57 protein-coding genes and 1 tRNA gene are annotated in these 56,178 nt (G+C 63.8%); 36 read left to right on the forward strand and 22 right to left on the reverse strand.

Features of this window, described 5'->3' with window-relative positions; genetic code table 11:
- Positions 1-60 precede the first annotated feature (60 nt).
- From BSIN_RS11840 to BSIN_RS11885, 10 genes are all read right to left on the reverse strand, one after another.
- The gene (locus BSIN_RS11840) at positions 61-819 is read right to left on the reverse strand and encodes an SDR family oxidoreductase (RefSeq protein ID WP_089340656.1); all 759 of its coding nucleotides are present in this window, start codon (positions 817-819) and stop codon (positions 61-63) included.
- A gap of 115 nt (positions 820-934) precedes the next feature.
- Complete coding sequence (locus BSIN_RS11845) at positions 935-1,522, reverse strand: LOG family protein (RefSeq protein WP_059513140.1); 588 nt, start codon at positions 1,520-1,522, stop codon at positions 935-937.
- Complete coding sequence (locus BSIN_RS11850) at positions 1,519-2,244, reverse strand: TetR/AcrR family transcriptional regulator (protein ID WP_059513142.1); 726 nt, start codon at positions 2,242-2,244, stop codon at positions 1,519-1,521. Before BSIN_RS11850 ends, BSIN_RS11845 begins: the two co-directional genes overlap by 4 nt.
- 202 nt (positions 2,245-2,446) lie before the next feature.
- Entirely contained in the window at positions 2,447-2,974 is a 528-nt protein-coding gene (locus BSIN_RS11855; RefSeq protein WP_089340657.1) for a diacylglycerol kinase, read from the reverse strand.
- An 8-nt stretch (positions 2,975-2,982) separates the two neighbouring features.
- On the reverse strand, positions 2,983-4,017 hold the full coding sequence (locus BSIN_RS11860; RefSeq protein WP_089340658.1) for a glycosyltransferase family 4 protein: 1,035 nt from the start codon (positions 4,015-4,017) through the stop codon (positions 2,983-2,985).
- Positions 4,018-4,037: 20 nt separating this feature from the next.
- On the reverse strand, positions 4,038-4,964 hold the full coding sequence (locus tag BSIN_RS11865; protein ID WP_089340659.1) for a UDP-2,3-diacylglucosamine diphosphatase: 927 nt from the start codon (positions 4,962-4,964) through the stop codon (positions 4,038-4,040).
- Between the two features lie 77 nt (positions 4,965-5,041).
- Entirely contained in the window at positions 5,042-5,569 is a 528-nt protein-coding gene (locus BSIN_RS11870; RefSeq protein WP_069234762.1) for an RDD family protein, read from the reverse strand.
- Between the two features lie 7 nt (positions 5,570-5,576).
- A complete protein-coding gene (locus tag BSIN_RS11875; RefSeq protein WP_059513152.1) occupies positions 5,577-6,338 on the reverse strand; it encodes a DUF3106 domain-containing protein in 762 nt (253 codons plus the stop codon).
- Positions 6,339-6,365: 27 nt separating this feature from the next.
- Positions 6,366-6,794: a DUF3619 family protein gene (locus tag BSIN_RS11880; RefSeq protein ID WP_059513154.1), complete on the reverse strand. Its 429-nt coding sequence runs from the start codon at positions 6,792-6,794 to the stop codon at positions 6,366-6,368.
- A complete protein-coding gene (locus tag BSIN_RS11885) occupies positions 6,791-7,351 on the reverse strand; it encodes an RNA polymerase sigma factor (RefSeq protein ID WP_059513156.1) in 561 nt (186 codons plus the stop codon). The genes BSIN_RS11880 and BSIN_RS11885 overlap by 4 nt, the downstream gene beginning before the upstream one ends.
- Before the next feature lie 640 nt (positions 7,352-7,991).
- On the opposite strand from BSIN_RS11885, the gene BSIN_RS11890 reads away from it, so the two are divergent.
- The 6 genes from BSIN_RS11890 (at position 7,992) to BSIN_RS11915 (ending at position 15,040) form a co-directional block, all read left to right on the forward strand.
- Positions 7,992-9,755, forward strand: a complete 1,764-nt coding sequence (locus tag BSIN_RS11890; protein WP_089340660.1) for an acetolactate synthase 3 catalytic subunit — start codon at positions 7,992-7,994, stop codon at positions 9,753-9,755.
- Between the two features lie 113 nt (positions 9,756-9,868).
- Complete coding sequence (gene ilvN, locus BSIN_RS11895) at positions 9,869-10,360, forward strand: acetolactate synthase small subunit (RefSeq protein ID WP_059513160.1); 492 nt, start codon at positions 9,869-9,871, stop codon at positions 10,358-10,360.
- A gap of 43 nt (positions 10,361-10,403) precedes the next feature.
- A complete protein-coding gene (ilvC, locus tag BSIN_RS11900) occupies positions 10,404-11,420 on the forward strand; it encodes a ketol-acid reductoisomerase (RefSeq protein ID WP_089340661.1) in 1,017 nt (338 codons plus the stop codon).
- A gap of 117 nt (positions 11,421-11,537) precedes the next feature.
- The gene (locus BSIN_RS11905; protein WP_059513164.1) at positions 11,538-12,188 is read left to right on the forward strand and encodes a phosphatidylserine decarboxylase; all 651 of its coding nucleotides are present in this window, start codon (positions 11,538-11,540) and stop codon (positions 12,186-12,188) included.
- Between the two features lie 16 nt (positions 12,189-12,204).
- Positions 12,205-13,086, forward strand: coding sequence for a CDP-diacylglycerol--serine O-phosphatidyltransferase (gene pssA, locus BSIN_RS11910; RefSeq protein ID WP_089340662.1), 882 nt, complete (start codon positions 12,205-12,207; stop codon positions 13,084-13,086).
- Positions 13,087-13,495: 409 nt separating this feature from the next.
- Positions 13,496-15,040 (forward strand): 2-isopropylmalate synthase, encoded by a 1,545-nt coding sequence (locus tag BSIN_RS11915; RefSeq protein ID WP_059513167.1) that lies wholly within the window; start codon positions 13,496-13,498, stop codon positions 15,038-15,040.
- Positions 15,041-15,167: 127 nt separating this feature from the next.
- On the opposite strand, the gene BSIN_RS11920 is transcribed toward BSIN_RS11915, so the two are convergent.
- From BSIN_RS11920 to BSIN_RS11930, 3 genes are all read right to left on the reverse strand, one after another.
- Positions 15,168-16,703, reverse strand: a complete 1,536-nt coding sequence (locus BSIN_RS11920; RefSeq protein WP_089340663.1) for a SulP family inorganic anion transporter — start codon at positions 16,701-16,703, stop codon at positions 15,168-15,170.
- Between the two features lie 73 nt (positions 16,704-16,776).
- Positions 16,777-17,415: a carbonic anhydrase gene (locus BSIN_RS11925; RefSeq protein ID WP_089340664.1), complete on the reverse strand. Its 639-nt coding sequence runs from the start codon at positions 17,413-17,415 to the stop codon at positions 16,777-16,779.
- Between the two features lie 894 nt (positions 17,416-18,309).
- A complete protein-coding gene (locus BSIN_RS11930; RefSeq protein WP_089340665.1) occupies positions 18,310-18,810 on the reverse strand; it encodes a hypothetical protein in 501 nt (166 codons plus the stop codon).
- A gap of 442 nt (positions 18,811-19,252) precedes the next feature.
- Here BSIN_RS11930 and rpsO point away from each other — a divergent pair, with 442 nt between their 5' ends.
- From rpsO to BSIN_RS12070, 27 genes are all read left to right on the forward strand, one after another.
- Entirely contained in the window at positions 19,253-19,522 is a 270-nt protein-coding gene (gene rpsO, locus BSIN_RS11935; RefSeq protein ID WP_004185828.1) for a 30S ribosomal protein S15, read from the forward strand.
- A 306-nt stretch (positions 19,523-19,828) separates the two neighbouring features.
- A complete protein-coding gene (gene pnp, locus BSIN_RS11945; protein WP_089340686.1) occupies positions 19,829-21,973 on the forward strand; it encodes a polyribonucleotide nucleotidyltransferase in 2,145 nt (714 codons plus the stop codon).
- Between the two features lie 141 nt (positions 21,974-22,114).
- Positions 22,115-23,134 (forward strand): NAD(P)H-quinone oxidoreductase, encoded by a 1,020-nt coding sequence (locus BSIN_RS11950; RefSeq protein ID WP_069234754.1) that lies wholly within the window; start codon positions 22,115-22,117, stop codon positions 23,132-23,134.
- A gap of 137 nt (positions 23,135-23,271) precedes the next feature.
- Positions 23,272-24,027, forward strand: a complete 756-nt coding sequence (tpiA, locus tag BSIN_RS11955) for a triose-phosphate isomerase (RefSeq protein WP_089340666.1) — start codon at positions 23,272-23,274, stop codon at positions 24,025-24,027.
- A 72-nt stretch (positions 24,028-24,099) separates the two neighbouring features.
- Positions 24,100-24,477: a preprotein translocase subunit SecG gene (secG, locus tag BSIN_RS11960; protein WP_059513181.1), complete on the forward strand. Its 378-nt coding sequence runs from the start codon at positions 24,100-24,102 to the stop codon at positions 24,475-24,477.
- A gap of 108 nt (positions 24,478-24,585) precedes the next feature.
- Positions 24,586-24,670: transfer RNA gene (locus BSIN_RS11965), tRNA-Leu, on the forward strand.
- Between the two features lie 155 nt (positions 24,671-24,825).
- Positions 24,826-25,185: an NADH-quinone oxidoreductase subunit A gene (locus BSIN_RS11970; RefSeq protein WP_059513183.1), complete on the forward strand. Its 360-nt coding sequence runs from the start codon at positions 24,826-24,828 to the stop codon at positions 25,183-25,185.
- Between the two features lie 61 nt (positions 25,186-25,246).
- Positions 25,247-25,726, forward strand: coding sequence for a NuoB/complex I 20 kDa subunit family protein (locus BSIN_RS11975; RefSeq protein ID WP_004186402.1), 480 nt, complete (start codon positions 25,247-25,249; stop codon positions 25,724-25,726).
- A 21-nt stretch (positions 25,727-25,747) separates the two neighbouring features.
- On the forward strand, positions 25,748-26,350 hold the full coding sequence (locus tag BSIN_RS11980; protein ID WP_059513185.1) for an NADH-quinone oxidoreductase subunit C: 603 nt from the start codon (positions 25,748-25,750) through the stop codon (positions 26,348-26,350).
- A 9-nt stretch (positions 26,351-26,359) separates the two neighbouring features.
- A complete protein-coding gene (locus BSIN_RS11985) occupies positions 26,360-27,613 on the forward strand; it encodes an NADH-quinone oxidoreductase subunit D (RefSeq protein WP_059513187.1) in 1,254 nt (417 codons plus the stop codon).
- Positions 27,614-27,789: 176 nt separating this feature from the next.
- The gene (nuoE, locus tag BSIN_RS11990; RefSeq protein WP_089340667.1) at positions 27,790-28,275 is read left to right on the forward strand and encodes an NADH-quinone oxidoreductase subunit NuoE; all 486 of its coding nucleotides are present in this window, start codon (positions 27,790-27,792) and stop codon (positions 28,273-28,275) included.
- Positions 28,272-29,582 carry an NADH-quinone oxidoreductase subunit NuoF gene (gene nuoF, locus BSIN_RS11995; RefSeq protein ID WP_069234753.1) on the forward strand — a complete coding sequence of 437 codons (1,311 nt, stop codon included), beginning with the start codon at positions 28,272-28,274 and terminating at the stop codon, positions 29,580-29,582. The genes nuoE and nuoF overlap by 4 nt, the downstream gene beginning before the upstream one ends.
- Positions 29,583-29,665: 83 nt before the next feature.
- A complete protein-coding gene (gene nuoG, locus BSIN_RS12000) occupies positions 29,666-31,993 on the forward strand; it encodes an NADH-quinone oxidoreductase subunit NuoG (protein WP_089340668.1) in 2,328 nt (775 codons plus the stop codon).
- Entirely contained in the window at positions 31,994-33,058 is a 1,065-nt protein-coding gene (gene nuoH, locus BSIN_RS12005) for an NADH-quinone oxidoreductase subunit NuoH (protein ID WP_059513195.1), read from the forward strand.
- Between the two features lie 15 nt (positions 33,059-33,073).
- Positions 33,074-33,562: an NADH-quinone oxidoreductase subunit NuoI gene (gene nuoI / locus BSIN_RS12010; RefSeq protein WP_009892165.1), complete on the forward strand. Its 489-nt coding sequence runs from the start codon at positions 33,074-33,076 to the stop codon at positions 33,560-33,562.
- 121 nt (positions 33,563-33,683) lie between these two features.
- Positions 33,684-34,340 carry an NADH-quinone oxidoreductase subunit J gene (locus BSIN_RS12015; RefSeq protein WP_059513197.1) on the forward strand — a complete coding sequence of 219 codons (657 nt, stop codon included), beginning with the start codon at positions 33,684-33,686 and terminating at the stop codon, positions 34,338-34,340.
- A 17-nt stretch (positions 34,341-34,357) separates the two neighbouring features.
- Positions 34,358-34,663, forward strand: coding sequence for an NADH-quinone oxidoreductase subunit NuoK (nuoK, locus tag BSIN_RS12020; RefSeq protein WP_010102528.1), 306 nt, complete (start codon positions 34,358-34,360; stop codon positions 34,661-34,663).
- A gap of 17 nt (positions 34,664-34,680) precedes the next feature.
- The gene (nuoL, locus tag BSIN_RS12025; protein ID WP_089340669.1) at positions 34,681-36,735 is read left to right on the forward strand and encodes an NADH-quinone oxidoreductase subunit L; all 2,055 of its coding nucleotides are present in this window, start codon (positions 34,681-34,683) and stop codon (positions 36,733-36,735) included.
- 16 nt (positions 36,736-36,751) lie between these two features.
- A complete protein-coding gene (locus BSIN_RS12030) occupies positions 36,752-38,242 on the forward strand; it encodes an NADH-quinone oxidoreductase subunit M (RefSeq protein ID WP_059513201.1) in 1,491 nt (496 codons plus the stop codon).
- A gap of 39 nt (positions 38,243-38,281) precedes the next feature.
- Positions 38,282-39,739 (forward strand): NADH-quinone oxidoreductase subunit NuoN, encoded by a 1,458-nt coding sequence (gene nuoN / locus BSIN_RS12035; protein ID WP_173678673.1) that lies wholly within the window; start codon positions 38,282-38,284, stop codon positions 39,737-39,739.
- A complete protein-coding gene (locus BSIN_RS12040; protein WP_059513205.1) occupies positions 39,739-40,044 on the forward strand; it encodes a DUF2818 family protein in 306 nt (101 codons plus the stop codon). Before nuoN ends, BSIN_RS12040 begins: the two co-directional genes overlap by 1 nt.
- A gap of 35 nt (positions 40,045-40,079) precedes the next feature.
- Positions 40,080-40,670: an NUDIX domain-containing protein gene (locus BSIN_RS12045; RefSeq protein WP_089340671.1), complete on the forward strand. Its 591-nt coding sequence runs from the start codon at positions 40,080-40,082 to the stop codon at positions 40,668-40,670.
- A 158-nt stretch (positions 40,671-40,828) separates the two neighbouring features.
- The gene (locus BSIN_RS12050; RefSeq protein ID WP_089340672.1) at positions 40,829-41,251 is read left to right on the forward strand and encodes a DUF1178 family protein; all 423 of its coding nucleotides are present in this window, start codon (positions 40,829-40,831) and stop codon (positions 41,249-41,251) included.
- Positions 41,252-41,318: 67 nt separating this feature from the next.
- On the forward strand, positions 41,319-42,515 hold the full coding sequence (locus BSIN_RS12055; RefSeq protein WP_089340673.1) for an acyl-CoA dehydrogenase family protein: 1,197 nt from the start codon (positions 41,319-41,321) through the stop codon (positions 42,513-42,515).
- A gap of 162 nt (positions 42,516-42,677) precedes the next feature.
- Positions 42,678-43,811: an acyl-CoA dehydrogenase family protein gene (locus BSIN_RS12060; RefSeq protein WP_089340674.1), complete on the forward strand. Its 1,134-nt coding sequence runs from the start codon at positions 42,678-42,680 to the stop codon at positions 43,809-43,811.
- 37 nt (positions 43,812-43,848) lie between these two features.
- A complete protein-coding gene (locus tag BSIN_RS12065; protein WP_089340675.1) occupies positions 43,849-44,307 on the forward strand; it encodes a MaoC family dehydratase in 459 nt (152 codons plus the stop codon).
- Positions 44,304-44,801, forward strand: a complete 498-nt coding sequence (locus tag BSIN_RS12070; RefSeq protein WP_089340676.1) for a MaoC family dehydratase — start codon at positions 44,304-44,306, stop codon at positions 44,799-44,801. Before BSIN_RS12065 ends, BSIN_RS12070 begins: the two co-directional genes overlap by 4 nt.
- A gap of 83 nt (positions 44,802-44,884) precedes the next feature.
- Here BSIN_RS12070 and BSIN_RS12075 read toward each other — a convergent pair whose 3' ends face one another.
- From BSIN_RS12075 to BSIN_RS12090, 4 genes are all read right to left on the reverse strand, one after another.
- Positions 44,885-45,580, reverse strand: a complete 696-nt coding sequence (locus BSIN_RS12075; RefSeq protein ID WP_089340677.1) for a glutathione binding-like protein — start codon at positions 45,578-45,580, stop codon at positions 44,885-44,887.
- A 150-nt stretch (positions 45,581-45,730) separates the two neighbouring features.
- Entirely contained in the window at positions 45,731-46,834 is a 1,104-nt protein-coding gene (locus BSIN_RS12080) for a phosphotransferase (RefSeq protein WP_089340678.1), read from the reverse strand.
- A gap of 46 nt (positions 46,835-46,880) precedes the next feature.
- Entirely contained in the window at positions 46,881-47,594 is a 714-nt protein-coding gene (locus BSIN_RS12085; protein WP_059513236.1) for a histidine phosphatase family protein, read from the reverse strand.
- 15 nt (positions 47,595-47,609) lie between these two features.
- Entirely contained in the window at positions 47,610-48,401 is a 792-nt protein-coding gene (locus BSIN_RS12090) for an oxepin-CoA hydrolase, alternative type (RefSeq protein WP_089340679.1), read from the reverse strand.
- 186 nt (positions 48,402-48,587) lie between these two features.
- Here BSIN_RS12090 and BSIN_RS12095 point away from each other — a divergent pair, with 186 nt between their 5' ends.
- The gene (locus tag BSIN_RS12095) at positions 48,588-49,244 is read left to right on the forward strand and encodes a glutathione S-transferase family protein (RefSeq protein ID WP_173678672.1); all 657 of its coding nucleotides are present in this window, start codon (positions 48,588-48,590) and stop codon (positions 49,242-49,244) included.
- 128 nt (positions 49,245-49,372) lie between these two features.
- On the opposite strand, the gene BSIN_RS12100 is transcribed toward BSIN_RS12095, so the two are convergent.
- A complete protein-coding gene (locus tag BSIN_RS12100; protein WP_173678674.1) occupies positions 49,373-50,545 on the reverse strand; it encodes a pyridoxal phosphate-dependent aminotransferase in 1,173 nt (390 codons plus the stop codon).
- Positions 50,546-50,583: 38 nt separating this feature from the next.
- Complete coding sequence (locus tag BSIN_RS12105) at positions 50,584-51,303, reverse strand: PIN domain-containing protein (protein ID WP_369828177.1); 720 nt, start codon at positions 51,301-51,303, stop codon at positions 50,584-50,586.
- Positions 51,304-51,401: 98 nt separating this feature from the next.
- Between BSIN_RS12105 and yaaA the strand changes: the two genes are divergently transcribed.
- Together yaaA and BSIN_RS12115 are read left to right on the forward strand one after the other, a co-directional pair.
- The gene (gene yaaA, locus BSIN_RS12110) at positions 51,402-52,184 is read left to right on the forward strand and encodes a peroxide stress protein YaaA (RefSeq protein ID WP_089340682.1); all 783 of its coding nucleotides are present in this window, start codon (positions 51,402-51,404) and stop codon (positions 52,182-52,184) included.
- Between the two features lie 55 nt (positions 52,185-52,239).
- Positions 52,240-53,394, forward strand: a complete 1,155-nt coding sequence (locus BSIN_RS12115; RefSeq protein WP_089340683.1) for a M14 family metallopeptidase — start codon at positions 52,240-52,242, stop codon at positions 53,392-53,394.
- A gap of 171 nt (positions 53,395-53,565) precedes the next feature.
- Here the strand turns inward: BSIN_RS12115 and BSIN_RS12120 are convergent, their stop codons facing one another.
- The 3 genes from BSIN_RS12120 to BSIN_RS12130 form a co-directional block, all read right to left on the reverse strand.
- Positions 53,566-54,171: a BspC domain-containing protein gene (locus BSIN_RS12120; protein WP_069234739.1), complete on the reverse strand. Its 606-nt coding sequence runs from the start codon at positions 54,169-54,171 to the stop codon at positions 53,566-53,568.
- A gap of 151 nt (positions 54,172-54,322) precedes the next feature.
- Positions 54,323-54,997, reverse strand: coding sequence for an energy-coupling factor ABC transporter permease (locus BSIN_RS12125; protein ID WP_089340684.1), 675 nt, complete (start codon positions 54,995-54,997; stop codon positions 54,323-54,325).
- Between the two features lie 75 nt (positions 54,998-55,072).
- Positions 55,073-55,912 carry a response regulator transcription factor gene (locus BSIN_RS12130; RefSeq protein WP_089340685.1) on the reverse strand — a complete coding sequence of 280 codons (840 nt, stop codon included), beginning with the start codon at positions 55,910-55,912 and terminating at the stop codon, positions 55,073-55,075.
- Between the last annotated feature and the right edge of the window lie 266 nt (positions 55,913-56,178).

The following is a 56,178-nucleotide window of genomic DNA, read 5'->3' on the forward strand; positions in this document are numbered from 1 at the left end:
AGCGGCCAAGCGGCCAAGCGGCCAAGCGGCCAACCCGCCAACCCGCCAAGTGCCAGCCTGCTAGCGTCCTCCGCCGACGTCGAGCAGCGCGCCGTTTACATATGACGCCGCGTCGCTGATCAACCAGACGATCGCCTCGGCGACTTCCGCCGCCTCACCGGCGCGCCCCAGCGGCGCGAGCGAACCGAGCCGCGCGGCGCGCCCGGGCTGGCCGCCGCTTGCGTGGATCTCGGTTTCGATCAGGCCGGGGCGTACCGCATTCACCCGCACGCCGTGCGGGCCGAGTTCCCTCGATAGGCCGATCGTCAGCGTATCGATCGCGCCTTTCGAGCCCGCATAGTCGACATATTCGTTCGGCGAGCCCAGGCGAGCGGCGATCGACGACACGTTGACGATCGCGCCGCCCGCGCCGCCGCGGTTGGTCGGCAGCCTTCGCGCCGCCTCGCGCGCGCACAGGTACGCGCCGAGTATGTTGGTATCGAACACGCGCGAGAGGCGCGCGAGATCCATGTCGGCGAGCGGCAGCGACGGCGCGACGATCCCCGCATTGTTGACGAGCGCGTCGAGCCGGCCGAATGCTGCTTGCACCGCATCGAACATTCCAATCACGTCGGCTTCGCACGTGACATCGCCGCGCACGACGCAGGCATTGCCGCCCGCGGCGCGCACGGCGTCGGCGCTCGCTTCGGCCGCTGCGGCGTCACGCGCGTAGTTGACGCCAACCGACCAGCCGCGCGCGCCGGCGGCAAGCGCGGCCGCGCGGCCGATGCCGCGGCTCGCGCCGGTGATCAGGACGACTCGGGCGGGTGGATTCGTCATGGTTTGGATTTTGGCCGTTACGGAAGGGTCGGCAGGCAAGGCGGGCGAAGCGCCGCCAACGCAACAGCGCCATCAGCAGACAACGCAACAGCGCGCAACGCGCCCGCGGCGCTCCTCAGGCTTCCTGTTCGGACAAATATTCCCACTTGTCGCGCGCGGGCGGCCGATAGCGGACGATCTGCTCGATCAACGCGTCGGGTGCGGCGTCGACGCACAGCGCGTCGAAATAGACGCGCTGCATGAAACCTTCGTCGACCGTGTGCTTGAGCAGCGCAAGCAGCGGTTCGTAGAATGCATCGATGTTGTAGAGCGCGATCGGCTTGCGGTGATAGCCGAGCTGCGCCCATGTGTAGACCTCGAAGAACTCTTCGAGCGTGCCGGCGCCGCCGGGCATCGCGACGAACGCATCGGCGAGATCGGCCATCATCTTCTTGCGGTGATGCATGTCGGGCACGACGTGCAGCTCGGTCAGGCCGGTGTGGCCGACCTCCTTGTCGACGAGCAGCTCGGTGATCACGCCGATCGCGCGGCCGCCCGAGGCGAGCACCTCATCGGCGATCACCCCCATCAAGCCGACGCGTCCGCCGCCGTACACGAGCGTCAAGCCCGCCTGCGCGAGCGCGCGGCCGAACGCGCGCGCGGCGTCCGTATATGCGGGCTTGGCGCCGTGTGCGGAGCCGCAATATACACAGACCGTCTTCATTGCTTCGCATCCTTGTCCTTGCGCGGCGAACCGTCGCGCGGGGGCAGGTAGTCGTGGAACTCGCGCTTGGGCAGCTTGCCGGACACGATGTCGTCGAAGATCTGCCGCGAGCGGCCCCGCAGATACGGGGCTATCACCGAGATCACGTGCATGCTGACCTGATGCAGTTCCTCGCGGATCGCGTCCTGATCGTTGTATTTGCGAGGGTGCATCACATACTGATACGACAGCCAATAGGTAGCGATGACGGCCATGTTGGTCGCGATCACTTCGATTTCGGCGGGCGCCGCGACGAGTTCGTTGTCGGCTGCGAGCAGCTCGCACATCTCGCGCGCGAAGCGAACCTTGTGGCTGATGATTTGCTTGAAGTGCGTCTCGAGCGTGCGATTGCGTGCGAGCAAATCGTTCAGATCGCGATAGAGGAAACGATAGGTCCACATGAAGTCGGCCATGTACTGCAGATACGACCAGGTTTCGTCGATCGTTGGCCGGTGATCATCAGGAAAGCGCAGGCGCCGTTCGATCTGCTGCTCGAACTGCGCGAAGATGCTGTTGATGATGTCGTCCTTGTTGCGGAAATGGTAGTACAGGTTGCCTGGACTGATTTCCATTTCCTCGGCGATCGTCGTCGTCGTCACGTTCGGCTCTCCGATCTCGTTGAAAAGCTTCAACGACAACTCGAGAATCCGTTCGCGCGTCCGGCGGGGAGGTTTCGCTTCCATGTCGTCCGGCCCAGTGTTCGCCGGACTTGGCGGGCGTTGCCATGTTTGCTGCTTATGTCGTCCGGCGCGGTTGCTGTTCTATAACTATCAACCGATTATAAACCGCTCAGTTGCGCGTCCGGCGGTATTTCGTGATTCGGGCATACCCGGCTGTGTTGCGATGCACACAGGTGCACCGGGTTGCACGTCCGGCCGGCGGCGCTCAGCCGGCAAGCCGATGCCAGACGAGCGGCCCGAGGATGAGGCCCCAGGTCAGGACGCACACGCCGAGTGCAACCGTCACCGCCACGCTGCCGAGATCCTTCGCGCGCTTGGACAACTCGTGACGCTCGAGCGAGATCCGGTCGATGGCGGCTTCGACGCTCGAATTCAGCAGCTCGACGATCAGCACGAGCAGCACCGAACCGATGAGCAGCGCGCGCGAGGCCGGCTCGACGGGCGCGAACGCGCCGATCGGCAGCAAAAGCACGGCGAACGTGAGTTCTTGACGGAACGCGCTTTCCTCCCGGATCGCCACGCGAAAGCCGTTCACCGAATGCTTGAGTGCGTACCACGCGCGCACGATGCCGCGATTGCCCTTGTACGGATTGTGCGGCAGCGGCGCGAGCGGATCGTCCGGTCCGAGCGGCTCGTGCGCGTCGAACGTTTCAGACGGCGCGCCCGGCATGCGCGTCGCGCGCGCGGCGGGCCGGCGTGACGGCGGGCTGGGGTGGGGCGCTTTCGCGCGCATGGCCGGTTTCAAACGGTTGCGCCTTCAGGGCGGGAGCAGGCGGTTTTCGCGAGCGGCTTCAGATGCGAGGCGAATTGCTCGGACGCCGCGCGCCAGGAGAATCGCTCGGCCCACGCCCGCGCGTGATGCCGCTCGATCTTCAGCGCCTCGAGGCACGCTTCGCGCAAATCGTCGCTCATCGAGCCCGCGCCGCCGTTGCCGAGCACGTCGACGGGCCCCGTCACCGGATACGCGGCAACCGGCGTGCCGCAGGCGAGCGCTTCGAGCAGCACGAGGCCGAAGGTGTCGGTGCGGCTCGGAAACACGAACACGTCGGCGGCCGCGTAGACCTTGGCAAGCTCCGCCTGGGACAGCACGCCGAGGTAATTCGCCTCGGGGTAGCGCGATTTAAGCTCGGCGAGCGCGGGGCCTTCGCCCGCGACCCATTTCGAGCCCGGCAGATCGAGCTTCAGGAATGCCTCGACGTTCTTCTCGATCGCCACTCGTCCGACATACAGGAAGATCGGCCGCGCGGTGTTCAGCACTTTCGACTCCATCGGACGGAAGATGTCGAGATCGACGCCGCGCGTCCACAGCACGACATTGCGAAAGCCATGTCGCTCGAGATCGTCCTTGACGACGGGCGTCGGCGCCATCACCGCGAGCGAGGCGCCGTGGAACCAGCGCAAGAAGCGATAGGTGGCCGTGAGCGGGATGCCGAAGCGCGCGTGCACGTACTCGGGAAAGCGCGTGTGATAGGCGGTGGTAAACGGCAGCTTGCGCGCGCGCGCGTAGCGGCGCGCCGCCAGCCCGAGCGGCCCTTCCGTCGCGATGTGCAGCGCGTCGGGCTCGAACGCGTTGAGCCGTTCCCGCAGGCGCCGGTACGGCAGAATCGACAGCCGGATCTCGGGATAGGTCGGGCATGGCACCGTGCGGAACTCCAGCGGCGTCAATAGCTCGACGCGATGGCCGAGCGCGGTCAGCTCGCGCGCGGTGCTTTTCAGTGTGCGCACGACGCCGTTGACTTGCGGCTCCCACGCATCGGTGATGATCATGATTTTCATCGCAGGCAGTCCTTCGAGGCTCATGCGGGGGCTTTCGTCTTGCGCGCTTGCGCGGCGCCGGGCGAGCGGATGACGGTCCAGTGGACGACTTTCAACTCGCCTTCCGTCGTCTCGACGAGCGCGGACAGGCTTTCGACCCAATCGCCGTCGTTGCAGTACAGCACGCCGTCGATTTCGCGGATCTCCGCCTTGTGGATGTGGCCGCAGACGACGCCGTCGCAGCCGCGGCGGCGCGCTTCGTCGGTCATCACCGCCTCGAACGACGAGATGAAATTCACCGCGTTCTTCACCTGGTGCTTCAGGTACTGCGACAGCGACCAGTATTGGAATCCGAAGCGGCTCCTGATCCGGTTGAACCAGCGGTTCAGCACCAGAATCAGCGTATAGAGCGTGTCGCCGAGATATGCGAGCCACTTCGCATGCTGGATCACGCCGTCGAACAGGTCGCCGTGCACCACCCACAAACGTTTGCCGGACAGCGTCGTATGAAACGCCTCGCCGCGCACCTGGATCTCGCCGAACGCGAGGTCGCAGAACTGGCGCGCGGCCTCGTCGTGGTTGCCCGGGATGTAGACGACCTGCGTGCCTTTTCTCGCCTTGCGCAGGATTTTCTGGACGACGTCGTTGTGCGTCTGCGGCCAGTACCAGCCTTTCCTCAGCTGCCAGCCGTCGATGATGTCGCCGACGAGGTACAGGTATTCGGACTCGTTGTGCTTGAGAAAATCGAGCAGATAGCTCGCCTGGCAACCGCTCGTGCCGAGATGGATATCCGACAGCCAGATCGTCCGATAGCGGTGCGGCGCAGGTTCCGAATCTTCATGCCGTGTGGCCGGCGCGGCCGGCGGGGTGAGCATTTCGCTTGCCGCCGAGCCGGACAGAAATGCGCTGGCGGTTTCGAGGCCGCCAGGGTGACGAAATAAGGAAGCCGCGGACGTTCTTTTGCCCATGCATGACTCGCGCCAATTGACGTTATCGGCATTGCGCCATGCGGGCGTGACTGTGCCATGACAGTCACGAAATGTTCTTATGCTGCAACTTTACCCGCGCGCGGGACGTCGACGATGCAGGTGCCGGCGAGGCGGTCGTGCGGGAATTGGCGGCTCGGATGCACGCGGGCGGCGAGTACCCAGAGCGCAAACCAGACAGCCGCTGCCGCCAGCGTGCGCGGTAACGGGAAGCCCGCGAGCGGGTGCAGCGCGAGCGGGGGCAGGAACCACAGCCAGCCGAGCGCGTAGCGCGCGATCGCGCGGCCGAACGACAGCGGCGCGCCGCCGGCGGTCTCGACGCGCAGCCGCCAGGTTTTCATCGGCAGCGTCTGGCCGCCGTGCGTCCAAAACCAGACGAAGTACGCGCCGGCGACGAGCGCGATCCACGCGGCGAGCAGCCGCCGGTGATCGAGACCGCTGTGCTGCTGAAATACGATGCCGAACGCAAGCGCGGCGAGAAACACGACGCCGAACAGCAGCAGGCTTTCATAGACGAGCGCGGCGAGCCGGCGGCGTAAGCTCGGCGGCGCGTCGGTTGCGGTCGGCGGCGGCGTCACGGCGCGCATGGCCCGCTTACGAGCCGTTGAAAATCGACGGAGCCTCGGACGGCGAGACGGGGGTCGGCGTGACGGGCGCGATGATGCCGGGTATGACCAGCGTGGAGGCCGGCGCGGGGGCCGCGGGCGCACTCGCCGGCACCGCGGGCGGTGCGGCATTCATCGCGACGGGCGCGCTCGCCGGGTGCCGGTCGTGGGCATTCACGAGCCGACTGATGTCACGGTCGCTCTTGCCGGTAGGCGGCGCGCTGACGACGGTGGGCCGGCGCCGGCGCTCGGCTGCCGCGAGCTTTTCCTTCTGCTCCGGCGACAATTGCTGGTACGCCTTCCATGCTTTTTCGCGCGCCTGCTCCGGCAGATCCTTCGACACTTGGTAGTTTTCGCGCGCGACGCGGCGCTCCTCGGGCGTCATGCGGGCCCATTCGGCCATCCGTTCCTGTAACCGTTTTTGCGCCTCCGGCGTCATCTTCGAAAAACGGGCGGCGATTTTGAGCCATTTACGCTTGCGCGCGTCGCTGAACGAATCCCACTGATTCTCGAACGGCGCGAGCGCGACGCGCTGTTGCGGCGTGAGGCGCGCCCACGACAGCGGCCCCGACGCCGGCAGCGCCGGCAACTCGCTCGTCAGCGCAAGCGCCGCCGACGCGAGCGCAGGCGCGTTCGCGACCGCTGCCGCGGCCGCCGGCTGAGGATGAAAGCGCGGGTAGGTGGCGACATACGCGACGGCAAGCGCGATCGCGCAGCCAAAAAAAACAGCCAGTCCCCGTTTTTGACTCACCCGTGCGTTCCCCTTGTTGCTTATGCGTTAGTGGGCGTGCGAAAGATAGGCGTTGAACCCGTGATCGAGATACGCATCGAGGGGCAGGTTGTCGCTCAGCATGGCCGCGTCGATGTCGGCCAGCTCCGCGGTGCGCTGCATGTCTTCCCAGTACGCAATGCCGACGAGCCCGGCGAGCAGCAGCACGAGCGGCCACGCGCCGATCAGCCGGCGGCCGAGCGATTTGCGGTGCGGCGTGCTGTCCGGCATGCGCAATTCGAGCGCGCCGGCGCCCCCCGCGAGCGCGGGCACGAGCACGATCGACGCATCGGGTTTCTTGCGGGCGAGCGCCGCGCGGCGGGCGGCGGCCAGACGCTGCGCCGTCGACGCGGGCAGCGCGGCCGCGCGCTCGTCAAGGGCGCGCCGGATCTTGAACGCAAGTTCGAGTTCTTCCTTCGTGGCGGGAGCGGAGCTCATAGCGTGATTCCTTTGGCCTTGAGCGCCAGCGCCAATGCGTGAGTGGCCCGCGAGCAGTGCGTCTTGACGCTGCCTTCGGAGCACCCCATGGCGGCGGCTGTCTCGGCGACATCCATATCTTCCCAATAACGCATCAGGAAGGCTTCCCGTTGACGCGCCGGAAGCTTCTGGATTTCCTCGTCGATCAGCGTGAGCACCTGCTCGCGTTCAAGCCGGGTTTCGCTGCTTTCGATGCCGTCGCCGTCCGCCGATTCTAGCGTTTCGAGCGGGTCGAATTCGTCGTCGTCGGTGCTGTTGAGCGACGAAAACAGGCTGACCCACGTATTGCGCACCTTTTGTCTGCGGAAATGATCGTGGATCGCATTCTGCAGGATGCGCTGAAAGAGGAGCGGCAACTCGGCAGCCGGGCGGTCGCCGTATTTCTCCGCGAGCCGGATCATTGCGTCCTGCACGATGTCGAGGGACGCATCGTCGTCGCGCACCGCATAAGCGGCCTGCTTGAACGCGCGCCTTTCGACGCCCGCCAGAAAATCGGCGAGTTCCTTTTCTGATGCCATGCCGTGAAGGTCCGCGCTGCGTTCTCGTCGCGTAAAAAGTCAGAAAAAATTCGTAAAACCCGCGGATGCTAACAAATTTTCGCGCGAGAGGGCACCTTGTTTGGGCCTTCCGGCCGCATGAGCCGGTGCTCGCGGCGGTTTGCGCCACATTGCGGCGGCGCGGGCCGCGAGGCCGCGGCGGCAGGCGGCACATGGGCGATACACGGCGGCGAGCCGGTCGGCCGGATCTCGGGTGCAGGAGTCGAGCCGGCTGATCTCGAATCGAATATCGAATGTCGGGCGCAGGTGCCGTAACACGCGATCAAGCCTGGATTCGAACACCGGCGTTGGGATCGGTCAAATGCCACACCGCAAGAGCGGGCCGCGCACGTTCGGGCAGCGGGGCGCGGGCGCGGCACCGCTCGCGGCGAATATCGGACGCTTGGCATGCCGAAACAGGGTTTGATGCATTGCGGGATTTTCTGCTTGACCGCTTGCTGGGGAGACGCTATCGTCGACAGTTCGCAACATAAAGTGACAGTCTCAATTGAGGCCGGCCCAAGAAGCCCGCCTTTCAAATGGACGCGCCGCTTGAACCCGAGCCACAAGCCCGGCAGAGAGCACCCGATCAATTTTTTGCCGAAAATTCGAAAGGTCTACGATGAATATGCCCAGCGCGGAATTTTCCACGTCGGAATCCCTTTCTCCTCAGAAAACCGGCTCCATCGGCGCCACCGTGCTCATGAAGGCACTGGCCGACGAGGATGTCGAATTCCTCTGGGGCTACCCTGGCGGCTCGGTTCTCTATATTTACGACGAGCTGTACAAGCAGGACAAGATTCAGCACATCCTGGTACGCCATGAACAGGCCGCCGTGCACGCCGCCGACGCGTATTCGCGTTCGACGGGCAAAGTCGGCGTCTGCCTCGTCACGTCCGGGCCGGGCGTCACGAACGCGGTCACGGGTATCGCGACCGCCTACATGGACTCGATTCCCCTCGTCGTGATCAGCGGCCAGGTGCCGACTGCCGCGATCGGTCAGGATGCGTTCCAGGAGTGCGACACCGTCGGCATCACGCGCCCGTGCGTGAAGCACAACTTCCTCGTGAAGGACGTGCGCGAGCTGGCGGCGACCGTCAAGAAGGCTTTCTACATCGCGCGCACCGGGCGTCCCGGCCCGGTCCTCATCGATATCCCGAAGGACGTGTCGAAGACGCCGTGCGAGTACGAGCCGCTCAAGAACGTGGCGTTGCGCTCGTACAACCCGGTCACCAAAGGTCATTCGGGCCAGATCCGCAAGGCGGTCTCGCTGCTGCTGTCCGCGAAGCGTCCGTATATCTATACCGGCGGCGGTATCGTGCTGGCCGAGGCGTCGCGCGAGCTGAACCAGTTCGCCGATCTGCTCGGCTATCCGGTCACGAACACGCTGATGGGCCTGGGCGGCTATCGCGCGTCGGACAAGAAATTCCTTGGCATGCTCGGCATGCACGGCACTTACGAAGCGAACATGGCGATGCAGCACTGCGACGTGCTGATCGCGATCGGCGCGCGCTTCGACGACCGCGTGATCGGCGATCCGGAGCACTTCGCGTCGCGGCCGCGCAAGATCATCCATATCGATATCGATCCGTCGTCGATCAGCAAGCGCGTGAAGGTCGACATTCCGATCGTCGGCGACGTGAGGGAAGTGCTCAAGGAACTGATCGAGCAGCTGCAGACGGCCGAGCACGGCCCTGATGCCGACGCGCTCGCGCAATGGTGGAAGGATATCGAAGGCTGGCGTGCGAAGGACTGCCTGAAGTTCGACCGCGAAAGCGAGATCATCAAGCCGCAGTACGTGGTCGAGAAGGCATGGGAGCTGACGGACGGCAACGCGTTCGTGTGCTCCGACGTCGGCCAGCACCAGATGTGGGCCGCGCAGTTCTACCGCTTCAACAAGCCGCGCCGCTGGATCAATTCGGGCGGCCTCGGCACGATGGGCTTCGGCCTGCCGGCGGCGATGGGCGTCAAGATGGCGCATCCGGACGACGACGTGCTGTGCATCACCGGCGAAGGCTCGATCCAGATGTGCATCCAGGAGCTGTCGACCTGCAAGCAGTACGACACGCCCGTCAAGATCATTTCGCTGAACAACCGCTATCTCGGCATGGTCCGGCAGTGGCAGCAGATCGAATACAGCAAGCGCTATTCGCATTCGTACATGGATGCGCTGCCGGATTTCGTGAAGCTCGCCGAAGCATACGGCCACGTCGGGATGCGCATCGAGAAAACCGCGGACGTCGAGCCGGCGCTGAAAGAGGCGCTGCGCTTGAAGGACCGCACCGTGTTCCTCGATTTCCAGACCGATCCGACCGAGAACGTCTGGCCGATGGTTCAGGCCGGCAAGGGCATCACCGAGATGCTGCTCGGCTCCGAAGATCTGTAACGGCGCGACGCGCGCTCGGCTTCGCGGGCAGCCGCCTCCATGAAGGGCGGCGCGGCGCGCGGGCGGCGTGCGGCGCAGGCGAATCGATACGGAACACACTGGAAGAAGCGAACATGAGACACATCATTTCCGTGCTGCTCGAAAACGAACCGGGCGCGCTGTCGCGCGTCGTCGGCCTGTTCTCGGCGCGCGGCTACAACATTGAAACCTTGACGGTGGCGCCGACCGAGGATCACTCGCTGTCGCGTCTGACCATTGTCTCCATTGGCTCCGACGACGTGATCGAACAGATCACGAAGCATTTGAACCGCCTGATCGAGGTGGTGAAGGTGGTGGACCTGACCGACGGTGCGCACATCGAACGGGAGCTGATGCTGATCAAGGTGCGCGCGGTCGGCAAGGAGCGCGAAGAGATGAAGCGGATGGCGGACATCTTCCGCGGCCGCATCATCGACGTGACCGAAAAGACCTACACGATCGAATTGACGGGCGCGAGCGACAAGCTCGACGCATTCATCCAGGCGCTGGACGCGGGCTCGATTCTCGAGACGGTGCGCACCGGCAGCTCGGGTATCGGTCGCGGCGAGCGCGTGCTGAAAGTCTGAACAACGAATCTCATTGAATTACCGAATTAGCCAAGGAGCGATCATGAAAGTTTTCTACGACAAGGATGCCGACCTTTCCCTCATCAAGGGCAAGCAGGTCACGATCATCGGCTACGGCTCGCAAGGCCATGCGCACGCGCTGAACCTGAAGGACAGCGGCGTGAACGTGACGGTCGGCCTGCGCCGCGGCGGCGCGTCGTGGAGCAAGGCCGAGAACGCGGGCCTCGCGGTCAAGGAGGTCGCGGAAGCGGTAAAGGGCGCGGACGTCGTGATGATGCTGCTGCCCGACGAGCAGATCGCCGATGTCTATGCAAAGGAAGTGCACGCCAATATCAAGGAAGGCGCGGCGCTCGCGTTCGCGCACGGCTTCAACGTCCATTACGGCCAGGTGATTCCGCGCGCGGATCTCGACGTGATCATGGTCGCGCCGAAGGCGCCGGGCCACACGGTTCGCGGCACGTACTCGCAGGGCGGCGGCGTGCCGCACCTGATCGCGGTCGCGCAGGATAAGTCGGGCGCGGCGCGCGATATTGCGCTGTCGTATGCGGCGGCCAACGGCGGCGGCCGTGCGGGCATCATCGAGACGAACTTCCGCGAAGAGACCGAAACCGACCTGTTCGGCGAGCAGGCCGTGCTGTGCGGCGGCACCGTCGAGCTGATCAAGGCGGGCTTCGAGACGCTGGTCGAGGCAGGCTACGCGCCGGAGATGGCGTATTTCGAGTGTCTGCACGAACTGAAGCTGATCGTCGACCTGATCTACGAGGGCGGCATCGCAAACATGAACTATTCGATCTCGAACAATGCCGAGTACGGCGAGTACGTGACGGGCCCGCGCGTCGTCACCGAAGAGACGAAGAAGGCGATGAAGCAATGCCTGAAGGACATCCAGACCGGCGAGTACGCGAAGAGCTTCATTCTCGAGAACAAGGCGGGCGCGCCGACGCTGCAATCGCGCCGCCGCTTGACGGCCGAGCACCAGATCGAGCAGGTCGGCGAGAAGCTGCGCGCGATGATGCCGTGGATCGCGAAGAACAAGCTCGTCGACCAGACGAAGAACTAAGTCGCGCGCTTTATCCGGCCCCGGATCGGGGCCGGACTCGAAAGCCGCCCGAAGGCGTCAGTGCCGCGGGCGGCTTTTGCTATCCTACGGGCTTTGCCATTCAACGAAGAACGAACCATGAATTATCCTCATCCGATCATTGCGCGCGAAGGCTGGCCGTTTATCGCGATCGCGGCCGTCGTCGCGCTGCTGATCCACGCCATCGGCGGGTTCGGCCTCGCATGGCCGTTCTGGCTGCTGCTTGTCTTCGTGGTCCAGTTCTTCCGCGATCCGCCGCGGCCGATCCCGACCCAGCCGAACGCGGTGCTTTGTCCGGCCGACGGCCGGGTCGTGGCGGTCGAGATCGCGCAGGACCCGTATGCGCAACGCGAAGCATTGAAGATCAGCGTGTTCATGAACGTGTTCAATGTCCACTCGCAGCGCTCGCCCGTCGACGGCGCGGTGCAGAAGGTCGAGTATTTTCCGGGTGCGTTCCTGAATGCGGCGCTCGACAAGGCGTCGGCGGAAAATGAGCGCAACGCGGTCGTGATCCAGACGACGGGCGGCCAGACGGTGACGGCCGTGCAGATCGCGGGCCTCGTCGCGCGCCGGATTCTTTGCTACGTGCGCGCGGGCGAACCCGTGACGCGCGGCCAGCGCTACGGCTTCATCCGCTTCGGCTCGCGCGTCGACGTGTATCTGCCCAAGGGCAGCCGTGCGCGCGTGACGATCGGCGAAAAGGTGTCCGCGTCGTCGACGATCCTCGCCGAGCTGCCAGAGCAACAGTAAGCGGGAATACGTATCGATGGCTGCACTCAAACCGCGCCGCCCGCGCAATGGCAAAGCCCCGTGGCCGCGGTCGTTTCGCCGCAACAAATCCGTTGCCGCCGCGCCGGATCTGGCGCCCGTCGAAGGGCGCCGCGCCGCGCGCCGGCAGCAATTCCTGAGATCGCGCGGCATTTATCTGCTGCCGAACGCGTTCACCACGGCCGCGCTCTTTTGCGGCTTCTTTGCTGTCGTGCAGGCGATGAACGTCCGTTTCGAGACCGCGGCGATCGCGATCTTCGCCGCGATGGTGCTCGACGGAATGGATGGCCGCGTCGCGCGGCTCACGCATACGCAAAGCGCATTCGGCGAGCAGTTCGACAGCCTGTCGGACATGGTGTCGTTCGGCGTCGCGCCTGCGCTCGTGATGTACGAATGGGTGCTGAAGGATCTTGGCCGCTGGGGGTGGCTTGCCGCATTCGTCTACTGCTCGGGCGCGGCGCTGCGTCTCGCGCGTTTCAACACGAATATCGGCGTCGTCGACAAGCGCTTCTTCCAGGGGCTGCCGAGCCCGGCCGCCGCGGCACTGATCGCGGGCTTCGTGTGGCTCACCGTCGACAATCGCGTGCCGGTGAAGCTCGGCTGGCTGCCGTGGGTCGCATTCGCGCTGACGGTTTACGCGGGCGTGACGATGGTGTCGAATGCGCCCTTTTATAGCGGCAAGGCGCTCGACGTCCGCCACCGGGTGCCGTTTGCGGCGATCCTGCTCGTGGTCGTCGCGTTCGTGCTCGTTTCGTCCGATCCTCCGCTGATGCTGTTCGGCCTGTTCGTGCTGTACGGGCTGTCCGGCTATGTGTTTTGGGCGTATATGGCGGTGCGCGGCCGGGCGAATCCGGCACGCTCGTCGCAGCGCGAGCATTGACGGCCCGCCGCGCTTGATGCGCCGCAGTGTGATGTAACGGGGACGGCGGCCGGTTTGGCCGCCGTTTTCTTTGGCGGGCCGCAGCGGTGGTTTTTCCCGCGCGGCGCATGCCGTTCCCGGCTTTGCGACGACGCCCGTCCAGGGCAAAACCGTGCCGCGGCGCGCGGCGGGCGCTTGGGGAAGCCGCCGATTGCGCGCGACCCGGAATGCCGCTATAGTCGCCAGCATGACCGCATCCTCCCGCCTTTCTCTTCTTCTAGCCGGCGCGCCGCTACGTGCGCTAGCTCTAGCGCGCCCGTCGCGCTGACCGTTTTCGCCCTCCGTCGAGCTTCGTCTGCTGTTCCAGTGTCGCCTGCGGTGGCGCGAGCTTCATCACGTGTATTGCCCCATTCGAAACCTGGAGTCTCCCATGACAGACAAGCTGATCATTTTCGACACGACGTTGCGTGACGGCGAGCAGTCGCCCGGCGCGTCGATGACGAAGGAAGAGAAAATCCGCATCGCGAAGCAACTCGAGCGAATGAAGGTCGACGTGATCGAGGCCGGCTTTGCCGCCAGCTCGAATGGCGATTTCGACGCGATCCACACGATCGCGCAGCAGGTCAAAGACAGCACGATCTGCTCGCTCGCGCGCGCAAACGACAAAGACATTCAGCGCGCGGCGGATGCGCTCAAGCCCGCCAACAGCTTCCGGATCCATACGTTCATCGCGACGTCGCCGCTGCACATGGAGAAGAAGCTGCGGATGACGCCCGATCAGGTGTTCGAGCAGGCGCGTCTCGCCGTGCGTTTCGCGCGCAAGTTCACCGACAACATCGAATTTTCGCCCGAGGACGGCAGCCGCTCGGACATGGATTTCCTCTGCCGCGTGCTGGAGGCGGTGATCGACGAGGGTGCGACGACGATCAATATCGCCGATACGGTCGGCTACGGCGTGCCGGAACTGTACGGCAACCTCGTGAAGACGCTGCGCGAGCGCATTCCGAATTCGGACAAGGCGGTTTTCTCGGTGCATTGTCATAACGATCTGGGCATGGCGGTCGCGAATTCGCTGGCCGGCGTGAAGATCGGCGGCGCGCGGCAGGTGGAGTGCACGATCAACGGTCTCGGCGAGCGCGCGGGCAATACGTCGCTCGAGGAGATCGTGATGGCGGTAAGAACCCGCAAGGACTACTTCGGGCTCGACCTGGGTATCGATACAACGCAGATCGTGCCGGCGTCGAAGCTCGTATCGCAGATCACGGGCTTCGTCGTGCAGCCGAACAAGGCGGTGGTCGGCGCGAACGCATTCGCACATGCGTCGGGCATCCATCAGGACGGCGTGCTGAAGGCGCGCGACACCTACGAAATCATGCGGGCGGAAGACGTCGGCTGGACCGCGAACAAGATCGTGCTGGGCAAGCTGTCGGGCCGCAACGCGTTCAAGCAGCGTTTGCAGGAGCTCGGCGTGTCACTCGACAGCGAAGCCGAATTGAACGCCGCGTTCGCGCGCTTCAAGGATCTCGCCGATCGCAAGGCCGAAATCTTCGATGAAGACATCATCGCGATCGTCACCGAGGAAGAGTCGGCGCTGGCGCACGAACACGAGCATTACCGGTTCGTGTCGCTGTCGCAACGCTCGCAGACGGGCGAGCGGCCGCAGGCGACGGTCGTATTCTCGGCGGGCGGCGTGCAAGTAGAGGGCGAGGCCAACGGTAACGGGCCCGTCGACGCGACGTTCAATGCGATCGAGAGCGAAGTGGGTAGCGGCGCGGAACTGCTGCTGTACTCGGTCAACGCAATTACAACCGGCACGCAGGCGCAAGGCGAGGTGACGGTGCGGCTGTCGAGGAGCGGGCGCATCGTCAATGGCGTCGGCACCGATCCGGATATCGTCGCGGCATCGGCGAAGGCGTATATCGCGGCGCTGAACAAGCTGCATTCGAACGACAAGCTCAATCCGCAGCGCGCGTGATGCGAGTTTGATACGCATTCGGCACGTCTGGCGGCGCGTTAGCCGATTGCACCGCCGCATGCCGCATGAAAAACGCCCCGCCGGCCAGCCAGGCCGCGCGGGGCGTCGTCGTTCAGGGGGGCGGCGCTTACTGCATCGTCGGGCTGCGGGAGAACCAGCGCATGCCGCTTTCGCGAGCGTGTTCGACCTGGCGCCGGTAGTCGACGGTGATCGCGCGCCGCGGTGCATCCTCGACGAACGCGTCGATCATCTCGTGCACGTCATGGTCGATGTAATCGACCCGGGTGGCGTCGATGATGACGACCGCGCGATCCGGAATCTGCGCGAGATACTGCTTGATCCGTACCTTGCCGAGAAACGACACGTCCTTGCGGAATGTCAGCAGGTAATGATCGTCGTGCTGCGCGAGCGTCGCCGGGCTGCGCAGGTTTGCGATCGCGACCGCGAGCACGCAGCACGCGATGCCGAGCGCGATGCCGGCGAGCAAGTCGATTGCGAGCACGCCGGCAATCGTCACGGCGAACGGCACAAACGCGCCGGGCCCCTGTTTGGCGACGGATGCGAACAGCGCAGGCTTCGCGAGCTTGAAGCCGGTGTGAATCAAGATCGCCGCGAGACTCGCGAGCGGGATCAGATTCAGCAGGCCGGTGAGCGCGAACACGCTGACGAGCAGCAGCACGCCATGCACGATGGCCGACATCCGGCTTTGTCCGCCTGCATTCACGTTCACCGAACTGCGCACGATGACCGCCGTGATCGGCAAGCCACCCACCATGCCGGCGAGGAAATTGCCCACACCCTGCGCCTTGAGTTCGCGGTTCGGCTGCGACGGGCGGCGCTGCGGATCGATCTGCTCGACCGCTTCGAGGCTCAGCAGTGTCTCGAGGCTGCCGACCACCGCGAGCGTGATCGCGACGCGCCAGACGTCCGGATTCAGCAGTTGTGCGAAATTCGGTCCGAAGTCGGCGGTTTGCAGCACCGAGCTGAGCGCGGCAAACGACGTGAGTTCAGGCAATGCGACGCGATGCTCGACGGGCGGTACCGCGTTCGGCGCGACGAAGCCGAGCAGGGCGGTCACGCCGATGCCGATCAGCACGACGATGAGCGGCGCGGGCACGACGCGTACAAACTTGAAGCGGCGCATCGCGCGCGTGTCCCACGCGGCAAGCAGCGCGAGCGACGCGATCGCGATCGCGCTCGACGTGAATACTGCATGGCCGGGCGCATTGCCGTCACCGGCCAGCCCAAGCGCGAACGGCGCTTGCTTGATGATCAGCAGCAGCCCGATGGCGGCGAGCATCCCTTTGATGACGGGCGACGGCACGTAAGCGGCGAAGCGGCCCGCTTTCAGCAGCCCGAAGCCGATTTGCAGAACGCCCGACAGCAGCACCGCGAGCAGGAACGCCTCGAAGTTGCCGAGCCGCGCGATCCCCTCGACGACGATCACGACGAGACCGGCTGCCGGGCCGCTGACGGACAGCGGCGAGCCGCTCAGGATCGCAACGATGAGGCCGGCGATGATGCCCGACACGAGCCCTGCGAACGGCGCGACGCCTGACGCGTTGGCGATCCCGAGGCAGAGCGGCAATGCGACAAGGAAGACGACGACGCCGGCGACGAGGTCGCGCGGAAATGTGGAGAACGAAGCACTGAGATTCTTCATGGTGAACGGGAAACGTAATGGGGCCCAGGGGCGATGCGGCACGGACGGCCGCGGTGTTGGCGCTCGTGCCCGCTCAGGCCGCGGCGGTTTCGGCGCGCTCGGCCGGCGGCGCGACGTTGGCTGCTGGCGAGTAGCCGGACGCGAGTTCCTTGAGCCGGCCGTCGGCGAGCGAGAAGATCCAGCCGTGCACGAGCGGCGCGGGATCGGCGTCCCGGATGATCGGGGAGTTCGACAACAGACGGACCTGCTCGATCACATTGAGCTCGGCAAGCCGATCGGCGGCCTCGTCGGGCGGCACGCCGTCGAGTTCGGCGTGATGACGGCGGGCGAGCGCACAAAGCGGCGCAATCCGGCGGTTGACGTGCGGCAGCCCCGGCGACGGCGGCAGCAGCGACGCGCGCACGCCGCCGCAGCCATAGTGCCCGCAGACGATCACGTGATCGACCTTGAGCACGCGCACCGCGTACTCGAGCACGCTCGCGCTGTTGTCATCGTCGGGGTGGAACAGATTCGCGATGTTTCGATGTACGAACAGCTCGCCCGGCATGCTGTGCGTGATCGTCTCCGCCGGCACACGGCTGTCCGAGCAGCCGATCCACAGCACGCGAGGGTTCTGGCCGCGCGACAGCGAGTCGAAGAAGGCGGGCGAACGCTCGGCGGTCTCGCGGGCCCAGGCGATATTGGCGACGAGCATGCTTTTGGGGCGATTCATTGAGGACTCCTAGATACATGAACACGTGGTCCGGCGACGCAAACTTGCATTCGACGTGGTACGCCTGTCTTTCTAAATTGAAAGCTTGGTGACTGCGATATTAGGTGATGGCCCGAATCAGAAGTTCGGTTTGAAATATTCTGTTGCAATTTATTTTTGTGAACGTTGCGGTTGCACCACCGGTCCATCGAGAATGTTGGGAGCAGGTGCATGCTGCACTAAAAATGAACATTGCCGCTCAGGCTCGTGCAGCTTGGCTGAGAGACGGTGGTTTCATTTTTTTGGTTTTAATTGACTGGTTGGTCGGCGTATTTGTCATTTGAAAAAAGATGACAAAAATATTAGAAACGAGCGGTAAAGAATTTATTTGCCGAAGCGCGATGAACAGAAATTTCATGAAAAAAGCGTCATATTGCGCGAGGGCGATTCGATTGGTGCGGTGTATCACCGTGAGGGAAGATGTTTGGTTCGTCCAGAGAGCGGGAGCGAACCAACGCGAGCTGGAGTCACTGCTAAGGGGCAGGTGGTCGGCGTGGCTGCGGCGGTCTGATATTCGACGCGTCGACGCGATGAAATTGGGGGCGAGGCGTGGAGTTTGCGCATGCAGCCGCCGGACAGGCATGGCGTGTAGGCTGCGGTTGCGCCCGTATATCCGCTTGCACTTAAGCGAGCAGGCTTAGCCGCATCGTGAAGGTCTGTGTTCGCGGTTTGAATCTGTATTTTCGAGATTGACGCGCTGTGGGTCGCATTCCGCTTGAACGGGCGCGGTTCCGACGCCGCCTTGAGTCTTGAGCGGGTAGGTAGCGCGGCCGATACGATGCTGAGCGAGCCGGGAGCCGCCGCCGGCCGCGCCGATTGCGTCGCGGCCGGCGTTTTTCTTCGTCCGGATCGAAATCAGAACAGCGTGCGGCGATCCGGATCGTGCAGCGGGTCGGGCGTTTTCTGTGTGAGGCGCAGGACGCCCGCGTCGTCGAAATAAAAGTTGTAGAGCATGTACCAGACGTTGTCTTCGAGATAGCGGTACGTCCAGACTTCGCGTTTCATCAGCGGAAAGTACGCGGTTTCGACCGGCCGGCCGAAATTCACGAGCACGTCGGTCTTGGTCCAAGTGCCGATTTCGGCGCGGTAGAACTCGAGCGGTTGCAGCACTTGCCGCACGTTGACGATCCGGCTCGCGGCATCGATATCCGCGGCCACGGTGACTTCGCCCATCGGTTGCGTCGGCCACATCAGGCGCTTGCCGCCGTTCGGCAGATCGTAGATTTCGCGCGGCGGACCGAGGCTCGCGACGATCGCGGACGAATCCTGTCCCGCGTGAAAGCGCTGCCACGGCTGCGCGCAGCCGGCTAACAACGCCGCCGCGCACACGAACAATAGCGGGAGACGGGCTGACATAGGTTCTTCTCCATGGGTCTCGGATGGAGACGTTTTATCACGCTGGCTGCCTGACCGCGAGAATGGGGACGGAAAAGTTTGCGTGGCGGCCGGGCGGCCTTCACCTGTCGCGTTTCGGCGCGCGATGTGCTGCCCGAGTCCGCGTTCGCGAGGGCCGCGCGGGAAGAGGCGGGTCGCAACTGGCTTGGACGGGCGCGACGTTACGCGCCAAGGGCGGCGAACATGCGGGAGGGCGGGGTAAAGGCGGCAAAACCGGTGCGCGACAGGCAATCCGTGCAGAATCGATACCGGCATTGCCGCTGCCGCGCTTGCGGCCGACCGTATGAAACGGGCGTGCCGGGTTGGATTCACCGGCTGAGCGACTTATGTTACAATGCGCGCCGTTGTAATCACGGCACGGCCTTTCTTCCGTGTCCGCCTGTTCAGTTGAAAAGGAAATCAAATGTCTGTTGCTGATATCAAGAAGTCGGAAGTTGTTGCTCAGTTCGCCCGTGGCGCAAACGATACGGGCTCGCCCGAAGTTCAGGTCGCACTCCTGACGGCGCGCATCACGGAACTGACGGGTCACTTCAAAACCCACGCGAAAGATCACCATAGCCGCCGCGGTCTGCTGCGCATGGTGAGCCGCCGCCGCAAGCTGCTCGACTACCTCAAGGGCAAGGATGCCGACCGTTATCGCGCGCTGATCGAGAAGCTGGGTCTGCGTAAGTAAACGGGGCGCTTTTCGCCTTCGCAAGATGCCTGTGTCAGTTGCGCTGATGCAGGCATTTTGTTTTTCGCGGCGCGCATCGCGCGTGCCGCCGGGCTATCGAAGCCCACAACCGGCCAGGCACACACGGGTTGAGCTTTGTGTCATTCCAGCGCGCTGTTCGCGATTCGCTCGACGGCGGCGGCATGCGGCGAATACTGCGCTGGAATGGCATAAAAAACACACCTCTTCCCATGTGGCCTGGTCGTGCCGCTGCCGTGCCGGCTTCGTCCGGGCGCGGCATCTGATGAACGAACGAAAGGAGCGACCATGTCTCTGTTCAACAAGGTGGTGAAAGAATTCCAGTGGGGCCAGCACAAGGTTCGCCTCGAAACCGGCGAGATCGCGCGCCAGGCGAGCGGTGCGGTGCTCGTCGACGTCGAGGATACCGTCGTGCTCGCGACCGTCGTCGGCGCGAAGTCGGCGAAGCCGGGCCAGGATTTCTTTCCGCTGACCGTCGACTACATCGAAAAGACCTATTCGGCCGGCAAGATTCCGGGCGGCTTCTTCCGTCGCGAAGGCCGTCCGTCCGAGCACGAGACGCTGACGTCGCGCCTGATCGACCGGCCGCTGCGTCCGTTGTTCCCGGAAGGCTTCTACAACGAAGTGCAGGTCGTGGTTCATGTGTTGTCCGTGAACCCGGAGGTTCCGGCCGATATTCCCGCGCTGATCGGCGCGTCGGCCGCGCTCGCGGTGTCGGGCCTGCCGTTTAACGGCCCGGTCGGCGCGGCGCGCGTCGCATATATCAATAATCAGTACGTGCTGAATCCGACGCGCGAGCAGCTGAAATCGTCGCGCCTCGACCTCGTCGTCGCCGGTACCGAGCGCGCGGTGCTGATGGTCGAATCCGAAGCTGATCAGCTGCCGGAAGATGTGATGCTCGGCGCGGTCGTGTTCGGTCACGAGCAGATGCAGATGGCGATCGATGCGATCCACGAACTGGTGCGCGAGGGCGGCAAGCCCGAGTGGGACTGGCAGCCGGCTGCGAAGAACGAAGCGCTGATCGCGCGCGTGACCGAACTCGCGCAAGCCGATCTGCAAGCGGCCTACCAGACCCGCGAAAAGCAGGCGCGTTCGGCGAAGCTGAAGGAAATCTACGCGGCCACGACCGCGAAGCTGGCCGAGGAAGCCGTGGCGTCGAGCGCCGAAGCGGCCGATGCGGCAACGGTCGGCAACATCCTGTTCGATCTCGAGGCGAAGATCGTCCGCTCGCAAATCCTGAACGGCGAGCCGCGCATCGATGGCCGCGACACGCGTACCGTGCGCCCGATCGAGATCCGCACGGGCGTGCTGCCGCGCACGCACGGCTCGGCGCTTTTCACGCGCGGCGAGACGCAGGCGCTCGTCGTCGCGACGCTCGGCACGAAGGGTGACGAGCAGATCATCGACGCGCTCGAAGGCGAGTACCGTGACCGCTTCATGCTCCACTACAACATGCCGCCGTTCGCGACCGGCGAAACGGGGCGCGTCGGCTCGCCGAAGCGCCGCGAAATCGGCCACGGGCGCCTTGCCAAGCGTGCGCTCGTCGCATGCCTGCCGAGCGCTGACGAATTCGGCTATTCGATTCGCGTCGTGTCGGAAATCACCGAGTCGAACGGTTCGTCGTCGATGGCATCGGTGTGCGGCGGCTGCCTCGCGCTGATGGACGCCGGCGTGCCGATGAAGGCGCACGTCGCGGGCATCGCGATGGGTCTGATCCTCGAAGGCAACAAGTTCGCGGTGCTGACCGACATTCTCGGCGACGAGGATCACCTCGGCGACATGGACTTCAAGGTGGCCGGCACGGCCGACGGCGTGACGGCGTTGCAGATGGACATCAAGATCCAGGGGATCACGAAGGAAATCATGCAGGTCGCGCTCGCGCAGGCGAAGGAAGGCCGTCTGCACATCCTCGGCAAGATGAAGGAATCGGTCTCGGGGGCGAACACGCAACTGTCCGAATTCGCGCCGCGCATGATCACGATCAAGATCAATCCGGAGAAGATCCGCGACGTGATCGGCAAGGGCGGCTCGGTGATCCGTGCGCTGACGGAAGAAACCGGCACGACGATCGACATTTCGGACGACGGCGTCGTGACGATCGCGAGCACGAGCAGCGAAGGGATGGCCGAGGCGAAGAAGCGCATCGAGAACATCACGGCCGAGATCGAAGTCGGCCAGGTGTACGAGGGCTCGGTGCTCAAGCTGCTCGATTTCGGCGCGATCGTGAATCTGCTGCCGGGCAAGGATGGCCTGCTGCACATCTCCGAAATCGTCAACGAGCGGGTGAAGGACATCAACGACTACCTGAAGGAAGGCCAGCAGGTGAAGGTCAAGGTGATCCAGACGGACGAGAAGGGCCGTGTGCGATTGTCGGCGAAGGCGCTGCTGAATGAGGCGGCCGCCCAGCAAACCGATGTGCCTCCTCAGCAGTAAGTAAGGCGGTACCAACGGCCGGCAGCGCGAAGCGCGCCGGCCGTTTTTTCTGTAGGATCGGGCCGCGTTCGACGCCGCTCCGGCATCGCCTGTTGTCGGCGTCTCCCATTCATTTCGATCCTGGATCCTGGAGCCATACAGATGAGAGCCATTGAAATCGCCGAGTTCGGTGCTCCCGACGTACTGAGGCTGGTCGAGCGTCCGAAGCCGGAACTCAAGCGTGGCGAGGTGCTAATCAAGGTTGCGGCATCGGGCGTCAATCGTCCTGACGTGCTTCAGCGCAAGGGCTTGTACGCGCCGCCGCCCGGCGCATCGGATCTGCCGGGGCTCGAGGTTGCGGGGGAGATCGTCGGCGGCGATCTTTCCGATCCCGCGTCGAATCCGTTCGGCCTGAAGCTTGGCGACCGCGTTTGCGCGTTGCTCTCGGGTGGCGGCTATGCGCAATATGCGGCCGCGCCGTTGCTGCAGTGTTTGCCGGTGCCGGATGGCTTGACCGAGGTCGAGGCCGCTTCGCTGCCTGAGACGTTTTTTACAGTATGGAGCAACGTGTTCGACCGCGCCCAGCTTGGCGCGGGCGAGGGCGGCGCGCAGGAGTCGCTGCTGGTGCAGGGCGGTTCGAGCGGCATCGGCGTTGCGGCAATTCAAATCGCGCATGCGCTGGGTTTTCGCGTATTCGCCACCGCGGGCACCGACGACAAATGCCGCGCGTGCGAGCAACTCGGCGCCGAGCGGGCGATCAACTACAAGAGCGAGGATTTCGTCGGCGTCGTGAAGTCGCTGACGCACGATCGGGGCGTCGACGTGATTCTCGACATGGTCGCGGGCGCCTACGCGCCGCGCGAGTTGACGGCGCTCGCCGACGGCGGACGGCTGGTGGTGATCGCGCATATCGGCGGAGCGCGGGCCGAGATGAATCTCGCCGAGATCATGCGGCGCCGGCTGACGGTCACGGGTTCGACGCTGCGGCCGCGTCCCGTCGAGTTCAAGGCGCGGATCGCCGCGCAATTGAAGGAGCGCGTGTGGCCGCTCGTTGCCGACGGCCGCGTGAAGCCCGTGATCTATCGCGTGCTGCCGGCCGAGCAGGCGGCCGATGCGCATACGTTGATGGAAAGTAGCGAGCACGTCGGCAAGATCGTGCTCGCTTGGGGTGCGAATCCGTAACCGGCGATATCTGAGCGTCGATGCTTGACATCGGCAGTTTGACCTGTTCTTGAGCGCCGCAGTAAAATTGCGGGTTCGCTTCGCCAGAGCCAGATGAACACGACGCCCTTTCCGGGGCGTCCACGACGAGACAAACCATGTCGAAACAAAGAATTCAGCGAGTGATCGGCAACTGGAAGATGCACGGCCGTCTGAGCGGCAACCAGGCATTGCTGAACGAGGTCGCTCAAGGGGCGCAGGCCGTGCGCGAGGGCGTCGAAGTCGGCGTGTGCGTGCCGTTTCCCTATCTTGCGCAGGCACAGTCGTTGCTGGCGGGCGGGCGCGTAGCGTGGGGTGCTCAGGATGTGTCGGCGCACGAACAGGGCGCGTACACAGGTGAAGTGGCGGCGGCGATGGTCGCGGAGTTTGGCGCGGCCTATGCGATCGTCGGGCATTCGGAGCGTCGTGCGTATCACGGCGAAACGAACGAGGCGGTCGCGGCCAAGACGCAGCGCGCGCTTGCAGCGGGGTTGACGCCTGTCGTTTGCGTCGGTGAGACGCTTGCCGAGCGCGAAGCCGGGACGACCGAGCAGGTCGTCGGCACGCAGCTCGATGCGGTGCTCGCCGTGCTGTCGGCGCAAGATGCGGCACGTATCGTCGTCGCGTATGAGCCGGTGTGGGCCATTGGCACGGGCAAGAGTGCGACGTCCGCGCAGGCGCAGCAGGTGCACGCGTTCTTGCGCGCGCGGCTCGAGCAGAAGGGGGCGCCGCAGGTGTCGCTGCTGTATGGCGGCAGCGTGAAACCCGATAACGCGGTCGAATTGTTCGGGCAGCCGGATATTGATGGCGGCTTGATCGGCGGCGCGTCGTTGAAGAGTGAAGATTTTCTGGCAATTTGCCGGGCCGCGCAGTAAGCGCTCGCGAAGTGCGGGGATATCGGGCAGCGGGCGAAGGCGCCGGCTGTATCAACCAATAGGTGAGGGTGTATGCCGTTTTTGAAAGTTTTGATTATTGTGGTTCAGCTGCTGTCCGCGCTGGGCGTGATTGGTCTCGTGTTGCTGCAGCATGGCAAGGGGGCCGACATGGGGGCGGCGTTCGGCAGCGGCGCGTCGGGCAGCTTGTTCGGTGCGACGGGCTCGGCAAATTTCCTGTCGCGCACGACGGCCGTTCTCGCAACGATCTTCTTCGTCGCGACCCTCGCGTTGACTTACCTGGGTTCGTATAAATCGGCGCCGTCAGTCGGCGTGCTGGGAGCGGTGGCGACGGCACCCGCGTCGGCGGTTGCTGCATCGCAGGCGCCTGCGGCATCCGCACCCGCGGCAGTGTCGGCGGCGTCCGCGCCCGGCCAGGATGTGCCGAAATAAATTTTCGAGAAATGCGGGTTTGTGCGTTGAACAAATCTAAGAACCGGGTTAGAATTTGAGTCTTGAAGCGATTCGCGGGTTATGTAGTTTTCCCGGGTTGCATGCAGTGCCGACGTGGTGAAATTGGTAGACACGCTATCTTGAGGGGGTAGTGGCGAAAGCTGTGCGAGTTCGAGTCTCGCCGTCGGCACCAAAGTTGCTCAATGCCAGCCGCTTCGTGGGGCTGGCATTTTTTATTTCCGGCGTATCCTTGCGGTTGTCTTGGATTGACCGGGAGTCCGAAATGATCCGATTTCCGGATCGGTGTTATTCTCCGGAACGCTCGGATCCAACCAATAGAGGATAGCCTTGAACCTCGCAGCCTATTACCCCGTCTTGTTGTTTCTCCTCGTAGGCACTGGTTTAGGTATAGCGCTGGTCAGCATCGGCAAGATCCTCGGTCCCAACAAGCCCGACAGCGATAAGAATTCGCCGTATGAATGCGGCTTCGAAGCATTCGAGGATGCACGCATGAAGTTCGACGTGCGCTATTACCTCGTCGCGATTCTGTTCATCATCTTCGATCTCGAAACCGCGTTCCTGTTCCCGTGGGGTGTTGCCCTGCGCGAAATCGGCTGGCCCGGTTTCATCGCAATGATGATTTTCCTGCTCGAATTCCTGCTTGGTTTCGCCTACATCTGGAGAAAGGGCGGCCTGGACTGGGAGTGACGGTCAATCGCCGGTTTGCATGGGTGGCCACGCGTCGCCGCCTATCTGGAGTGGATAGCAAATGAGTATCGAAGGGGTCTTGAAGGAAGGGTTTGTCACCACGACGGCCGACAAGCTGATCAACTGGACGCGTACCGGCTCACTGTGGCCCATGACGTTCGGTCTCGCGTGCTGTGCGGTGGAAATGATGCATGCGGGCGCCGCGCGTTACGACCTCGACCGGTTCGGGGTTGTGTTTCGCCCGAGTCCGCGTCAGTCCGATGTGATGATCGTCGCGGGCACGCTCTGCAACAAGATGGCGCCCGCGCTGCGCCGGGTCTACGACCAGATGGCCGAGCCGCGCTGGGTGATTTCGATGGGTTCGTGCGCGAACGGCGGCGGCTATTACCACTACTCGTATTCGGTGGTGCGCGGCTGCGATCGGATCGTTCCTGTCGATGTCTACGTGCCGGGTTGCCCGCCGACCGCCGAGGCGCTCGTTTATGGCGTGATCCAGTTGCAAGCGAAGATCCGCCGCACGAGCACCATCGCCCGTCAATAAAGCATCGAATCCCCACATAACATGGCAAGCAAAATCGAGACCCTGAAGGCGAACCTCGAGGCCGCCATCGGCGCGCGCGTGGTAAGCCTCGTAGAGGCGGTCGGCGAGCTTACGCTCGTCGTGAAGGCAAGCGATTATCTCGAAGTCGCGAAGCAGTTGCGCGACGATCGCACGCTCGGCTTCGAGCAACTGATCGACCTGTGCGGCGTCGATTATCAAACCTACGGCGACGGCGCTTACGACGGCCCACGTTTTGCCGCCGTGCTGCATCTGCTGTCGGTCGCGAATAATTGGCGTTTGCGCGTGCGCGTGTTCGCGCCCGACGACGATCTGCCGATCGTCGCGTCCGTCGTCGACATCTGGAATTCGGCGAACTGGTATGAGCGCGAGGCGTTCGATCTTTACGGCATCGTGTTCGAAGGGCATCCGGACCTGCGCCGTATCCTGACCGATTACGGTTTTATCGGCCATCCGTTCCGTAAGGATTTCCCGGTTTCCGGCTATGTCGAAATGCGCTACGACCCGCAAGAAAAGCGTGTCGTCTATCAGCCGGTGACGATCGAGCCACGCGAAATCACGCCGCGCGTGATCCGCGAGGATCGCTATGGCGGTCTGAAACATTAAGGGGGCGTCATGGCTGAAATCAAGAACTACACGCTCAATTTCGGGCCCCAGCACCCGGCCGCGCACGGTGTGCTGCGCCTCGTGCTCGAACTCGACGGCGAAGTGATCCAGCGTGCCGATCCGCACATCGGCCTGCTGCATCGCGCGACCGAAAAACTCGCCGAAAACAAGACGTTCATTCAATCGGTGCCGTACATGGACCGTCTCGACTATGTGTCGATGATGGTCAACGAACACGGCTACGTGCTCGCGATCGAGAAATTGCTCGGCATCGAGGTGCCCGAGCGCGCGCAGTACATCCGCGTGCTGTTCGACGAAATCACGCGCGTGCTGAACCACTTGATGTGGATCGGCGCGCACGCGCTCGACGTCGGCGCAATGGCGGTGTTCCTGTACGCGTTCCGCGAGCGCGAGGATCTGATGGACGTGTACGAGGCGGTGTCGGGCGCGCGCATGCATGCGGCGTACTATCGCCCAGGCGGCGTCTATCGCGATCTGCCTGACGCAATGCCGCAATACAAGGCGTCCAAGATTCGCAACGAGAAGGCGCTCGCGAAGATGAACGAGGCGCGCAGCGGCTCGGTGCTCGACTTCATCGACGATTTCTTCACGCGTTTTCCGAAGTGCGTCGATGAATACGAAACGCTGTTGACCGACAACCGGATCTGGAAGCAGCGTCTCGTCGGCATTGGCGTCGTGAGTCCGGAGCGCGCGCTGCAGCTCGGTCTGACAGGGCCGATGATTCGAGGCTCGGGCATCGCATGGGATTTGCGCAAGAAGCAGCCGTATGAAGTGTACGACCGCCTCGACTTCGACATTCCCGTCGGCGTGAACGGCGATTGCTACGATCGTTATTTGGTGCGCGTCGAGGAAATGCGTCAGTCCACCCGCATCGCGAAACAATGTATTGAGTGGCTGCGTAAGAATCCCGGTCCCGTCATCATCGACAATCACAAGGTTGCACCGCCGTCGCGTGTTGGCATGAAATCGAACATGGAGGATCTGATCCACCATTTCAAGCTCTTCACCGAAGGTTTTCACGTGCCCGAAGGCGAAGCGTATGCGGCCGTCGAGCATCCGAAGGGCGAGTTCGGCATTTATCTCGTGTCGGACGGGGCGAACAAGCCGTATCGCCTCAAGATCCGCGCGCCGGGCTATGCGCATCTGTCCGCACTCGACGAAATGGCGCGCGGGCACATGATTGCCGACGCCGTCACGATCATCGGGACGCAGGACATCGTGTTCGGCGAAATCGACCGCTGACGGTCGGGCGCCGCTTGCGGCCCGGCTGGAGCGGGCACGAGCGGCGAGTCACACGCGGCGCGGCTGACCGGCGCGCCGCCGCAGCAAGCTGTCAACAGTGAACGCCAGGTCTGCCGCGGCATTGGCCATGCGGCAGGTTGTTCGTGCGGTAGGAATTGAAAGAGTCGTGTCTGAAAATGATCTCAGCTGAAGGCCTGAAAGAAATCGATCGAGCGATCGCGAAGTATCCCGCCGATCAGAAACAGTCCGCCGTGATGAGCGCGCTGGCCGTCGCCCAAGAGGAGCATGGCTGGCTGTCGCCCGAACTGATGCAGTTCGTCGCGGACTATCTCGACATGCCGGCGATCGCGGTTCAGGAGGTCGCGACGTTCTACACGATGTATGAGCTTGCGCCTGTCGGCCGCCATAAGATCACGCTCTGCACGAATCTGCCGTGCCAGCTCGGGCCCCACGGCGGCGCGCAAGCGACTGCCGAATATCTGAAGCAGAAGCTCGGCATCGGTTTTGGCGAAACGACGCCGGACGGCAAGTTTACGTTGAAGGAAGGCGAATGCTTCGGCGCGTGCGGCGATGCGCCGGTGCTGCTGCTTAACAACCACAAAATGTGCAGCTTCATGAGCCGCGAGAAGATCGACCAGCTGCTTGAGGAGCTCTCGAAATGACGTCCCTCCACGATCGTCACATCAAACCGCTGATTCTCGCCGGCCTGAACGGCGAGAACTGGCGCCTTGCCGACTACGTCGCGCGCGGCGGCTACAAGCAATTGCGCCGCATTCTCGAGGAAAAGATCCCGCCCGAGCAGGTGATCGCCGATGTGAAGGCGTCGGGGCTGCGCGGCCGGGGCGGCGCGGGTTTTCCGACTGGCCTGAAGTGGAGCTTCATGCCGCGGCAGTTTCCCGGGCAGAAGTACCTTGTGTGCAATTCGGATGAAGGCGAGCCGGGTACGTTCAAGGATCGCGACATCCTGCGCTGGAATCCGCACGCGCTGATTGAAGGGATGGCGATCGGCGCATACGCGATGGGCATCACCGCCGGCTACAACTACATTCACGGCGAGATTTTCGAAGTCTATCGCCGTTTCGAGGCGGCGCTCGAAGAGGCGCGTGAAGCGGGCTTCCTCGGCAAGAACATCCTGGGTACCGATTTCTCGTTCGAGCTGCATGCCCATCATGGCTATGGCGCGTATATCTGCGGCGAGGAAACGGCGCTGCTCGAATCGCTTGAAGGCAAGAAGGGCCAGCCGCGCTTCAAGCCGCCGTTTCCGGCGAGCTTCGGCGTGTACGGCAAGCCGACGACGATCAACAACACGGAAACCTTTGCCGCAGTGCCGTTCCTGCTGGCCGTCGGCCCACAGAATTATCTCGAGATGGGCAAGCCGAACAACGGCGGCACGAAGATCTTCTCCGTGTCGGGCGATGTCGAGCGCCCGGGCAATTACGAGGTTCCGCTCGGCACGCCGTTCGCCACGCTAATGGAGCTGGCGGGTGGGATGCGCGGCGGCAAGAAGATCAAGGCGGTGATTCCGGGCGGCTCGTCGGCGCCTGTGATTCCCGGTGACATCATGATGCAGACTGATCTGGATTACGACTCGATCGCGAAGGCGGGCTCGATGCTGGGTTCCGGCGCGGTGATCGTGATGGACGAGACGCGTTGCATGGTGCGCTCGCTGTTGCGCCTGTCGTATTTCTATCACGAGGAATCGTGCGGCCAGTGCACGCCGTGCCGCGAGGGCACGGGCTGGCTGTGGCGCGTCGTCAATCGGATCGAGCACGGCGAGGGCCGCCAGGAGGATCTGGATCTGCTGAACTCGGTCGCGGAGAACATCATGGGCCGCACGATCTGTGCACTCGGCGATGCCGCGGCGATGCCGGTGCGCGGGATGCTCAAGCATTACTGGGACGAATTCGCGTACCACGTCGAGCACAAGCGTTGCATGGTCGGCGGCCACGCGCACGCGGCCGCGGCCTGAAGCGCGCAATCCGATTGCGGAATTCGAGCGCCCGGACGAGCGTTAGCGGGCGAGCGGTAATAGGTTAAGGACCAGTCACCATCATGGTTGAACTTGAAATAGACGGCAAGAAGGTCGAGGTGCCTGAAGGCAGCATGGTGATCCAGGCTGCGCATAAGGCGGATACGTATATTCCTCACTTCTGCTATCACAAGAAGCTGTCGGTCGCGGCGAATTGCCGGATGTGCCTCGTCGAAGTCGAGAAGATGCCGAAGGCCGTGCCCGCGTGCGCGACGCCGGTATCGGCCGGCATGATCGTCCACACCAACTCTGAAAAGGCCACGAAGGCGCAGCAGTCGGTGATGGAATTCCTGTTGATCAACCATCCGCTCGATTGCCCGATCTGCGATCAAGGCGGCGAATGCCAACTGCAGGATCTCGCGGTCGGCTACGGCAAGTCGTCGTCGCGCTACAGCGAAGAGAAGCGTGTCGTGTTCCACAAGAACGTGGGTCCGCTGATCTCGATGGAAGAGATGTCGCGCTGCATCCACTGCACGCGCTGCGTGCGCTTCGGCCAGGAAATCGCCGGCGTGATGGAGCTTGGCATGCTGGGCCGCGGCGAGCATTCGGAAATCACGACGTTCGTCGGCAAGACGGTCGACTCCGAGCTGTCGGGCAACATGATCGATCTGTGCCCGGTCGGCGCGCTGACGAGCAAGCCGTTTCGCTACAGCGCCCGCACGTGGGAGCTGTCGCGCCGCAAATCGGTGAGTCCGCATGATTCGGTCGGTGCGAATCTCGTCGTCCAGGTGAAGAACAATCGCGTGATGCGCGTGTTGCCGTTCGAGAACGAAGCCGTCAACGAGTGCTGGATCTCGGACAAGGACCGTTTCTCGTATGAAGGCCTCAACAGCGACGAGCGTCTGACCAAGCCGATGATCAAGCAAGGCGGTCAATGGCGTGAAGTCGATTGGCAGAGTGCGCTCGAATATGTCGCGCGCGGGTTGAAGGGTGTCGTGGCCGACCACGGCGCGTCGGCGCTCGCGACGCTGGCGAGCGCGCATAGCACGGTCGAGGAACTGTTCCTGCTCAAGTCGCTCGCGCACGGTCTGAAGACGCCGAACATCGATGTCCGTTTGCGCCAGTCCGATTTTTCCTCCGCAGCGGAAGGCGCGCCGTGGCTTGGCATGCCGATTGCGGCGCTGTCCGGCGTCAGCGGCGCGCTCGTGATCGGTTCGCTGTTGCGCCGCGATCACCCGCTGCTCGCCGCGCGTCTGCGTCAGGCCGCGAAGGGCGGCGCGCAGTTGCATTTCCTGCATGCGACCGGCGACGACTCGCTGATCCCGAGCGCGAAGCGCATCGTCGCCGCGCCGTCGGCATGGCTCGACGAACTCGCGGGCATCGCGGCAGCGGTCGCGCAAGCGCGCGGCGTCGCATTGCCGCAGGCGCTCGCGGGCGTTGAAGCATCCGCCGCCGCGCAGGCCGTCGCGCAATCGCTCGCAAGCGGCGAGCGCCGTGTCGTGCTGCTCGGCAACGGCGCGGTTCAGCATCCGCAGTTCGCGCAGATCCACGCGCTCGCGCAATGGATCGCCGACAATACCGGAGCGACGCTCGGTTTTCTGACCGAAGCGGCGAACACGGTCGGCGCGCATCTCGTCGGCGCGTTGCCCGGCGAAGGCGGCCTGAACGCGCGCGACGCGTTCGCGCAGCCGCGCAAGGGCTATGTGCTGCTCAACGTCGAACCCGAATTCGATACGGCCGATCCCGTGCAAGCGCTCGCCGCGCTCCAGCAGGCGGAAACGGTCGTTGTGCTGTCGCCGTTCAAACACGGTCTCGACTATGCGGACGTGTTGTTGCCGATCGCGCCGTTTACCGAGACGGCCGGCACGTATGTCAACGCGGAAGGCCGCGTGCAGTCGTTCAACGGCGTCGTGCGCCCGCTTGGCGACACGCGTCCGGCGTGGAAGGTGCTGCGCGTGCTCGGTAACTTGCTCGGCCTGCCGAATTTCGAATACGAGACGTCCGACGAGGTGCGCATTGCCGCACTTGGCGACGGCGAGATCGCGCCGCGTCTGTCGAATCGGACGAAAGCCGCGGTCGAGCGTGCGGCGACGAAGGCGAACGGCGCGCTCGAACGTCTTGCCGACGTGCCGATTTATCATGCCGACGCGCTCGTGCGTCGCGCCGGCGCGCTGCATCTGACGGCCGCCGCGAAAGTGGCGTCCCAGGCCGGCTTGCCTGCCGCGTTGTTCGATCAGCTCGGCTTGAAGGACGGCGACGCGGTGCGCGTGCGCCAAGGCGATCGTGCGGTGCAATTGCCGGCCGTGCGCGACGAGAATCTTGCGGCAAATGTCGTTCGCGTGTCGGCGGCAACGCCTGCCGGCGCGGCGCTCGGCGGCCTGTCCGGTGAACTGGTGGTGGAGAAGGCGTAAATGAGCTTGTTCGATACGATCAATTCGGGCGGGGCGGAGCTTCTCGGTGCGGCGTGGCCGACGGTATGGGCGCTGGTGCGCATTCTCGTCGTCGCCGTCGTGATCCTGTTGTCCGTCGCATATCTGATTCTGTGGGAGCGTAAGCTGATCGGCTGGATGCATGTGCGTCTCGGTCCGAACCGCGTCGGTCCCGCGGGCCTGTTGCAGCCGATCGCCGACGTGCTGAAACTGCTGCTCAAAGAGGTGATCCACCCGACGGCGGCAAGCCGCTGGCTGTATCTGATCGCGCCGGTGATGACGGTCGTGCCGGCGTTTGCGGTGTGGGCCGTGATCCCGTTCCAGGCGGGCGCGGTGCTCGCAAACGTGAATGCAGGCCTCTTGTACGCGATGGCGATCTCGTCGGTCGGCGTCTATGCGGTGATTCTCGCCGGCTGGGCGTCGAACTCGAAGTACGCGTTTCTCGGCGCGATGCGCGCGGCCGCGCAGATGGTGTCGTATGAAATCTCGATGGGTTTCGCGCTCGTGCTCGTGCTGATGACCGCCGGCAGCCTGAACCTGTCGGAGATCGTCAACTCGCAGCAGCACGGCTTCTTCGCGAACCACGGCGTCAACTTCCTGTCGTGGAACTGGCTGCCGCTGCTGCCGGTGTTCGTCGTCTACTTCATTTCGGGCATCGCCGAAACGAACCGCCATCCGTTCGACGTGGTGGAAGGCGAGTCGGAAATCGTCGCGGGCCACATGATCGATTACTCGGGGATGGCCTTCGCGCTGTTCTTCCTTGCCGAGTACATCAACATGATCGTGATCTCGGCGCTGGCGGCGACGATGTTTCTCGGCGGCTGGGACGCACCGTTCGAATTCCTGTCGTTCATTCCGGGCATCTTCTGGCTGGTGCTGAAGGTTTTCGCGCTGCTGTCGGTGTTCATTTGGGCCCGTGCGACGTTCCCGCGTTTCCGCTACGACCAGATCATGCGCCTCGGCTGGAAAGTGTTCCTGCCGGTGTGCGTGATTTGGGTGGTCGTGGTCGGTTTCTGGATGATGTCGCCGCTGAATATCTGGAAATAAGGGGCGGACGAAATCATGACGGCAATCCAACAGTTCTTTAAAACTTTCTTCCTGACCGAGCTGCTGAAGGGGCTCGCGCTGACGGGGCGGTACACGTTCAAGCGCAAGTTCACCGTACAGTTCCCGGAGGAGAAAACGCCGATCTCGCCGCGCTTTCGCGGTCTGCATGCGCTGCGCCGCTACGAGAACGGCGAGGAGCGCTGCATCGCATGCAAGCTGTGCGAAGCGGTGTGCCCGGCAATGGCGATTACGATCGAATCGGAAACGCGCGCGGATAATACGCGCCGCACGACGCGCTACGACATCGATCTGACGAAGTGCATCTTCTGCGGTTTCTGCGAAGAAAGCTGCCCGGTCGATTCGATCGTCGAAACGCAGATCCTCGAGTATCACGGCGAAAAGCGCGGCGACTTGTATTTCACGAAGGAAATGCTGCTCGCGGTCGGCGATCGCTACGAGAAGGAGATCGCGGCTGCGAAGGCCGCCGATGCGCGGTATCGGTGATCCTTCGGGGAACCGACGGCCGCCCCGGCGAGCGGGTCGGCCAACCCGCGGCGACGCCGCGGTTCGCCCGGCGGTGACAGCCAACCGCGCCTGACAATGGCCTAATGATGAACCGGTAATCATGGACTTCACGACCGTACTCTTCTACATCTTCTCGTTGCTCCTCGTGGTATCGGGGCTGAAGGTGATCACTTCGCGCAACCCGGTGGCGTCTGCGCTTTTCCTCGTGCTCGCGTTCTTCAACGCAGCCGCGATCTGGATGCTGCTCGAGGCCGAATTCCTCGCGATCCTGCTAGTGCTCGTCTACGTGGGCGCGGTGATGGTGCTGTTCCTGTTCGTCGTGATGATGCTCGACATCAACATCGACGTGCTGCGCCGCGACTTCCGGCGTTTCGTGCCGATGGCGACCGCGGTGGGCGCGATCATCGTCGTCGAGACGGCGCTGATTCTCTGGCGCGGCTATGGCGCGACGTCGTCGCCGGTGCGCGACATCGCCGCGGGCGCGGCGGCCGGCATGCCGAATACGAAGCTGATCGGCAAGGTGATCTATACCGATTACATCTTCGCGTTCGAAATCGCGGGCCTCGTGCTGCTCGTCGCGATCATCGCGGCGGTCGCGCTGACTGCGCAGAAGGGCAAGGACAGCAAGCGCCAGCGCGTGTCCGACCAGGTGAAGGTGCGCCGCCAGGACCGCGTGCGCCTCGTGAAGATGGCAGCGGACAAGCCGCAGCCGGAAACGGCCGAGCGCGCGGCAGGCGCCGCCGGCGGCAACGGCTAAGCGGAGGAAAAGAAACTATGTTGACCTTGGCGCATTACCTCGTGCTCGGTGCGATCCTGTTCGCGATCAGCATCGTTGGGATCTTCCTGAACCGCCGCAACATCATCGTGATCCTGATGGCGATCGAATTGATGCTGCTCGCGGTGAATACCAATTTCGTCGCGTTCTCGCACTACCTGGGCGACGTGCACGGCCAGATCTTCGTGTTCTTCGTGCTGACGGTCGCGGCGGCGGAAGCAGCGATCGGCCTCGCGATTCTCGTGACGTTGTTCCGCAAGCTCGACACGATCAATGTCGAGGATCTCGATCAGCTCAAAGGTTAATTTCAGGCAAGGCTGTTATGTCAACGACACTCAATGAAAACCTGCTGTTGGCGATTCCGCTCGCGCCGCTCGCCGGTTCGCTGATCGCGGGGTTGTTCGGCAACGCGATCGGACGCAGCAACGCGCACCGGGTCACGATTCTCGGCGTCGCGATCTCGCTCGTGCTTTCCGCGATGGTGTTCTTCCAGGTGCTGGATGGCGCGAGTTTCAATGCCACCGTCTACGAATGGATGAACGTGGGCTCGCTGAAGCTCGAGGTCGGTTTCCTCGTCGACACGCTGACCGCGATGATGATGGTGGTCGTGACCTTCGTGTCGCTGATGGTGCACATCTACACGATCGGCTACATGTCGGAAGAGGACGGCTATCAGCGCTTCTTCTCGTACATCTCGTTGTTTACGTTCTCGATGCTGATGCTCGTGATGAGCAACAACTTCCTGCAGCTTTTCTTCGGCTGGGAAGCGGTGGGTCTCGTGTCGTACCTGCTGATCGGCTTCTACTTCACGCGTGAAAGCGCGATCTACGCGAACATGAAGGCGTTCCTCGTGAACCGCGTCGGCGATTTCGGCTTCCTGCTCGGCATCGGCCTCATCCTCGCGTATGCGGGCTCGATGAACTACGGCGAAGTGTTCGCGAAGCGCGCGGAACTCGCGACGCTGCACTTTCCGGGCACGCAATGGGGTTTGCTGACGGTCGCATGCATTTGCCTTTTCGTCGGCGCGATGGGTAAGTCCGCGCAGTTCCCGCTGCACGTGTGGCTGCCTGACTCGATGGAGGGCCCGACGCCGATCTCCGCACTGATTCACGCGGCAACGATGGTGACGGCCGGCATCTTCATGGTTACGCGGATGTCGCCGCTGTTCGAACTGTCCGACGCGGCGCTGTCGTTCGTCACGGTGATCGGCGCGATCACGGCGCTGTTCATGGGATTTCTGGGCATCGTGCAGAACGACATCAAGCGCGTCGTCGCATACTCGACGCTGTCGCAGCTCGGCTACATGACGGTTGCGCTCGGCGTGTCCGCGTACCCGGTCGCCGTGTTCCACCTGATGACGCACGCATTCTTCAAGGCGCTGCTGTTCCTCGGCGCGGGCTCGGTGATCATCGGCATGCACCACGATCAGGACATGCGCAACATGGGCGGCCTGCGCAAGTACATGCCGATCACGTGGATCACGTCGCTGATCGGCTCGCTTGCGCTGATCGGCACGCCGTTCTTCTCCGGTTTCTATTCGAAGGACTCGATCATCGACGCGGTGAAGCTGTCGCACCTGCCGGGTTCGGGCTTCGCGTACTTCGCGGTCGTCGCGAGCGTGTTCGTCACCGCGCTGTACTCGTTCCGGATGTACTTCCTCGTGTTCCACGGCGAAGAGCGCTTCCGTCAGCCGAAGCACCCGGATTCGCCGATGGCGCAGGCGGCCGCGCATGGTCATGACGATCATGGCCACGGTCATGACGACCACGGCCACGCGCATGTGCCGCACGAAACGCCGTGGGTCGTCTGGGTGCCGCTCGTGCTGCTGGCGATTCCGTCGATTGTGATCGGCGCGGTGGCAATCGGCCCGATGCTGTTCGGCGATTTCTTCCAGCACGGCGTCGCGTTCGACAAGGTGATCTTCATCGGCCAGAATCACCCGGCGCTTGCCGAGATGGCCGAGGAGTTCCACGGCTGGGCGGCGATGGGGCTGCATTCGGTGTCGGGGCTGCCGGTTTATCTGGCGCTCGCTGGCGTTGTCGTCGCGTGGTTCCTGTATCTGAAGCGTCCGGATCTGCCGGCGTCGATCCGTCGCGCGTTCGGCCCGATCTACACGCTGCTTGACAACAAGTACTACATGGACAAGATCAACGAGGTCGTGTTCGCGAAGGGCGCGGTCGCGATCGGCCGCGGGCTGTGGAAGGAGGGCGACGTCGTGGTGATCGATGGCCTCGTCAACGGCAGCGCGCGCTTCATCGGCTGGTTCGCCGGCGTGATCCGCTTCCTGCAATCCGGTTACATCTATCACTACGCGTTCGCCATGATCATCGGCATGCTGGGGCTCCTGACCCTGTTTGTAACGCTCGGCGGCAAATAAGGCGGAGACGATACTAATGCACTCTTTTCCGATTCTCAGTACCGCGATCTGGCTGCCGATCGTCTTCGGCCTCATCGTGCTCGCGGTCGGCTCCGATAAAAATCCGGGCGTGGCGCGAGGGGTCGCGCTGATCGGCTCGCTGCTCGGTCTGGCCGTGACGGTTCCGCTCGTCACGGGCTTCGATTCGAGCACCGCGGCGTTGCAGTTCGTCGAGCAGTCGACGTGGATCGAACGCTTCAATATCTCGTATCACCTCGGCGTCGACGGCATCTCGATGTGGTTCGTCGTGCTGACCGCGCTGATCACCGTGATCGTCGTGATCGCCGCGTGGGAAGTCATCACCGAGAATGTCGCGCAGTATCTCGCCGCGTTCCTGATCCTGTCGGGGATCATGATCGGCGTGTTCTCGGCGGCCGACGGCCTGCTGTTCTACGTGTTCTTCGAGGCCACGCTGATCCCGATGTACATCATCATCGGCGTGTGGGGCGGCCCGAACCGCGTGTATGCGGCGTTCAAGTTTTTCCTGTACACGCTTGCCGGCTCGCTGCTGATGCTGGTCGCGCTGATCTATCTGTACACGCATACGCATTCGTTCGATCTCGCGACCTGGCAGAACGCGAAACTCGAGATGACGCCGCAGATTCTGCTGTTCATCGCATTCTTCCTCGCCTTCGCGGTGAAGGTGCCGATGTGGCCGGTTCATACGTGGTTGCCGGACGCGCACGTCGAAGCGCCCACGGGCGGCTCGGTCGTGCTGGCCGCGATCATGCTGAAGCTCGGCGCATACGGTTTCCTGCGCTTCTCGCTGCCGATCACGCCGGATGCGAGCCACTTCTTCGCACCGGTCGTGATCACGCTGTCGCTCGTCGCGGTGATCTACATCGGTCTCGTCGCGATGGTGCAGGCGGACATGAAGAAGCTCGTCGCGTATTCGTCGATCGCGCACATGGGCTTCGTTACGCTCGGCTTTTTCATCTTCAATCAGTTGGGCGTGGAAGGCGCGATCGTTCAGATGATCTCGCACGGCTTCGTATCGGGGGCGATGTTCCTTTGCATCGGCGTGCTGTACGACCGCCTGCATTCGCGTCAGATCGCCGATTACGGCGGCGTCGTCAACGTGATGCCGAAGTTCGCCGCGTTCGCGATGCTGTTCTCGATGGCCAACTGCGGCTTGCCGGGCACGTCCGGTTTCGTCGGCGAATTCATGGTGATTCTCGCGGCGGTCCAGTTCAACTTCTGGATTGCGTTCGGGGCGGCGTTCACGCTGATTCTCGGCGCGGCCTACACGCTTTGGATGTACAAGCGCGTGTACTTCGGCGCGGTAAAGAGCGACAAGGTCGCGAAGCTCTCGGACATCGGCCGCCGCGAATTCTCGATGCTCGCCGTGCTTGCCGCGTTCACGTTGCTGATGGGCCTCTATCCGAAGCCGTTCACCGACGTGATGCACGTTTCCGTGGAAAACCTCCTCTCCCATGTCGCGCAGTCGAAACTGCCGCTGGCCCAGTAAGCGCGAGCGGAGGAAATCAAGATCATGCAAAACGCACCTATGAATGTTCTGTTGCCTGATGCGCTGGTGATGGCCGCCATCGTCGTCGCCTGGCTGAACGACACCATTTCCGGCGCGGCCGGCCGACGCGTCACGTATCTGATCGCGGTCGTCTCGTCGATCGCGGCGGGCGTTTGGTTCGCGCTGCAAGCGCTCGATCCGCAGCAGTACTATTTTTTCTCGCGGATGGTCGTCGTCGATTCGTTCGCGAGCGTGATGAAGGCGGTCGTGTCGTTCGGCTTTGCCGTGTCGCTCGTCTATTCGCGTAAGTACCTTGAGGATCGCGACCTGTTCCGCGGCGACGTGTTCCTGCTCGGAATGTTCTCGCTGCTCGGTCAGATCGTGATGATCTCGGGCAACAACTTCCTGACGCTGTACCTCGGCCTCGAACTGATGTCGCTGTCGCTGTACGCGACGATCGCGCTGCGCCGCGATGCCGCGCAGTCGAGCGAGGCGGCGATGAAGTACTACGTGCTCGGCGCGCTGGCTTCGGGCTTCGTGCTGTATGGGATTTCGATGCTGTACGGCGCGACGGGTTCGCTCGAATTGAACGAAGTGCTGAAGGCGGTTGCGTCGGGCCACATCAACGATGCGGTGCTGCTGTTCGGCGTGATTTTCGTCGTCGCCGGCGTCGCGTTCAAGCTGGGCGCCGTGCCGTTCCACATGTGGGTGCCGGACGTCTATCAGGGCGCGCCGACCGCGATGACGCTGTTCGTCGGCGGCGGCCCGAAGGTGGCGGCATTCGCGTGGGGGCTGCGCTTTCTCGTGATGGGGCTGTTGCCGCTCGCGGCCGACTGGCAGCAGATGCTCGTGATCCTGGCGGCGCTGTCGCTGATCGTGGGCAACGTGACCGGTATTGTCCAGCGCAACGTCAAGCGCATGCTCGCGTACTCCGCGATTTCGAACATGGGCTTCGTGCTGCTCGGTCTGCTCGCGGGCGTCATCGGCGGCAATCCGTCGTCGGCGGCGAGCGCGTACAGTTCGGCGATGTTTTATTCGATCATTTATCTCGTGACGACGATGGGCGCGTTCGGTGTCGTGATGCTGCTCGCGCGCCGCGATTTCGAGGCGGAAACGCTCGACGACTTCAAGGGGCTCAACAAGCGCAGCCCGGTGTTTGCGTTCGTGATGATGGCGATGATGTTCTCGCTCGCGGGCATTCCGCCGACGGTCGGTTTCCATGCGAAGCTCGCGGTGCTCGAGGCGACGGTCAACGCAGGTCTCACGTGGCTTGCGGTGCTGGCCGTCATCACGTCGCTGATCGGCGCGTTCTACTATCTGCGTATCGTCAAGCTGATGTATTTCGATGCGCCGCAGGACACGACGCCGATCGCAGGTGACGCATGCAAGCGCGCCGTGCTCGTGCTGAACGGCGTCGCCGTCGTGCTGCTCGGCATTCTGCCGGGTCCGCTGATGACGATCTGCCTGCAGGCAATCAGCCATACGCTGCCGCTCTAATGTCGGCTGCGGGCTGGTTCATCGTGTTGTTGGCGCTTGCGGGCGCCAACCTGCCGTTCCTGAATCAACGCCTGTTCGCCGTCGTGCCGCTCAATGGTGGGGCGGCGGCGAAAAAGAGCGCGTGGCTTCGGATCGGCGAATTGATCGTGCTGTATTTCGCGGTCGGCGCGCTGGGCTTCTGGCTCGAATCGCGCGCCGGCAACCGTTTCGAACAGGGCTGGCAGTTCTATGCGATTACGTTCAGTCTTTTTGTCGTGTTCGCGTTTCCCGGCTTCACGTTCCAATATTTAGTCAAGCGGCGCTGACGGACTGGCCGTCACGTCCCCAACCGGAGCCGCCGATGGCCGATTTGCCGAATCACGACGCCACGCTCTTCGAAACCTGTATCGAGAGCCAAGCCGTCTACGACGGTACGTTCCTGAAAGTGAAGCGCGATACGGTGCGTCTGCCCGACGGCAAGCATGCGACGCGCGAATACGTGACCCATCCGGGCGCGGTGATGGTCATCCCGGTCTTCGACGACGGCCGGGTGCTGATGGAGAACCAATATCGTTATCCAATCGGCAAGGTGATGACGGAATTTCCGGCCGGCAAGCTCGATCCGAACGAGGGTGCGCTCGCTTGCGCGATCCGCGAACTGCGCGAGGAAACCGGTTACACCGCGCGCGAATACGTGTATCTAACGCGTATCCATCCGATCATTTCGTATTCGACCGAATTCATCGACATCTATCTCGCCCGCGGCCTTACGCCGGGCGAGCGCAAGCTCGACGACGGCGAATTCCTCGAGACATTCACGGCGATGCTGCCGGATCTGCTCGAATGGGTGCGCACCGGCCGGATCAGCGATGTGAAGACGATCATCGGGACGATGTGGCTCGAAAAGGCGCTGTCGGGCGCGTGGCCGCTCGGCGAGGTCGTGCGGCCGTAAGCCCGTGCTCGCGGGCGGGCCAAGCGGGAGATTTTGGACCACGATACAATCGGTGTGAGTGTGGTGATAGCGAGAGCCGCTCATTCACCAAACTAATTTAGCACGATCGTTCACAAAATTTCTTTTTGCGCTACACTGGCACCACGCCCTGATTCAGCATGAAGGTTCTCGACTTACAGTGCCCCCATGGCCATCGGTTCGAAGGCTGGTTTGCGTCAGCCGACGAGTTCGACGCGCAGTTGTCTCGCAAGCTGGTCGAATGTCCGGTTTGCGGGGCGACTGAGGTCAGCCGCATGCCGTCCGCGCCTCGCCTGAATTTGTCAGGCGCGACGCGCGAGCAGCCGGTTGATCCGCGCGTGCTGCAGGCGCAGGTGATGCGCGCGCTACGGGAGGTGCTGGCGAAGACCGAGAACGTGGGCGAGCGCTTCGCCGAGGAAGCGCGGCGTATTCATTACAACGAAGCGCCCGCGCGCAGCATTCGTGGCGTGACGACGCTTGAGGACGCGCAAGCCTTGGTCGAAGAAGGCATCGATGTGCTGCCGCTGCCGGTTCCGGCCGCGCTGAAGGAACCTCTCCAGTAATCGTTCACGATTGCCGGGCGGCCTCGGCGGCCGCTGGTGCGGTCCTGGCCCAGGAGGAGACACCGGCATGAATCTCGATTATTCCCCCGCCGACGACGCGTTCCGCGCCGACATCCGCGCATGGCTCGAAGCGAATCTGCCTCGCGAGCTGCGAGCGAAAGTTCTTGATCATAAGCGTTTGAATCGCGAAGACTACGCGAATTGGCACCGGCTGCTCGGCGCGCGCGGCTGGTCCGCGCCTGCATGGCCGGTCGAATATGGCGGTCCGGGCTGGAATGCGATCGAGCGGCATATATGGGAAGAGGAGTGCGCGCGGATCGGCGCGCCGCCCGTGCTGCCGTTCGGCGTGTCGATGGTCGCGCCGGTGCTGATGAAGTACGGCAGCGAAGCGCAGAAGCGTCATTATCTGCCGCGCATCCTCGACGGCACCGATTGGTGGTGCCAGGGCTATTCGGAGCCCGGCTCGGGCTCGGATCTCGCGTCGCTGCGCACGCGCGCCGAGCGTCACGGCGATCACTACATCGTCAATGGCCAGAAAACCTGGACAACGCTCGGCCAGTACGCGGATATGATGTTCTGCCTCGTGCGCACCGATCCCGCTGCGAAGAAGCAGGAAGGGATTTCGTTTCTGCTGATCGACATGAAGACGCCCGGCATCACGGTGCGGCCGATCGTCATGCTCGACGAGGATCACGAGGTCAACGAAGTGTTTTTCGAGGACGTGAAGGTGCCGCTCGATAACCTCGTCGGCGACGAGAATCGCGGTTGGACCTACGCGAAGTATCTGCTTGGGCACGAGCGCACCGGGATCGCGCGCGTCGGCGCATCCAAACGCGAACTCGCATTCCTGAAGCAGCTCGCATCGCGCGAGCGCAAGAACGGCCGGCCGTTGATCGACGATCCGGTGTTTGCCGGAAGAATCGCCGCGCTCGAAATCGAACTGATGGCGCTTGAGGTGACGGTGCTGCGTGTGGTCAGCAGCGAAGCGAGCGGGCGCGGGCCGGGGCCGGAGGCGTCGATGCTGAAGATCAAGGGCACCGAGGTCCAGCAGGGGTTGACCGAGTTGATGGTCGATGCGATTGGCCCGCTTGCCGCGCCGTTCGACGTGCCGTTTCTTGAAGGCGAGCGCGAGCGCAGCGTCGTCGACGACGATGCCGCGGCACCGCTTGCCGCGTATTACTTCAACTATCGCAAGACGTCGATTTACGGCGGCTCGAACGAGATCCAGAAAAACATCATCGCGCAGATGATGCTTGGATTGTGAGCATGGGATGAGAACGGCGCCGGCGCTGAATGCCCGCGGCTCGGCATCGCCGGGCCCGACCGGGCGTCGGCGCCAAGCCGGACCGATATCCGATCGACTGCGTTGCGTGCGGCGGGATCAGGCGCCAAAGGCGCTCATTCCGGCCGACATAGGAGACAAGTGATGAATTTCACTTTCAGCGAAGAGCAGCAGCAATTCGGCGACGCGTTGCGCCGCTATCTGACCGAGCGCTACGATTTCGACGCACGGCGCGCGATCATTCACTCGGAGGCTGGCGTATCCGCCGACCAATGGCGCGCGTTCGCCGAACTCGGCTTGACTGCGCTGCCAGTGCCGCAAGCGCACGGCGGCTTCGGCGGCGATGCCGTCTATATGCTGGTCGCGATGCGGGAATTGGGGCGTGCGCTCGTCGTCGAACCTTATTGGGCGACGGCAGTCGGTATCGAGGCGTTGCGCATCGCGGGCTCGGGTGACGCGGCGGACGCCGCGCTGCTCGAACGGGTCGCGCAGGGCGACGCGAAGCTCGCCGTCGCGTTTCACGAGCCGCATGCGCGCTACGACCTGTTCGCGATCGAGACGAGCGCGCGGCCGGACGGCGATGCGTTCGCGTTGAGCGGTGTGAAATCCGTGGTCACGCACGGCGCGCAAGCGGACGTGCTGATCCTGCCGGCGCGGCTGCCTGACGGTGCGCTTGGCCTGTTCGCGCTCGAGCGCGGCGCGGCGGGCGCCGACGTGACCGATTACCGGACGATCGACGGCCAGCGCGCGGCGACGATCCGTTTGTCGAACGCGCCGGCTCGTGCGCTCGCGGGCGGCATGCACGGCGACGCCGCATGGGAGCAGATTGCCGATTACGGCACTGTGCTGCTATGCGCCGAGGCGCTCGGCGCGCTTGATGCGCTCAATCACGCGACGCTCGATTACACGAAGACGCGGGAGCAATTCGGCGGACCGATCGCGCGCTTTCAAGCGCTCCAGCATCGGATGGTCGACATGCTGATCCATGCCGAGCAGGCTCGCTCGCTCACCTACCTGGCCGCCGTGCGCTATGCGAGCAGTAACGCGGACGAGCGCCGCCGCGCGGTGTCGGCGGCCAAGGCGCGGCTCGGGCAGGCGGCGCGTTTCATCGGCCAGCAGGCCGTGCAGTTGCACGGCGGCATGGGCGTTACCGACGAAGTCGCGGCCGCGCATTGGTTCAAGCGGTTGTCGATCATCGAAACGACCCTCGGCGACGTCGATCACCACGTTGCGCGTTTTGCTTCGCTGCCGGATTTTGCGGCGCCGCAGGCCGCTTGAGCGCGGCGCGGATCACTCACTTTGACGGAGACGTTTGATGGGCATCAGCTACGAAGATCTGATAGTGGGCAGCGCGACCGAAGTCGGCAAGCACACGTTCACAGCCGACGAGATCGTGACGTTCGCGCAAGCCTACGATCCGCAGCCTTTTCATCTCGACGAGGCGACGGCAAAGGCATCGATGTTCGGCGGATTGGTTGCGAGCGGCTGGCACACGTGCTCGGTGTTCATGGGAATGCTCGTGCGCAACGTGCTGCAAGGCTCGACGAGCATGGGCTCGCCCGGCATCGACGAAATCCGCTGGCTGAAGCCGGTGCGTGCCGGCGACACGATCACGATGTACAACAAGATACTGGACAAGCGGGTGTCGGCGAGCCGCCCGGATCGCGGGATCGTGTCGACCGAATGGGAAGGCGTCAACGAGCGCGGCGAGACGGTGATCACGGTGCGCTCGAAGGTGCTGTTCGGGCTGCGCGAGCCGAAGGGGCAGGCATGACGGCCGACGTGACGCAGGAAGAGCAAGCGGCGCTGCCGACGATTGCGTCGGCGCAGGCGCTGCGCGATCTCGTCGGCGCGGCGCCGTTCGTCAGCGATTGGTGCGTCGTCGACCAGCCGCGCGTCAATGGTTTTGCCGAAGCGACCGATGATCGTCAATGGATTCACATCGATCCTGAGCGTGCGCGGCGCGAGTCGCCGTTCGGCGGCCCGGTCGCGCATGGTTTCTTGACGCTGTCGCTGATTCCGGCGTTGATGTCCCGCACGATCCGTTTTGCCGAGCGCATGAGCGTGAACTACGGACTCAATCGCGTGCGTTTCGTGCGGCCGGTGCCGGTCGGCTCGCGCGTGCGGGCGCGCTTCGGGGTCAAGGACACGGCCGACGGCCCGCAGGGCAGCGTGCGCGTGACATGGTCGATATCGGTTGAAATCGAGCATCCGGAGAAACCGGAGTTGGCATGCGCGATGGAATTTGTCACGCTGCACTTCTTCTGATCGCCGAAGGCTGCGCCGCAGCGGCGGCTTGCCTCTCGCCGGCCGCCGCGGCGCCGGAGATGCTGGAGAGCGCGGCAGCGTGCTCAGCGGCGCGTGTATTGCGTCGCGCCAAACAATATTTCGCGTGCGCGGGCGTCGTCCTGCAGCGGCTTGCGTTCGGACGTCAGCACTTCGACGCCGCGCCGTACCGCGTCGCGTGCGGCGATTGCGTCCTGCCAGCGCTTCACGTTCGGAAAATCCTCGAGCGCGATGCCCTGGTTTTGCCATGAGCGCGTCCACGGGTAGGCGGCGATGTCGGCGATCGTGTAATCGTCGCCCGCCAGGTACGCGGACTGACCGAGCTGCTTGTCCATCACGCCATACAGGCGCTTCGCTTCGTTCGTATAACGGTTGACCGCGTATTCGATCCGCTCGGGCGCGTAGAGGCGGAAATGGTGGGCCTGGCCAAGCATCGGGCCGATGCCGCCCATCTGAAACATGAGCCATTGCAGCGTTGCATAGCGCGCGGTGGGTTCGGACGGCAGGAACTTGCCGGTCTTCTCGGCGAGATAGATCAGGATCGCGCCCGACTCGAACAGTGAGATCGGTTCGCCGTCGGGGCCGTCGTGATCGACGATCGCGGGGATTTTATTGTTCGGGCTGATTTTCAGGAACGCCGGCTTGAACTGGTCGCCCGCGCCGATATCGATCGGATGCGCGCGATATTCGAGCCCGGTTTCCTCGAGCATGATGTGGATTTTGTGACCATTCGGCGTGGCCCAGCTGTAAACGTCGATCATCGTCGCTCCTCGTTTGCGGTTCGGTCGTCGCGGCATGGCGGAGCGCCGCGGCACGGACGAGGAAATTAGAGCATAGATCGACGCGCGCCGCAGACGGCGCGCCCGCGTTCGGCAACGCGCCCGCGCGCCTCGCCGAACGCGGATGCGCCGTCAGTGCGCCTGTTGCGCGTAGCGCCATGCGATCTCGGCGAGCGGCCGCGCGCGCCGGCCCGCATCGAGCGCCTGCGCGCTCGATGCGGTGCCGTCGACCGCGCGTTTCATCACGCCTTGCAGGATCGCCGCGATCCGGAACAGGTTGTACGCGAGATAGAAATTCCAGTTGTCCGGGACCTTCAGGCCGGTGCGCTCGCAGTAGCGGGCGACATAGTGCGCTTCGTCCGGAATGCCGAGCGACGGCAGATCGAGCCCCGCGATTCCGCGGAAGTGCCCCGGCTCGACGTGCCACGCGATGCAGTGATACGCGAAATCGGCGAGCGGATCGCCGAGCGTCGACAGCTCCCAGTCGAGCACCGCAAGCACACGCGGCTCGCGCGGCTCGAAGATCAGATTGTCGAGCCGGTAGTCGCCGTGCACGATCGACACGCGCGCGCCCTGTCCGGTTTCGGGCGGCAGATGCTGCGGCAGCCAGTCGATCAGCTTGCGCATCGCGTCGATCGGCTCGGTTTCCGATGCGAGATATTGCTTGCTCCAGCGCGCGATTTGCCGCTCGAAATAGTTGCCGGCCTTGCCGTAATCGGCGAGGCCGATCGCATGCGGATCGATCGAGTGCAGCGCGGCGATGACCCGGTTCATCTCGTCGTAATGGCTGGCGCGTTCCTCGGGCGTCAGATTCGGCAGCGACGGGTCCCACAGCACGCGGCCGTCGACGAACGCCATCACATAGAACGCGCGGCCGATCACGTTTTCGTCTTCGCAGAGCGCAAGCATCGGGGCAACGGGTACGCCGGTTGCGGCGAGCGCGGCCATCACGCGGTATTCGCGCTCGATCGCGTGGGCGGACGGCAAGAGCTTCGCCGCCGGCGCAGGCTTCGCGCGCAGCACGTAGCTGCGTTGCGGCGTGACGAGCTTGAACGTCGGATTCGACTGGCCGCCCTTGAATTGCTCGATGGAAAGCGGCCCGGCGAAGCCGTCGATATGCTCGGCAAGCCACGCGCTCAGCGCATTCACGTCGAAGCGCTGCGCGCCGTCGACCGGGCGGGTGCCTTCGAAGGCGGCATAAACGGTTTGAGCGGAAGTTTGTTCGTTCGAAGCCATCGTTGTCTCCGTGGCGAAATCCGGATGTGACGGCACGCCGATGCGCTCACGCGCGCGTGCCGTGTACGAATTGGTGATAAAGCACTTCCATCGTCGTGTTGCGGCTGTCGCGGTGCAGCGCGTCGGGCGGCGAATAGTTGACGAGCCGCACGACCCAATCGTGCTCGCGCTCGCCGACGTCCAGCGCATTGATGCAGCCGGTGTCCTGCGACAACGTGCCGAGGAAGAAGCGATGCCCGGGCACGATGGCGTGCGACAGCAGCGCGCAATTCACGCCGCCGTGCAGCACGAGCAGCGCGGTGCTCCACGACGGGTCCGCCCGCAACGCGGCGAGCGGCGGCAGCACGCGGTCGATCAACTCGCCGATCGTCTCTCCGCCGAGAAATCGGGTGTGCTCCGCGACGATCCCGTCGAGTGCGCTGAGGAACGCGGCTTCCTGCTCGTCGGGGGCAATGTCGGCGAGGTGGCCGCCGCGGATTTCGCGCCACGCGGGCTCGATGCCGATGTCGATCGACTGGCCGGTTTCGGCGAGCACGCGCCGCGCGGTTTCCATCGTGCGCGGCAGTCCGCTCGCGATCACGCGATCGAATTGCACGCGCTGCTCGGCGAACACGCGCCCGGCGGCGGTTGCCTGCGCCTGGCCGCGTGCGTTGAGCGGCACGCTATCCGAATCGAACGGCCGGCCGCGTTCGTCGAAATAGGTGACGTCGCCATGACGCATCAGATAAATACGGCGACGCTTGGGTAATTGAAAAGGCATGTCGGGAGGCTCGCTTTAGCGTTTGTAGACGGGCGTGCGCTTGTCGAGGAACGCGGTGATGCCTTCGAGCGCATCCGCGTGGCGCAGCGATTCGACGAAATGATTTCGCTCGGCGATCAGATGCGCGTCCAGCGGCTGCGCGTGCGCGTCGGCGATCAGCGATTTGATCCGCGCAAGCGCGTTCGGCGACAGCCTGCCCAATTCGTCGGCCCATGCGATCGCTTCGTCGCGCGCGGCGCCCGGCCGGCTCAGGCGGTTCACGACGCCGAGCGCGTGCAGCCGGGCGGCGGCGGCCGGCTTGCCTTCGAACATCAGTTCGGCTGCGAGCGCGCGCGGCAGCGCGCGGGCGAGGAACCACGAACCGCCGCCGTCGGGCGTCAGGCCGACGCGTGCATAGGACATCACGAACTTGGCGTCGTCGGCGGCAACGAGCAGATCGCACGCGAGCGCGAGCGAGAAGCCCGCGCCCGCCGCCGCGCCTTCGACCGCGGCAATCACGGGTTTCGTCACGGTGGTGAGCGCGGTGATCCATTCGCCGAGCAGATCGATGCTCGCCGCCTGCACGGACGGGTCTTTCGCGCGATTGTCGAGCAGCCGGTTCAGATTGCCGCCTGCGCAAAAGAAGCGGTCCGCGCCGGTCAGGACCACCGCGCGGATCGTCGGATCGCGCTCGGCCGTATTGAGCGCTTCGAGGCCGGCGGCATACATGTCCGGATGCAGCGCGTTGCGCGCGCCGGGGTTGGAAAGGGTGAGGACGAGCGTCGATTCGCTTTCGGTCGGGCGCGATGCGAGCAGTTCTGCGCTCATGCGGCAGTCTCCTGGGATGCGCCGGCCGGTTTGGCCGGCGCTTATGGTGGCGGTTCGAAGCGGCTGCGGTGACGCAGCCCGATTCGAGCGTTTTAGAATAACACGGACGTGCTTTTTGGGCGTCGAGCCGAACCCGACGCGCGAAGCATATCGCGCGCGGTTTTCCCCATGAACAAGGAGTCATCGATGCTCAGGCTCTGTGGTTTTCCGTTGTCCAACTATTACAACAAGGCCAAGTTTGCGCTGCTCGAATACGGTATTCCGTTCGACGAGATGCTCGTCACGACGCCGATCGACGATGCTGCGAAACGGGCCGACACGCCGCTTGGCAAGGTACCGTATCTGCAGACGGAACACGGCCCGATCAGCGAGTCGCAGGCGATCGTCGATTATTTGGCGATGCGCTATCCGGAAAAGCGGATTTACCCGGCCGATGCGTATGCGGCGGCGAAGGCGCGCGAGATCACGATCGTGCTTGAGCTATATATCGAATGGTGCGTCCGCGATCTGTTCCCGGAGGCGTTTTTCGGCGTCAAGATCAGCGACGGCACGAAGGCGCGCGTCGAAAAACGCCTGCCGCATGCGCTCCAAGGCTTCAAGCGGCTCGCGTCGTTCTCGCCGTACTTGCTGGGCGACACGTTCAGCATTGCCGATATTGCCGCGTTCATTCATTTGCCGATCGTCGCGCTTGCGACCAAACCGATCTATGGCCGTGATCTGGTCGTCGAGGCGGGAATCGATTGGAAAGCGTACGTCAAGCGCATCGAGGCGCAGCATCCGGCCGCGCGGCGCGTGAGCGCGGATCGCAAGGCTTACGTCGCGGGCCTTGCGAAGCCGGCTTGATTGCTTGAGTGCCGAATGGGCGCGGGCGGCTCGAGCGCCGCCCGCGCGTCGCGCACGGGATCGGCGCGCTTGCGCACGTCGCCGGATCAAACCGCCCGCCGGATGCGCCGCTTGACGGCTCTTGACGGCTACAAACGACCGAGCCGCTCGAGCGCGAGGGCGAGCGTCTCTTCGCGCTTCGCGAAGCAGAAACGCACGACGTCCGATTCATGCGGCTCATGATAGAACGCGGACACGGGGATCGCGGCCACGCCGATTTCCGTCGTCAGCCATTTCGCGAACTGAGCCTCGGGCAGATCGCTGATTGCCGAATAATCGACGCATTGGAAGTACGTGCCCGTGCACGGCAGCAGCTTGAAACGGGTGTTCGCGAGTCCGGCACGGAAGAAGTCGCGCTTCTTTTGATAGAACGCGGGTAAGGTCAGATAAGGCTCGGGGTGGCGCAGATAATCGGCGAGACCATATTGCATCGGCGTGTTGACCGTGAACACGTTGAACTGATGCACCTTGCGGAACTCTGCCGTCAGCGCGGCGGGCGCGGCCACGTAGCCGACCTTCCAGCCCGTCACGTGAAAGGTTTTGCCGAAGCTCGACACGACGAAGCTGCGCGCCGCGAGTTCCGGGTAGCGAACGACGCTCTCGTGCCGCGCGCCGTCATAGACCATGTGCTCGTAGACTTCATCCGACACGATCAGGATGTCGGTGCCGCGCACGATGTCCTCGAGCGCGCGCATGTCGGCGTCGCGCCAAATCGTGCCGGTCGGATTGTGCGGCGTGTTGATGATGATCGCGCGCGTTTTGGGCGTGATCGCCGCGGCGAGTTTGTCGAACGGAATCGTGTAATCGGGCGCCTCGAGCGTAACGAAGACCGGCGTGCCGCCGGCGAGCGCGATCGACGGCAGATAGCTGTCGTAGGTCGGCTCGATCACGATCACTTCGTCGCCCGGATGCACCGCGCACAGGATCGCCGTGAGGAGCGCCTGCGTTGCGCCGGCCGTTATCGTGATCTCGTTTGCCGCGTCGTAGCGGCGGCCGTAGAGCTGCTCGGTCTTGTCCGCGACCGCCTCGCGCAGCGGCGCGATGCCCGCCATCGGCGGATACTGGTTATGGGCGTCGCGCATCGCACGCGCGACCGCATCGACGATCGCCGGATCGCAGTCGAAATCCGGAAAGCCCTGGCCGAGATTCACCGCGCCTTTTTCCGCGGCGAGCGCGCTCATTACAGTGAAGATCGTCGTGCCGACATGGGGCAGGCGGGATGGGAAGGTAGGTGTGTTGGGCATATCGTGCGATGCGTTCATCATGGCTTGTATGCGCGAGATCGGGCGGAAAAGGGTGCTTACGCCGGCTCCGGCGCGCCGGCCGGAAGCGCTCGCGCGGCGAACGACTCGGGCGGCGCGATCCGGAAACCGAAATCGCGTTCGGTGCGGCGCGCGAGTTTCAGCAGCGCACGATCTTTCGACACGAGCCAGTCGGCGCGCGCCGCGTAAGCGAGTTCGAGGAATTTCTGGTCGTCGCGATCCTTGCACTTGGGCAGCGGCCGCGGCGGCGCGTCGCCCGGCGGCGGGGGCAGTGCGTCGGTCCGCGCCAGCAGCGGGTTTGCCGCCGGCACGCCGGCGCCGGATGCAGGCGATGCGCAGGCGGCGGGCGTGACGTGCGCATCGGTGCGGCTCGGCAAGGCACTGCCGGACGGCGCGCCGGGCGTCCGCGCCGCGCCCGGCTGCTGCTGCTGCGTATCGGCGACAATCGCCTGGGCGGCCGATGCGGCCGGAGTCGGGGCGCTCGCTCCGGTGTCGGCGGTTGCCGCTACGCACGAGCCGCCATTGGCGCGTGGCCCTGCGACATGCTGCGTCAAACGCGCGACCGTCGCGAGCGCGGCGGCCTTGTCGACCGCGCGCGCTTTGAACTGAGGATAATCGAGCACGCGCTCGAGTTCGCCGAGGCAGCGGGCGTCGATGAGCGCGGTGACGGCGCCGGTTTCGAGGGCCGCGCGGATCGGACGGGTGGCGGGGTCGTCGAACACGAGGATATCGATCCACACGTTCGAATCGAGCACCACGCGCAGACCGTCGCATAAAGCGTCGGGGCTAGGCATTCGTTACAATTGAGGGTTTTCGTTTGATTGCCCGGCATCGCACGGCATGCCAGCAAGCCTCTATGATAATCGTTCTGTCTCCCGCGAAATCGCTCGATTACGAAACGCCGCCGCACGTCGCCGCCCATACGCTGCCGCAGTTCATCGATGACGCGGCCGAACTGATCGGCGCGCTGCGCCGGTTGTCGCCGCAGCAGATCTCGACGCTGATGAATATTTCCGATCCGCTCGCGCGGCTCAATTTCCAACGCTATGCGGACTGGTCGCGCGCGTCGACGCCGGCGAACGCCAAACAGGCGCTGCTTGCGTTCAATGGCGATGTCTACGAAGGTTTCGACGCGCGCTCGCTGTCGGCGGACGATCTCGATTACGCGCAACGGCACGTGCGCGTGCTGTCCGGACTGTACGGGCTGCTGCGGCCGCTCGATCTGTTGCAGCCGTACCGGCTCGAAATGGGCACGCGCTTTGCCAACGCGCGCGGCAAGGATCTGTACGCATTCTGGGGCGAGCGGATCACGCGCGCGCTGAACGCCGAGCTTGACAAGCGCGACGCCGCATCGCGCGTACTGGTCAATTGCGCATCGGCTGAATATTTCAAGGCGGTGAAACCGAAGCTGCTCGGCGCGCGCGTCGTCACGCCGGTGTTCGAAGACTGGAAGGACGGCCGCTACAAGATCATCAGCTTTTACGCGAAACGCGCGCGTGGACTGATGGCGCGCTACGTCGTCGAGGGACGGCTCGCGTCGCCCGGTGCGCTGATGCGCTTTTCGTCGGAGGGCTATGCGTTCAACGAAGCCGCGTCGAACGACGACACTTATGTATTCCGCCGCCGAGCAGGCGCGTGAAACCGTATGAAATCCGGGCGGCCGTGCGCGGCCGCCGTCACCAGGAGACGCAGCAATGACTCTCTCGATCACGAGCAATTTCGATGCGGGCGCGATCGACGTCCTGTCGTGCGAGCGGGCGGACGCGATCCGGCTGCGCGTGCGCGGCGACAATCATTCCGAGTTCGCGCAATGGTTCTATTTCCGCGTCACGGGCGCGCGCGGCGAACGCTGCGTGATGACGTTCGACAATGCGAAGGAATGCGCATACCCCGACGGCTGGCGCGACTATCGCGCGGTCGCGAGCTACGACCGGGTCAACTGGTTCCGCGTGCCGACGTCGTATGACGGCCAAACGCTGACGATCGACCACACGCCCGAATTCGACAGCATCTATTACGCGTACTTCGAGCCGTACAGCGAGGAGCGCCAGGCGGAGTTTTTGGGGGCTGTTCAGCAGATGCCGCAGGCGAACGTCGTCGAGCTGGGGCGCACGCATGACGGGCGGCCGCTGTCGCTTATCGTGCTCGGCACGCCGCAAGAGGATGACGTCGCGAAAAAGAAAGTCTGGATCATCGCGCGCCAGCATCCGGGCGAATCGATGGCGGAGTGGTTTGTCGAGGGACTGGTCAAGCGGCTCGTCGGCTGGGGCGACTGGTCGGGCGATCCGGTGGCCCGCAAGCTTTACGATCACGCGACGTTCTATATCGTGCCGAACATGAATCCTGACGGCAGCGTGCGCGGCAATCTGCGCACGAACGCGGTGGGCGCGAACCTGAATCGCGAATGGATGGCGCCCGATGCCGAACGCAGCCCCGAAGTGCTCGTCGTGCGCGATGCGATCGAAGCCGCGGGTTGCGATCTCTTTTTCGACATCCATGGCGACGAGGCGCTGCCGTATGTGTTCGTGGCCGGCTCGGAGATGTTGCCGGGCTTCACGGAACGTCAGCGCGCCGAGCAGCGTGCATTCATCGACGCGTTCAAGCGCGCGAGCCCCGATTTCCAGGACGAGCATGGCTATGCGGCCAGCAAGTACAACGAGGAGGCGCTCAAGCTCGCGTCGAAGTACATCGGCAATCGGTTCGGCTGTCTGTCGTTGACGCTCGAGATGCCGTTCAAGGACAACGCGAACCTGCCTGACGAGCACGCCGGCTGGAGCGGGGCGCGTAGTGCGGCGCTTGGCGCGGCGATGTTGACCGCGATTCTCGAGCACGTGCGCGCGTTCGCCTGAGCACTTGCCCGGGCGCGATCGACGCGCGTCGGCGGAAAAATGCCATGCGTCGACGCACGAAAAAAGCCGGAGCGGGCTTGCCGCGCTCCGGCTTTTTTCGTGAATGGCGACCGGCGTGTCGGCCGCCGCGCGTCATTCGGCTTTACCGGCCGGTCGGGCCGCGGCGGCCGATCATCGTGCCTTGCGGGCCGAATGCTTCCTCACGGCCTTCACCGTCGACGATCGTTTGCCGCTTTTGCCAGACGCCTTTGCTTTACCCTTGCCTTTGCCGGCGTGCTTGTGAAACTTCTTCTTCGATGCTGCCGGCCGCTCGGCGCGCGGTTTCACAGGCGGCGACGGATCGTTCCAACTGAACGCGAGCATTTGCGTGCCGACGTACCCGCAGCGGAATTTCAAATGCGCGGGCTCGCCGCCGTCGTTACGCATGCCGAGCCCTTCGACCGTCACGACGTTGTCGACTTTCACGCGTTGCTTGCCTTCGTCGAACGAATCGTTCCAAGGGGCGATCGCTGCGTTGCCGCTTTCGAATGCGCTCGGCGGGAATTCGACATGATCGAAACTGTTCGACGTGCTGGCAATGAAGTTGCCATGCGCCGCGCAATCCGCGACGAGCGGATCGGCGTGCATGTCGTTGATGTATTTGTTGACGAGCTCCGCGCGTTGGTCGAGGAGATCGGCGAATGCGGGCGCGGCGAAGGCGAGCGTCAGGCCGGCGACGCAGGCCGTCAACGTGCCGAGCGCGCCAAGGAGGCGTTGCGGGGCGGGGAAGCTGTCCATCTGGGTAGAGGATAACGGAGATCGAGACACCAGGCACGTCAGATGCCCGATGAAGAGCAGGGTTCCATCTTAGCGTAATTTCTGAGCGGCGCAGTAGTGCGCTCGGCAGATATCTTTGGCCGCGCGCAGATGCGCAACTCGCGGCGGCGCGTTACAGGCGGGGGCCGCCGAGGCGGTAGCGGCGCACGTCGGACGTTGTGACCCAGGCGGGACGGTAGACGGCGATCAACGCGGTCGCGACGCCGGTGAACCATGCCTCGCCGAGTGCCAGCAACAGCGCGCTGAGTACATAGCCGGACGGTATGACGACGAACGCGCCGTTGGCGAGCGCGATCTGCATGCCTGCTGCCGCGATCGACACCGCGCCCGACGCGACCGCGGGCGACACGATGCCCTGACCGGCGATGAGGGCGGTCAGATTGTGCGGCAGCCGCGCGAGTGCCGCACGCTGCAGCAGTGCCGATGCCGCGACAGGTAGCGCGCCGTAGATCAAATAGGTGAGTCCGACGCCTTGCCAGGTCGCGTCGAATGCGAACGCCGCGATACCGATGACAACGGCCATGGCGATGAGAGATAGCGCCCAATCGAACAGCGTGACGAGCAACGTGGCGCCGAGCAGATGCATGACGAGGCCATCGTCGAGCCATGCGTTGGATGCCCAAAGCACGGTGATCGACGTGATGAGCGCGAGCCATACGTGCTGCAGAGTCGGATCCTGCAGGCGGCCGAACGGGCGTCTCCATGATGCGAGGACGAGCAATCCCACGGCGGCGATCCAGCCACCCACGGCAACCCAGAACGGAAGCGGCGTATAGAGAAACCCCATGTTTTTATATTACTCGTTGAATACAAAAGATGGGAACGGATTCACGCGACCGCCGGGGCGCACCGGGTTCACCGGCTATTCATTCGCCTTGTACGGAGTGGGCAGCTCGGCCGCGATGAGGGGTTCGCTGGTCGATTCGCTTTCGGCGGCGAGCGGGTATTTGTGCCGCGTTTTCACTGCGCGCAGCGGTACGGGGCCGGGTGCGCCATGTACAGGCTTGGGCGAGCTTTCGTTCGAGGCCAGCAACACTTCGAGGTGCGGCGGCAGCCAGCCGTTGTAAATGGCGACGGCGGACGCGCGATTGTTCGCGCCCAATTGCTGGAAGATGCTGGCCAAATGAATCTTGACCGTGCCTTCGCTGATGCCGAGCGTGCGCGCAATCATCTTGTTGGTGCTGCCCATGTGAACAAACCGCATGATCTGCGCTTGGCGCGGCGACAGTAGACTGCATGGTGAACGCTTCCGGGCCGGAAGCTGACCGGCCAGCGAATCGGCGCGGCTGTCGCTGGCACGTGCGGATGGCTCTGCAAGATCGAGTGCGCTCGGCGGCACGTAGTAGCTGCCGAGCAGCACGATCTCCAATGCGCGCACGATCAAGTGCGGGCGCGTCGAGCGCGGGATGACGCCAAGCACGCCGGCGGCGAAAAGCGCTCGAGTCTGCTCGGGCGACGCGTCGTCCGTCAGTGCGGCGACGGGCGTTGGCGAGCACGCCTTGCAGAACGCATGCAGATCGCCGAGCCGCTCGATGTCGCGCCAATCGACTGTGATCAAGTCGAAACTTTGTTGCTTGATCAGCCGTTGTGCCTGCCGCCAATCTTTTGCATCGTTATAGCCGGCGTGCCGGTCGATTTGCCGCAGCAGGGTTTTCAAGCCGTCACGCCGTTCCGCGTCCGAATTGAGCACCAGAAACCTCATGTGTATGCCTCCGATTGTCGAGAAGACGGTGAGTGTCGCCTGCACCATGATGACAAACTACTTACGAAGTGTCGGCCTAGCTGAAAGGTGTAGGAAAAATTCAGACAAACGGGCGAGATGGAAAGGAGGATGGCTTGGGTTTGAATGAGCCGCCCAGTGAGTACGGGAAGCGTGTTGATGTGGCTGTTGCCGACGTCGCTTTTATTCGAGCTTCGAGCGGCGCGCCATGTGTCGCGCCTGATTTTCGAATGCGGGGTTGCGTGTTT

Origin of the sequence: Burkholderia singularis, assembly GCF_900176645.1 — a bacterium.
GTDB classification, from domain to species: Bacteria; Pseudomonadota; Gammaproteobacteria; order Burkholderiales; family Burkholderiaceae; genus Burkholderia; species Burkholderia singularis.

Coding starts and splice junctions, on each gene's coding strand:
- nuoH (WP_059513195.1), top strand. CDS start 31,994: ATGAGCTTGTTCGATACGATCAATTCGGGCGGGGCGGAGCTTCTCGGT.
- BSIN_RS11980 (WP_059513185.1), top strand. CDS start 25,748: ATGGCAAGCAAAATCGAGACCCTGAAGGCGAACCTCGAGGCCGCCATC.
- pnp (WP_089340686.1), top strand. CDS start 19,829: ATGTCTCTGTTCAACAAGGTGGTGAAAGAATTCCAGTGGGGCCAGCAC.
- BSIN_RS11975 (WP_004186402.1), top strand. CDS start 25,247: ATGAGTATCGAAGGGGTCTTGAAGGAAGGGTTTGTCACCACGACGGCC.
- BSIN_RS11905 (WP_059513164.1), top strand. CDS start 11,538: ATGAATTATCCTCATCCGATCATTGCGCGCGAAGGCTGGCCGTTTATC.
- nuoI (WP_009892165.1), top strand. CDS start 33,074: ATGACGGCAATCCAACAGTTCTTTAAAACTTTCTTCCTGACCGAGCTG.
- BSIN_RS12015 (WP_059513197.1), top strand. CDS start 33,684: ATGGACTTCACGACCGTACTCTTCTACATCTTCTCGTTGCTCCTCGTG.
- BSIN_RS12045 (WP_089340671.1), top strand. CDS start 40,080: ATGGCCGATTTGCCGAATCACGACGCCACGCTCTTCGAAACCTGTATC.
- BSIN_RS11840 (WP_089340656.1), bottom strand. CDS start 819: ATGACGAATCCACCCGCCCGAGTCGTCCTGATCACCGGCGCGAGCCGC.
- BSIN_RS11950 (WP_069234754.1), top strand. CDS start 22,115: ATGAGAGCCATTGAAATCGCCGAGTTCGGTGCTCCCGACGTACTGAGG.
- BSIN_RS12125 (WP_089340684.1), bottom strand. CDS start 54,997: ATGGGGTTTCTCTATACGCCGCTTCCGTTCTGGGTTGCCGTGGGTGGC.
- BSIN_RS12030 (WP_059513201.1), top strand. CDS start 36,752: ATGCACTCTTTTCCGATTCTCAGTACCGCGATCTGGCTGCCGATCGTC.
- nuoK (WP_010102528.1), top strand. CDS start 34,358: ATGTTGACCTTGGCGCATTACCTCGTGCTCGGTGCGATCCTGTTCGCG.
- BSIN_RS12130 (WP_089340685.1), bottom strand. CDS start 55,912: ATGAGGTTTCTGGTGCTCAATTCGGACGCGGAACGGCGTGACGGCTTG.
- rpsO (WP_004185828.1), top strand. CDS start 19,253: ATGTCTGTTGCTGATATCAAGAAGTCGGAAGTTGTTGCTCAGTTCGCC.
- BSIN_RS11850 (WP_059513142.1), bottom strand. CDS start 2,244: ATGGAAGCGAAACCTCCCCGCCGGACGCGCGAACGGATTCTCGAGTTG.
- yaaA (WP_089340682.1), top strand. CDS start 51,402: ATGATAATCGTTCTGTCTCCCGCGAAATCGCTCGATTACGAAACGCCG.
- nuoL (WP_089340669.1), top strand. CDS start 34,681: ATGTCAACGACACTCAATGAAAACCTGCTGTTGGCGATTCCGCTCGCG.
- BSIN_RS12095 (WP_173678672.1), top strand. CDS start 48,588: ATGCTCAGGCTCTGTGGTTTTCCGTTGTCCAACTATTACAACAAGGCC.
- nuoN (WP_173678673.1), top strand. CDS start 38,282: ATGAATGTTCTGTTGCCTGATGCGCTGGTGATGGCCGCCATCGTCGTC.
- BSIN_RS12055 (WP_089340673.1), top strand. CDS start 41,319: ATGAATCTCGATTATTCCCCCGCCGACGACGCGTTCCGCGCCGACATC.
- BSIN_RS11880 (WP_059513154.1), bottom strand. CDS start 6,794: ATGAGCTCCGCTCCCGCCACGAAGGAAGAACTCGAACTTGCGTTCAAG.
- BSIN_RS12070 (WP_089340676.1), top strand. CDS start 44,304: ATGACGGCCGACGTGACGCAGGAAGAGCAAGCGGCGCTGCCGACGATT.
- BSIN_RS12090 (WP_089340679.1), bottom strand. CDS start 48,401: ATGAGCGCAGAACTGCTCGCATCGCGCCCGACCGAAAGCGAATCGACG.
- BSIN_RS11890 (WP_089340660.1), top strand. CDS start 7,992: ATGAATATGCCCAGCGCGGAATTTTCCACGTCGGAATCCCTTTCTCCT.
- BSIN_RS11865 (WP_089340659.1), bottom strand. CDS start 4,964: ATGGGCAAAAGAACGTCCGCGGCTTCCTTATTTCGTCACCCTGGCGGC.
- BSIN_RS11885 (WP_059513156.1), bottom strand. CDS start 7,351: ATGGCATCAGAAAAGGAACTCGCCGATTTTCTGGCGGGCGTCGAAAGG.
- BSIN_RS12060 (WP_089340674.1), top strand. CDS start 42,678: ATGAATTTCACTTTCAGCGAAGAGCAGCAGCAATTCGGCGACGCGTTG.
- ilvC (WP_089340661.1), top strand. CDS start 10,404: ATGAAAGTTTTCTACGACAAGGATGCCGACCTTTCCCTCATCAAGGGC.
- ilvN (WP_059513160.1), top strand. CDS start 9,869: ATGAGACACATCATTTCCGTGCTGCTCGAAAACGAACCGGGCGCGCTG.
- secG (WP_059513181.1), top strand. CDS start 24,100: ATGCCGTTTTTGAAAGTTTTGATTATTGTGGTTCAGCTGCTGTCCGCG.
- BSIN_RS12100 (WP_173678674.1), bottom strand. CDS start 50,545: ATGAACGCATCGCACGATATGCCCAACACACCTACCTTCCCATCCCGC.
- BSIN_RS11855 (WP_089340657.1), bottom strand. CDS start 2,974: ATGCGCGCGAAAGCGCCCCACCCCAGCCCGCCGTCACGCCGGCCCGCC.
- BSIN_RS12115 (WP_089340683.1), top strand. CDS start 52,240: ATGACTCTCTCGATCACGAGCAATTTCGATGCGGGCGCGATCGACGTC.
- BSIN_RS11925 (WP_089340664.1), bottom strand. CDS start 17,415: ATGAATCGCCCCAAAAGCATGCTCGTCGCCAATATCGCCTGGGCCCGC.
- BSIN_RS11915 (WP_059513167.1), top strand. CDS start 13,496: ATGACAGACAAGCTGATCATTTTCGACACGACGTTGCGTGACGGCGAG.
- tpiA (WP_089340666.1), top strand. CDS start 23,272: ATGTCGAAACAAAGAATTCAGCGAGTGATCGGCAACTGGAAGATGCAC.
- BSIN_RS12085 (WP_059513236.1), bottom strand. CDS start 47,594: ATGCCTTTTCAATTACCCAAGCGTCGCCGTATTTATCTGATGCGTCAT.
- nuoF (WP_069234753.1), top strand. CDS start 28,272: ATGACGTCCCTCCACGATCGTCACATCAAACCGCTGATTCTCGCCGGC.
- BSIN_RS12050 (WP_089340672.1), top strand. CDS start 40,829: ATGAAGGTTCTCGACTTACAGTGCCCCCATGGCCATCGGTTCGAAGGC.
- BSIN_RS11860 (WP_089340658.1), bottom strand. CDS start 4,017: ATGAAAATCATGATCATCACCGATGCGTGGGAGCCGCAAGTCAACGGC.
- BSIN_RS11985 (WP_059513187.1), top strand. CDS start 26,360: ATGGCTGAAATCAAGAACTACACGCTCAATTTCGGGCCCCAGCACCCG.
- nuoG (WP_089340668.1), top strand. CDS start 29,666: ATGGTTGAACTTGAAATAGACGGCAAGAAGGTCGAGGTGCCTGAAGGC.
- BSIN_RS12075 (WP_089340677.1), bottom strand. CDS start 45,580: ATGATCGACGTTTACAGCTGGGCCACGCCGAATGGTCACAAAATCCAC.
- BSIN_RS12040 (WP_059513205.1), top strand. CDS start 39,739: ATGTCGGCTGCGGGCTGGTTCATCGTGTTGTTGGCGCTTGCGGGCGCC.
- BSIN_RS11930 (WP_089340665.1), bottom strand. CDS start 18,810: ATGTCAGCCCGTCTCCCGCTATTGTTCGTGTGCGCGGCGGCGTTGTTA.
- BSIN_RS11845 (WP_059513140.1), bottom strand. CDS start 1,522: ATGAAGACGGTCTGTGTATATTGCGGCTCCGCACACGGCGCCAAGCCC.
- BSIN_RS11870 (WP_069234762.1), bottom strand. CDS start 5,569: ATGCGCGCCGTGACGCCGCCGCCGACCGCAACCGACGCGCCGCCGAGC.
- BSIN_RS12065 (WP_089340675.1), top strand. CDS start 43,849: ATGGGCATCAGCTACGAAGATCTGATAGTGGGCAGCGCGACCGAAGTC.
- pssA (WP_089340662.1), top strand. CDS start 12,205: ATGGCTGCACTCAAACCGCGCCGCCCGCGCAATGGCAAAGCCCCGTGG.
- nuoE (WP_089340667.1), top strand. CDS start 27,790: ATGATCTCAGCTGAAGGCCTGAAAGAAATCGATCGAGCGATCGCGAAG.
- BSIN_RS11920 (WP_089340663.1), bottom strand. CDS start 16,703: ATGAAGAATCTCAGTGCTTCGTTCTCCACATTTCCGCGCGACCTCGTC.
- BSIN_RS12080 (WP_089340678.1), bottom strand. CDS start 46,834: ATGGCTTCGAACGAACAAACTTCCGCTCAAACCGTTTATGCCGCCTTC.
- BSIN_RS12120 (WP_069234739.1), bottom strand. CDS start 54,171: ATGGACAGCTTCCCCGCCCCGCAACGCCTCCTTGGCGCGCTCGGCACG.